Origin of the sequence: Salipiger sp. PrR002, assembly GCF_010500775.1 — a bacterium.
Lineage (GTDB): Bacteria > Pseudomonadota > Alphaproteobacteria > Rhodobacterales > Rhodobacteraceae > Salipiger.
In genome coordinates this window covers 278,823-335,153 of the sequence record NZ_JAAGOU010000001.1, presented here as the reverse complement: position 1 = coordinate 335,153, position 56,331 = coordinate 278,823, and the positions used below count along the sequence as shown (strand labels likewise).

The following is a 56,331-nucleotide window of genomic DNA, read 5'->3' as shown; positions in this document are numbered from 1 at the left end:
ATACCCGCTGTCGATCACCGAGTGGAACCACCGCCCGCTTGGCATTCAGGTTCTGGCGCTGGCCTATCGCTCTGGCGAGGCGTGGAACGAGACGGGCTATGCCTCGCCTGAGTTCGACGCGCTGGTTGCCGAGGCGCTGACCATCGCCGATGCCGAGGCGCGGCAAAAGATCATGGCGCGGATCGAGCGCAAGCTGCAGGAGGACGCGGTGATCGTGCAGCCATTCTGGCGCTCGCTCTACCGGCACGTCCGTCCCGGCGTCACCGGCGCCGAGATGCACCCCTCCTTCGAGATCCATCTCTACAAGCTGGGGCTAAAGGTCTAGCGGCTCGGGACTTGGGACTTCGGTCTTGGGACGTCTGCCTAGTCTTGCAGAAGGTCCTCATAGCGCGCATCTGTCAGCGTCTTGAGGAAGGCCACCAGCGCGTCGACGCGTTTGTCGTCGAGCGCGGGCCCTTCGGTCAGTTCGGGCGCCAGCGTCTCCGGCACTTCAGGAGCGCCAAAAGCCGCGCCGGTCTCGGGGTTGATCTTCCGCGCCTCATTGCGGGTGTTGTAGCTGTTGTAGAACAGGATCACCGTGCGCAGGTCCCCGAAGGCGCCGTTGTGCATATAGGGCGGCGTCACCGCCACATTGCGCAGCGTCGGCGTGCGGAAGGCCCCTTCGACCGCGTTCTCTGCGGCAAGCGGGTTCTGCGCGAGCCCATGGTCGATGAACCCCTCCACCGAGCCGTTCGCAAGCCGCAGGTCGCGGTTCTCGGGCACGCCGATATTGTGGAAGCGGTAGTCCGAGAAGGTCTCGGCGGGATCGACCGCGCTGCGCTGCAACTGGTGGCATTGGTTGCAATTGGTGAACTGCTGCGAGAAGAACAGCAGCCGCCCCAGCTCCTCTTGGTTGGTCAGCTCCGCCTCCCCGCGCAGGAAGCGGTCGTATTTCGAATCGAAGGGCGCGAACTCGGGCCGCCGTTCGAAGGCGGCGATGGCGCGGGTCATCGCGGCATAGCCGGTCTCGGGTTCCTCCAGCGTGCCCGGCCCGAAAAGCGCGGTGAAAGCGGCCACGTAATCGGGGTTTTCGCGCAGCCGCGCGACCACCTCGGATTTGCTGCCCATCGCCATCTCGACCGGGTTCAGCGGCGGGCCGCCCGCCTGCTCTTCCAGCGTCGCGGCGCGGCCATCATGGAACAGCCCGCCGCGCCAGCCGTCGGTCTCGTCGAACGCAAGCTCAGGCACATGCGCGGCATAGGTCACCGTCGGCGCGTTGCGATCCCCCAGCGAACTGCCGTCATCGCCGATCGACGCCGCGCCGCGCGGGTCGGCAAAGGCGAAAGCCGGATCATGGCAGGTGGCGCAGCTTTGGCTGCGGGCCTGCGACAGGTTCGGATCGAAGAACAGCGCCTCGCCCAGATCATCCATCGCCTCAAAGCTGGCGGGCGCGGCCCCAAGCGCGCGCAGCCCCAATCCGCCCACGGCAAGCGCGAGGACGGCGGCGGTGACGGCAAGATGTGCTCTGCGCATGAGGTTCTCCGGCGGCGATGTCGGGCTGGGGCTAGACCCGATCAGAGTGCCGCTCCGGCATGGGCCCGGCCTTGATCGGGATCAAATCCCAATTTTTTCGCTCAGGCATATCTCGCAAACACCCGCCCAGCGTCAAGAGAGGCGGGCAAGGGAGCCACGCAAGAGCGGCGGGCGCACTGCCCGTCTCGCTGGATCATGCTGGAAAGGTCGGCCGCTCGGGTTGGACCCAGAGTGAAGCGTCAGGGGCTCACTGCCCCCAGATCACCTTCACGTAGTTCATCGTCTCGCGGTACGGCGGAACGCCTTTGTGCTTTTCCACCGCGCCGGGACCGGCGTTATACGCCGCCAGCGCCAGACGCCACGAGCCGAACTTGCGGAACTGCTCCTGCAGATAGCGCGCGCCGCCCTCGAGGTTCTGCGCCGGATCATGCGGATCGACGCCCAGCTTGCGCGCGGTGAACGGCATCAGCTGCGCCAGACCGATCGCCCCCTTGTGCGATAGCGCCTTGGGGTTGAAGCCCGATTCCTGCTGCACGAGGCGCAGGAACAGATCCTCGGGGATGCCGTTGCGCCGCGCCGCCTGACGCGCCAGATCGGCGTAGGGCCCGCGGTAGCTGCCGCGATAGGAGGGCACCGCCCCCTCGCCGCCCATCGGCCCCCATTTGGTAGGCGTCACCACGCGCTTGGGCTGCAGCCGCACCGAATTGTTGTACTGCTGAGATGCCCGATTATCGAGCACGCTGGTCTGTTTGGAGAATAGCCGCACACGGCTTTTGGACGAAAGCACCTCGGCAGAGGCCCCCGTCGCCGCCATCACCAGAGCACACACAACTCCGGCCAGTGCGCGCGTTGCGTGGTTGCGCATCACGTCCCTGTTCCGATCTCACTGTTCCCTCGACCCCGGACTATACAGAAAAACTGACCCTACGCCAGCCGTGGCCGCAATGTGGCACAGGCGGAATTCCGCGCGGCATTCCTTCTTTAGAGTGCGGGTGCGGTGGTGTAGACCAATTCAAACCCCGCCGTTGCGGGGATTCGCGAAGACGCGGAACACACAGGAAAACGACCAGTACAAAGGGGATGACATGGCCGGCTCCGTCAACAAGGTGATCCTGGTAGGCAATCTCGGCGCGGACCCCGAGGTGCGCACCTTCCAGAACGGCGGCAAGGTCTGCAACCTGCGCATCGCCACCTCCGAGAACTGGAAAGACCGCAACACCGGCGAGCGCCGCGAGCGCACCGAGTGGCACTCGGTCGCGATCTTCTCGGAGCCGCTGGCGCGGATCGCCGAGCAGTATCTGCGCAAGGGCTCGAAAGTTTACATCGAAGGCCAGCTGGAAACCCGCAAATGGCAGGACCAGTCCGGTCAGGATCGCTACAGCACCGAAGTGGTGCTGCGCCCCTACCGCGGCGAGCTGACCCTGCTCGACAGCCGTCAGGGCGGCGGCGGCGGTGACTTCGGCGGCGGTTCGGGTGGCGGCTACGGCGGCGGCTCGGGCGGTGGCTACGGTGGCAATGACGACGGCGGCTACGGTGGTGGCTCGGGCGGCGGCTACGGCGGCGGTTCGGGCGGTGGCGGCGGCTCGCGCGGCCCGTCGCGCGACATCGACGACGAGATCCCGTTCTAAGATCAACGCCCGGCCCCAGCGCCGGGCGTTTTTCATATCGGGCATGGCAGCGCGCTCGTGCCCGCATCGCCGCGTTTTGGCGGCGCTGGCAGCGAGGCGTATTTGCGGAACGATGAAGATCGCAGCCCGCAAAAACGACCTACCGCAATCAGCGCGCCGCGGCTTCGTTATCGCCCCAGCCTTGAAGCCGGGGCCTGCGCGCCCCATAACTCTTGTAACACTCTCAAACACAAAAAGACGGACGTATGGACGCCCCTGCCACCGGAACACTCGACGCGGCCTTCTGGATGACCTCCGCCGCGATCCTGCTGCTCATCCTTTTCTCGGCCTTCTTCTCGGGCTCCGAGACCGCGCTCACCGCCGCATCCCGCGGCAAGCTGCGCGCCGCCATGGACCGCGGCTCACGCGGGGCCGCCATGGCGCTGAAGATCACCGAGGACAACGAGCGGCTGATCGGCTCGGTGCTGTTGGGCAACAACCTCGTCAACATCCTCGCAACCTCGCTGGCGACCGCGCTGTTCACCCGGCTCTTGGGCGACGGCGGCGTTGCCATGGCGACGCTGATCATGACGCTGCTGGTGCTGATCTTTGCCGAGGTGCTGCCCAAGACCTATGCCATTACCAACCCCGAGACCGCCGCCGCCACCGTGGCGCCGCCGATCCGGCTGGTGATCCTGATCTTCTCGCCCGTGGTGGCCGCGATCCGCGCGCTGGTACGGATGCTGCTCAAGCTCATCGGCGTGCAGACCGACCCCGACAGCCAGATCCTCGCCGTGCGCGAAGAGATCGCTGGCGCGCTGCAACTGGGCCATTCCGAGGGCGTGGTCGAAAAAGAAGACCGCGACCGTATCCTTGGCGCGCTCGATCTGGCGGAACGCACGGTCGAAGAGATCATGCTGCACCGCTCGGGTATCGAGAGCATCGACGCCGAGGCCGAGCCGCGGGACATCCTGCAGCAGTGCCTCGAAAGCAACCACACCCGCCTGCCGGTCTTCCGCGGCGAGCCCGAGAACATTATCGGCATGGTCCATGCCAAGGACCTGCTGCGCGCCATGTACGACGTGATGGCCAAGGCGGGCGAGCGCGGCTTTGGCGCGCTCGACGACTTCCGCATCACCGAGGTGATGATGAAGCCCTACTTCGTGCCCGACACCACGACGCTGGCCGACCAGATGCGCAACTTCCTGCGCCGCCGCACCCACTTTGCGCTGGTGGTCGATGAATATGGCTCGCTTGAAGGTCTGATCACGCTCGAGGACATCCTTGAGGAGATCGTGGGCGAGATCGCCGACGAGCACGACCCCGACGCCGAGCATCAGGTCAGCGCGGGCGAGGATGGCTGGTATTGGCTCGACGGCGCGATGACCATTCGCGACCTCAACCGGGCCGCCGATTGGTCACTGCCCGACGACGAGGCGAACACCATCGCCGGGCTGGTGATTCATGAGGCGCAGATGATCCCGACCGTGGGTCAGCGCTTCAGCTTCCACGGCTTCCGCTTCGAAGTCATGGAGCGCGAGAACAACCGGATCACTCGGCTGCGGGTGCGGCCGGTGACGCCATTGCCGGTGTAACAGGCGTGTCGGCGGCGGGATCGATGGGCAGCTCTGCCTCAAGCAGATAGCCCCCCTCTTCCCGCCGTTCGACCACGGTGCCGCCAACTTGGCTCACCGCCGCCTCAAGCAGCCGCGCGCCAAGCGCGGTGGAGGCCAGAACGTCCAGCTTCGATCCCGGCTCGGGCCCGGTGCCATTGTCGCGGCAAGTAAACAGCAGGCGGTTCTCGCCGGTCTGCTCCGCCTCGAAACGGATCTCGGGATTGTTGGTGCCATCGCGGAAGGCGTATTTCATCGCGTTCGCGGCGAACTCATTGGCCACCACGCCGATCGACGCTGCGACCCGCGATTCCACCTCGATGCGCGGCACATCCACATGCACCTGCACCTCGGCCACCGCGTGGCGCTGCAGCAGCGTTGCCACCCGCGACAGATAGGTATCAAGGCGCACGAAGTGCATCTTCGAGGTGAGATTGAGCTCCGCATGCAGCTGCGACACCGAATCCACCCGGCGCGCGATGGCATCCAGCGCATCGCGGGTCTCGGGCACGGTCGAGCGCGCGCGGTAGAGACGGATGGTCGAGGCCACCGTCTGCAGCGAGTTCTTCACCCGATGGTCGATCTCTTCGCGCAGGATTTCCTTGTTGTGCAGCGCCCGCTGCAGATCAAGCTGCCGCATCACCTGTCCGGCCATCACCTTCAGCAACTGCCGCTGCTGGCTGGTGAGTTTGCGCGGCTTGTCATCGAGCACGCAGAGCGTGCCGATGCTGTGGCCGCTGCGGGTGACCAGCGGTGCCCCGGCATAGAACCGCATCGCCGAGATCGACCCGCAGCACAGCGGATTGTCGGCGCTGCGCAGGTCGAGCATCGTGTCCTCGATCTCGAGAATATCATCGCTCAGGATGGCATGGGCGCAGATCGACTGCTCCAGCGGCGTCTGCCCCGGCTTCATGCCGTAGCGCGCCTTGAACCACTGGCGGTTCTCATCGACGAGGCTGATCAGCGCCACCGGCATCTCAAGCAGCGACGCCAGCAGTTCGACCACTTCGTCAAACGCCGGATCGGGCCCGCTGTCGAGCACACCGAAGCTGCGCAGCTCGGCCAGACGCTCGAGCTCATCATCCGATTTTCTTGCGAGAACCATTATCCGCCCTGACCTTCGAGCCTTCCCGGGACCATGCATCAATGCTTGTGTGCAGCCCGTGTCTAATTTCCGACATAGCAGCTTGCCTTGCCCCGCCAAGAGCAAAACTTTCAAGACACCGCAACTGAAGGCAAGAACGCAGCGGCAGGCGGTCAGTTTACTAAATTTTAGCAAACTTGTCGCACAACCTTTCTGTGTAGAGGCAGCGAATTGCGCTAAACTTTGTGCCACCGGCTGATCTCGCGGCACAGGGACCAGACGAAGGGGCATGGCACCGCCGCGCGTCGCGCCCCGAATGAGCCGACCGCCCAATGTTCTGAAACCACGCCGAATGCGCGCGTAAGCTTGGCTTACATGTAGATGTGTGGCGCGATCTGCCCTCGATCTGCGCTGATCAGGCCGCGCATTGAGCGGCGCATTGCTGCGCTGCGCCATGCCGCAGGCATGGGCCGCCTCTGCCGCGCCAGTAGTGCCACCCGGCCCGGCTGATGAAAGTGCGCCGGATTTCCGGCCTTTGCTGTATAAGGAGCCTCATGGGAGGAATTGCCGTATTGATTCCCGCCGCTGGCACAAGCAGCCGGATGCGCGGGGCCGACAAGCTGCTGAAGCATGTCGGGGGCCGGGCGCTGTTGCGTCGACAGGCCGAAGAAGCGCTGCGCGCGGTCAACCACGTGACTGTCACACTGCCAGATCACGACCATCCGCGCGCCGCCGCCCTCGCCGGGCTGCCGGTGCAGCTTATTGCCGTGCCCGATGCGGATCAGGGCATGTCGGCCTCGCTGCGCCGCGGGGTTGGCATGCTGCCGCGGGGGATCGACGCTGTCGTCATCCTGCCCGCCGATATGCCCGACCTGCGCGCCGAGGATATAGACAAACTGGTGCGGGGTTTCCGCGCAATGCCGCATCCGGCGCTGCAACAGGGCTGCACCGAGGATGGCACGCCGGGCCACCCGGTGCTGTTCCCCGCCGATTGCTTCTCGGCGATCCAGATGCTCTCGGGCGACGAAGGCGCGCGCAGCGTGCTGGCCACCAACCGCCACCGATTGCGCATGGTGCCCCTGCCCGGTCGCCGCGCGCTGACCGACCTCGACACGCCCGAGGCGTGGCAGGATTGGGAGCGTGAGCGCGCCGCCCTCGATCCCTGCTGAGGCGCGCGCCGCTTTACGGTATGTGCTAGCCGGTGCGTTCAAGCCGGTGCCGCGGCACCGCCATTCGCCCGTTCCTCAAGAAAAAACCCGAGGCGCAGACGCGCCCCGGGTTCTTGTCCGCTCCGGTGCCAAAAGGGTCACTGGCCCCAGAGCGAGCTGCATATTCCGTATGGCAAAGCGCTCAGTTGGTGAGCAGCTGCGCCTCGTGCTTCTTCAGCGAGCGGCGCGCCGCGCCATAGGCCTTCAGCCCCTCTTCATGCTCAAGCTCGGGGAAGAGATCGAAGATCTCCTGCCGCTGCTCGTCGCCGATGCCCTTGAGCGTGTAGTCGCCGGGCTGGAAGCTTTCGGTCCAAGCGCCGTTCGACAGCACCACCTCGTGCTGGTCGAACATGAAGTGGATATAGGCCACGCCCATGGTCTCCACCTCGTCCACGCCCTCGAGCCCGGTCAGATGCTTGGCGGCGGCGAGCACCTCACGCTCTTCGAAGTAGAGCGCGGTGCGGTCGTTGGCGACCAGCACACGGTGGTTCGGCGAGACCAGCAGGTCATGCTCGGGAAGGTTCTTGCCGAGCGCGCCCTTCTGGATCAGCACCGGGCGCAGATGCGGCTGGCGCGCCAGTTCGAAGCCGGTGAGTTCCTTGCGGCCAACCCAGCGGATTTCCTGAATGCCGTTGTCGCGGGTGATCACCCGGTCGCCGACCTGCAGGTCCTCGACCAGACGCTCGCCCTGCGGCGTGGCGATCAGCGTGCCGGGGGTGAAGCAGGGCATCACCTCGACGGTCACATAGGCGGTGTCGGTGCCGCCGTTGCCATCGTCCACCTCGTAGCTGAAGGCGTCATAGCCGGTGTAGCCCTCGTCGGCGGTGTAAGAGACGGTGCCATCTTCGTTCAGCGTCGCGGTGCCGTTGCTGGCCTCGCCCAGAGCCGAGATGGTCAGCGCGTCGCCATCGGCGTCCGTGTCGTTCTCGGTGGGATCGAAAGTGACCGTGGCGGCCGCCGTGGCGCTGTAGAGGTCGTTGTTGGCCACCGGCGGGGTGTTGCCGCCCGCTTCCGGATTGGTCTCGATGCCGGTGTTGACGGTGATCGTGCCGGTATCGCTGCCGCCATTGCCGTCATCGACGGTGTAGCTGAAGCTGTCGGTGCCGCTGTAGTCGTCGTTCGGCGTGTAGGTGACGGTGCCATCTTCGTTGAGCGTGACGGTGCCGTTCTCGGCCTCGCCCACCTCGGTGACGGTCAGATCGTCGCCATCCACATCGGTGTCATTCTCGGTGGGATCGAGGGTCACCGGCGTCTCATAGCCGGTGTTAACGGTATCATCTTCGGCCACCGGATCGTCGTTCACCGGGTAGACGGTGACGGCCACATTGCCCGTCGCGCTGTTTCCGGCGGGATCTTCGATGGTGTAGGTGATCTCGGCGTCGCCGTTGTAGTCAGCGTCCGGGGTGAAGGTCAGCGTGCCGTCGCCGTTGATCACCACCGAGCCATTGGTGGCGGTCGCCGAAGTCACGGTCAGCGTATCGCCATCGGGATCGCTGTCGTTGGACAGCACGTCGATGGTGACGGCCACATCTTCGTCGGTTTCGGCGGCGTCATCCTCGGCCACGGGCACACCGTCGCCGTCGACATCGCAGGTCGAGAAGGACATGTCAGAGATCAGCACGCCTTGGGTCGAGTCGCCGCCGTTCTCGTAGATCACTTCGATGCGCGACACCGGGCCCGCGATGTTCACCATCAGCGTGCCGTCCTGGTCGGCGAAATCGGTCACCTCTTCGCCGGTGGCGGTGCTGCCGTCGACGCTGGTGCCGCTGCCGAGCGTGGTCAGTTCGACCTCGACGGCATTGCCCTCGGCGTCATAGGCGAGGATCGTCACATTGTCCTGAAAGCTGGTGCCATCCGGGGTGGCGGTGTCGTCGCCGACAAGATCGCCAAGGTCCGACCCCGCACCGCCATCCACGTCGTTGAGGATGAACGAGAGGTTCTGCACTTCGTCGGTGTAAAGCTCATCGGAGGAGCTGAAATCGAACACGGTGGTCGAGGTCGAGGAGACCGTGCCGCCATCGCCGCCTTCGCCGAACAGCTTGAGGTGCGAGGTGGCGCTGGTGGTCGAGCCTTCGGGCACATAGCCGTCGTAGGTCGCCGTGAAGGCCTGCGCACCAAGGTCCTGCGCGGTAAAGGAAATCTCAACGTTTACACCGCCAGTATCGACGGTGGTGGAGCTGCCCCCGGATGCGGTGTCGCCCAGCGTGGTTCCATAATCCCCAAGCGCGGCCCAGTTCAAAAACAAATCAGCCATCGTTACGACCCTTTCAACTACAGAACGGGGCAGGCCCCGCGCCGCGAAGGCGGCAGCGACGCTCGCGCGCCGCAAACTCCGATCCGTCGTCTGGTCGTGATGCTGTGCCGGGCGGTGCAGTCCTGCGCGGCAGAAGCGCAGGGCAAAAGCTTTCCTAGAGGTGCCAAGGCGGTCCCGCGGCACCTTCCGTCACATCCTCACGGATGACTCTGAGATCGGTGGCCGCCCCCCGGCCTATCCTCGTCGCCCCCCAGTCGGGCTTGCGATTTATTTAGAGCTACTGGGGCGACGAACAAAGGCAAAAGTGGCGCTCGGGTGGCAAAATACGACCATAGCGGGACATGATCGCGCAATTGCGGGCGTCTTAGTCGAAAATGTGGCGTCTTATTGTTTCCAATTTCCAGCAGAGGGTGCGACATTTAAAGTATATATTTCTGATACTTACCATGACAGCGAGCCCACCACCCGCCATTTTGGCGACACTCCTGACCGCAGGGCGGAAACAATAGCGCCACGCCGCCGTTGCAGCCCTGCGCGCCATGGCGGCGCCCGATTTTCCAGGCCGCTGTTCCGCAAGTGGAACCAATGCCAGTTATTTCAATCAATTGACCAAAATTTTCCGCAGTTGCGCACCACATCCCCGAATCGCGAACGCCAAATAAGACGCAAACTTGGCGAAGATGCTCTGCCCGCACCGCGGCCACTTTCGCCACATTCCCGCCATCTGCGGCCGGCGGCACCGCCCTGCCCCTGCCTGTCGCGCATAAAAAAGCCCCCGGCGCGCACGCCGAGGGCCCTATCTTGCGTCCGCGAGAGCGCGGCTCAGATCATCTCGATCGTGTAGCTTTCGATCACGGTGTTGGCGAGCAGCTTCTCGCACATCTCTTTCACCGTGTCCTCGCCGGTGCCATCGGCCAGATCGAGCTCGATCACCTTGCCCTGACGCACGCCGTCCACACCGTCGAAGCCGAGCCCGCCAAGCGCGTGGCGCACCGCCTCGCCCTGCGGGTCGAGCACGCCCTCTTTCAGCATCACATGCACACGTGCCTTCATGGCAATATCTCCGTTCGTCGCGAAAGGCCCGCGCCTTTCATTGTTCTTCAAATACGCAAAGTGCAACGCCGCCACGGGCGGTACGCTTTCAGTTGATCAGCTTGGGCTTGGCCGCGTGGGTCGCCTGCTTGGGCATCACACCCAGACGCCGCGCCACTTCGGCATAAGCGTCGGTGAGCGAGCCGAGGTCACGGCGGAACACGTCCTTGTCGAGCTTCTGACCGCTTTCGATGTCCCACAGGCGCATCGAGTCGGGCGAGATCTCATCGGCGAGGATCAGGCGCTGATAGTCGCCCTCATAGACCCGGCCGATCTCGATCTTGAAGTCCACCAGACGGATGCCAACGCCATACATCAGACCCGACAGGTAATCGTTCACCCGCAGCGCGAGGCTCAGGATATCATCCATGTCCTGCTGGCTGGCCCAGCCGAAGGCGGCGATATGCTCTTCGGTGACCAGCGGATCGCCCAGCTTGTCGTCCTTGTAGCAATATTCGACGATCGGGCGCGGCAGCGCGGTGCCCTCTTCGATGCCAAGGCGCTTGGACATCGAACCGGCGGCGTAGTTGCGCACGATCACCTCGAGCGGCACGATCTCGCAGGCGCGGACCAGTTGCTCGCGCATGTTCAGCCGCTTCAGGAAGTGCGTCGGCACGCCGATGCCGTTGAGACCGGTCATGAAGAACTCGGACAGGCGGTTGTTGAGCACGCCCTTGCCTTCGATCACGTCTTTCTTCTGCGCGTTGAAGGCGGTGGCATCATCCTTGAAGTACTGCACGATGGTGCCCGGTTCGGGGCCTTCGTAGAGGATCTTCGCCTTGCCTTCGTAAATCTTCTTGCGCCGTGCCATGGGAATCCTTTCGCCCGGGGCCGCGTATCGGCCGCTGCGTATCTTGCCGCTCTCATAAATCAAGGCTGCCCCTGCCGCAAGCGCGCTGCTTTGACTTGAGCCAGCGCAAAGCACGTTACAAACTGAATGCATTAAATAGAGGTCATGTAACGGAGGGGAATCCCATGACCACGTTTGACGACCGCGAACAGGCCTATGAAAACAAGTTCGCCCATGATGCTCATCTGAACTTCCGCGCCGAGGTCCGCTGCAACAAGATGCTCGGCCTCTGGGCCGCAGAACAGCTGGGCAAGACCGGCAATGAGGCCGAGTCCTATGCCAGCGGCATCATCAAGGCCGACCTCGACGAGGCCAGCCATGACGAGGTGATCGCCAGCATCGCCAGCGACCTCGACGGCAAGGCCAGCGTCGCCGAAGTGGCCGCCAAACGTGCCGAGTTTCTGGTCATCGCCCGCAAGGAAGTGCTCGAGGAAAGCTGACCGCGTCCTTTGGCGCGCCGCATCCCCGCCCCGCAGGGGCTGGTCCGGCGCGCCGTCAGCGCGCGGTCACTCCAACGCGCCGTCAGCGCGCGATCACAATGTCAGCGCGCAGCCCGCCAAGTGCCTCGCTTTCGCCAAGCCGCAGCACCCCGCCGTGCGCGCGCGCAATGTCCGCCGCGATGGCGAGCCCCAGACCGACGCCCGTGCCCTTGTCCTGATTGCGCGCCGGATCGAGCCGCGAGAAGGGTTTCATCGCCTCTTCGCGCCGCTCCGGCGGAATACCCGGCCCGTCGTCCTCGACCCGCAGGCGCAGCGAGCGGTCGGTCAGCGTCACCGACACTTCGCAGTGCCTGCCATAGCGCACGGCATTGCCCACGAGGTTCTCGAGCGCCCGGCGCAGCGCCACCGGCCGCACGTTCACCTCGCCGCTGCCCTCGACCCGCCCCATGGAAACCGGCTTGCCGCCGCGCTGCGCGTCGGCGACCACCGAAGAGGCCAGCGCGACCGGGTCCACCGGCTCTGCCTCGCCCTCCTGCGAATTGCCGCGGGCGAACTCCAGAAAGGCGTCGATCAGCTTTTGCATGTCGTCGACGTCGCGCTCCAAGGGCTCGCGGTCCTCGTCGTCGAGCATCGACAGCCCCAGCCGCAGCCGGGTGATCGGCGTGCCCAGGTCGTGGCTGACCCCCGAGAGCATCATCGTGCGCTGCTCGATCTGCCGTTCGATCCGGTTGCGCATGTCCAGAAAGGCGCTGCCCGCCGCCCGCACCTCAACCGCCCCGCCCGGTTGATAGGGCACATGGCGCCCGCGCCCGAAGGCCTCGGCCGCTTCGGCAAGCCGGGTGATCGGCCGCAACTGGTTGCGCAGGTAGAAAAAGGCGATGACCGTCATCAGCACCCCAAAGAACAGCATGTTGACCAGCAGCTGATGCGGATTCGACGCCGAGGCGCGCTGGCGCGAGAAAGAAATAAGATAGAGCGTGCCATCGGCGTTGCGCAGATAGACCAGCACGTCACTGTCATTTGGCAGCATCACCCGCTCGACGCCCGGCAGTTGCTTTGCCAGAGTTTCGGCCACCACGATCCCGGAGAAATCGTACCAGCGCCGCAGGTCCGCCTCTGGCAGCGCCGCGTCCGGCACCGCCCGCATGCTAAGCCCCAGCGGTGCCGCGGCGGCGGGGGTTTTGATCGCATAGCTGATGTCCCGGGTGACCCCGCGCGTCATCTGCTGCGAGACCCCTTCGAAATGCCGCTGCACGAAGACAACCGACACCACCAGTTGAATGGTGAACACCGGCAGCACGAGGATCAGCGCCGCCCGTGCATAGATGCCGCGGGGCATATAGCGTTTGAGCCATTGGAAAAACATGGGATACCCCTAGCCTGAGGCGCAGCCGCGCCCCCCTGCACATGAGGCGCAAGATGATCGATCCGCAGCCAGACTTCCAGCCCCGCCCCGGGTACGCCGAACCGCTCGGCCCCGGGCTGCGCCGGATTCTGGCCCCCAACCCCTCACCGATGACCTATCGCGGCACCAACACCTATCTGCTGGGCACGCGCGCTCTGGCGGTGATCGACCCCGGCCCCGCCGATGAGGTGCACCTGCAGGCGATCCTCGCCGCCCTCGCGCCCGACCAGCGCATCAGCCATATCCTCGTCACCCATGCGCATCTCGATCACTCCCCCCTCGCCCGTCCGCTGGCCGAGGCCACCGGCGCGCCAGTGCTTGCCTTCGGTGACGCCACCGCCGGACGCAGCCCCGAGATGCAGGTGCTGGCCGAGACCGGGCTCGCTGGCGGCGGCGAAGGCGTGGACGCGGGATTCGCCCCCGATGCGCGGCTGGCGGACGGCGCGCGGATCGCGGGGGACGGCTGGCAGATCGAGGCGCTGCACACGCCGGGCCATTTCGGCAATCATCTGAGCTTTGCCTGGGGCGACATCCTGTTTTCCGGCGATCTGGTCATGGGCTGGGCCAGTTCGCTGGTCTCTCCCCCCGATGGCGACCTCGGCGACTTCATGCGCTCGCTCGAAAAGCTGCGCGCGCGCGACTGGCGCTGCTTCCATCCCGGCCATGGCGCCCCGGTCGAGGCCCCGGCAGAGCGGCTGGATGCCCTCTATGCGCACCGCCGCGCCCGTGAGGCCGCGATCCTCGAAGCGCTCGCCCGCGGCCCTGCCGATGCCGCCCAACTGGCCCGCCTGATCTACCACGACACAGACCCTGCTCTGCTGCCCGCCGCGACCCGCAATGTGCTGGCCCATCTGGTCGACCTGACCCAGCGTAAGGCGGTCATTCCGCAGGGGAAACTTTCGAAATCCTCTTCGTTTTCAGTGATTTGAAAGAAAAATGCAGTCTATCGCAGAAAAATGCAAAAAACCTCTGGACGCCCGGAGTCGGCATTGCTAGATACGCCCCACGTTCCGGCGTAGCTCAGCGGTAGAGCAGTTGACTGTTAATCAATTGGTCGTAGGTTCGATCCCTACCGCCGGAGCCAACTTCCCCCAAAAGGAAGCTGGCAAAATCAAAAAAGCGATCCTTCGGGATCGCTTTTTTTGTTTCCTACGAAGCCTGAACATTTGCGCCCGCAAGCACGGTGGCTCGCCGCGCATCGCCTGCGGTTTTCGCGATTTTTGATTGCTGCGTGATCACAGACCACAATCATAAGCTGTAAAATACATTAAGTTTTTAGAATTTACGCTTTTCTCCCACTGAGTTCTGTTAATTTAAAAGTGCTATCTTGGAGACGCGTTATGGGTGCCGTGAATATTCTCGTCGTTGATGACGAGACAGCCGTGCTTGAGATTCTCCGAAAGGGGTTCGAAGCTGAAGGCTGGACGGTGCATGTGGCGCAAAGCCCTTCGGCCATGTTCGAGGCGCTCAAAACCCATGACATCGATCTCGTCACGCTGGATCTGGTGCATGGTCAGGACGATGGCCTTGAACTGGCCCAAACATTGCGGGCGAGTTGGAACATCCCGATCCTGATGATCTCGGGCCGCACCGGCGCTTACGACCGTATTCGGGGGCTGGAATCGGGGGCTGATGATTACATCGCGAAACCCTTCCACATCCGCGAGGTCGTGCTTCGGGTGCGCCGCACGCTGGAGCTTTATGGCCGTGAGCTATCGGGCCACGACAACCTGCTTTTCGATCACACGGTCTTCGACCCAGAGCGCGGCATCGTGCAGCATTTCGATGGAACGCCGGTGGACCTCACCGGTATTGAGCTGAAATTGCTGGAGCTTTTCGTGCGCCATCCGGGCCGCATCCTGAGCCGGGACGAGATTTCCCAGAGCCTGCACGGGCGCGACTGGTCGCCCGAGGATCGCACCATCGATGGCCATGTGGCCCGCCTGCGGCGCAAGCTCGGCACCTCAGACGATGTGGTCAATCTGATCCGCTCGGTGCGCGGCGTCGGCTATGTCTTCACCGGCGATGTGCAGGTCGCACGCAGCGCGGCGGCCACAACCCTGCGCGCGCGCAACCGCCTTTAGTGAGCCGGTTTGGCGCGCCCCGCGCCCTCTTGCCGCGTTGACTGCCGTCAATGATCTGCCTTGCGGATGCGTGCATAGTTGAGGTGTTCGCGGCTCAGGCGTCCCCAAGCTCTTCCGGTTCGCATGCCGGATACCGCGAACGTCGCCGCCGACCCGGCTTTCTCCGTTCCGAGCCATGGTCGGCGGCGCCCCTGCCCGGGCAGCGCCCGGTCGGCACCGCTTCTGTCGGGTAGATTACACAAATCTGCAAAAATCTTCTCATGACATCATATTCGATTCTCGGAAACCATAGAGAGGCAAGTGGTACGCAAAGGGGGGGAACCTGTGCAGACACGCGTTTTGGAACGGGAGTTTACCGCGTCTCGCTGTCGAAATTGCGCGGCGCGGGAGGGAGGGTTCTGCAGTTTGCTGGACCCGGATTCAGTTAATGCATTTTCAGCACATAGCGCGCGGACGCTTTATCCGCAGGACACCGAGCTTGTGGCGCAGGGCGATAGCTGCGACCGGGTCGGCGTCATCGCCAGCGGGCTGATCAAGCTGCAAACCCTCACCGAAAGTGGCGAAGAACATCTTCTGCAAGTGCTGCGAAGTGGTCAACTCCTCAGCGTCGCAAGGAATGCGCCTAGCCGGTTTTCATGGCAGACGGCGACGGCGTCAGAGATCTGCTGGATGCCGCAGAAGGCGTGGGAGAGCTTCTTGACGGAGCGCCCGCAACACTTCCAGTCGTACATGAAGACGACGCTCTACCAGCTTGAACAGATGCAGTTATTTCTGATCAATATGCGCGGCAGAAGCACCCTGCAACGGGTGGCGCTCTGGCTGGTGGAGGAATTGCTGAACGGTCCCGAGATCGGGGCCGCGCTGCACGTCCAGCTTTCGCGGCGCGATCTTGCTTCGCTGCTCGACATGACGGTCGAGACGCTCTGCCGCTCGCTACGACAGCTGCAGGACGGCGGTGCCATTCGCCTGCCAAAGCCGGACCGGGTGGAGATCGCCGATTTCACCAAGCTGCAGCAGATGGCGGGCTGCAGCGAGAGCGGCGCGGGCGACATTCACGCCCTGCCGCCCAGAGGGCGCGGTCAAAGCCGCGGCGCGGATGGCTGGCGCAATGCCGAGGCGGACAATGACGCACGGCGGCCCGCCTCGCGTGGCAAGCCGCCTCGGCGAAGCAACTGACACGGCAGGCAAGTCCGGCGTGAGGGATCACCCATCAGCGCCGGGCTTGCCGGACAGTCTCTTGCCGAGCACCCGGCGCGCGCCCGCAAGGGTCTCGGTAGGCGTGCCCGAGGCGTCGAGACGGTGCCAGTAATTCGGCCAGCCACCATCTCCGGCCATCTCTTCGTCCAGATCTCCGGCGCCGCGCGCAATCTGCGCCCGCAGCACGGAAACATCCGCGTCAGAGGCATCGCCATGGCGGGCGGCGACTCGCGCCTCCAGCACCGGCACCGGCGCCTCCAGCCAGAGCCCGTGGAACCCGGCCCCTGCCTCTTGGGCAACTGCCCCGGCGGCTCTGCGCAGGGCCGGGTCGGTGAAGGTCGCATCAAGCACCACCGATTGACCCGCCGCCAGCAACACCGCGGCCCGCTCCAACATGCGCTCATAGACCGCCTCGCGCCGGCCCAAGGCGTAGTTTTCGGCATCCAGCCGCCCTGTGCTCCGCCCCTGTTTGCGCTCGAGGTCCGAGGACAGCAGCACCGCGCCGGGCATGGCCCCCAGACCAGGCGCAAGCGCGCGCGCCAGAACGCTTTTGCCGCTGCCAGAGAAGCCGCCCACCGCGAGCAAAACGGCGGCTGGCGGGTGCAGCGCCCGCACCGCAAGCGAGAGATAAGAAGACACTTCGGCCGCACTCGCGCCAGTGCGCCGCCGCGCCGCGTCGGTCTGCAACAGCACCATGGCGCGGATCGCCGCCCGGACCGAAATAAACAGCGGCAAGGCCGCGAGGCCCGCATCCTCGGCGCCTCGTGCCTCGCGCAGCCATGCGTCGAGCACCCGGCAGGCCTGCCGCGGCAGCCCGCGATGGCACAGGTCCATGACCAGAAACGCCACGTCGTAGAGCACGTCGCAGGTGCCCAAGGTCTCGTCGAATTCCAAAGCGTCGAACAGCACCGGCTGGCCATCGATGCGCACGAGGTTGCGCAGGTGCAGATCGCCATGGGCGCGGCGCACGTGGCCCGCCGCGCCGCGCGCCTCCAGCACGTCGCCCTGCTCTGCCAGCGCCGCGCCCGCCGCCGCCTGCCATTCGTGAAGAGCCTCGGTTCCCAGTGTATCGGCTCCGGGGGCCTGCGCGAACTCGGCAAACACCCGGTCAAGCTCGGCCAGTATCTCGGCGATGAGCCTGCGGCCAGACACACGGCGCACAGGCGCTGCCGCATGGTAGCGCGCGATCGCCGCGCCGGTCTGCAGCGCCAGCGCATCGTCGAACGCGCAGCGCGCGGCAATGGCCTCAAACTCTTCCTCCGCCGGAAAGCGCCACATGCGCAGCACCCAATCCACCACCGGCCCGCTGCCGCCAAGCTGCAGCCCGCGCGCGCCGCGCGTCACCGGCAGGACGTCGCGGTAAATCTGCGGCGCGGCGGGCGCGTTGAGGTCCAGCTCGCGCAGCAGCATCTCATGCCGCAACTCGATGGTGCTGAGGTCCATGTAGTCATAGGTGACCGCGCGCTTAAGCTTCAGCGCGGTATCGCCGCAGAGGAAGACATAGGCACCGTGGGTCTCGACCACCTCCACCGGCTCGGTTGCTCCCGCCTCAAAGGCCCCGCCGGACGACAGGAAGGCCACTGTCTGGGTTTGCGTCATGGCTCTGCTCCGGGTTTCGCCGCCATCCTAGACGGGTTTGTGTGACGCCACATTGACCTGCCGCAAGCTTTCGCCCCCGCCCGCAGGCTGACCTCGCGCCGCGATGCGCGATGCCCGTTTCCCTCGCCCGTCAAAGCGGTTACGCCGATACGAAAGGGCGGCCCGCCAGCCGCGCCACGCCCCGGGCCAAATGCAAGGAGACCGAGATGACCGAGCGCCAGCTCAACCAGCCGCTCAGCGGCAACGCCATGCCCCGCACCGGCGGTCCAGCCACGATGATGCGCCTGCCCGCCGCCGAGAGCGCCGAAGGGCTCGACGCCTGTTTCCTCGGCATCCCGATGGACATCGGCACCTCCAACCGCCCCGGCACAAGGCTCGGCCCGCGCCAGATCCGCGACGAAAGCCGGATGATCCGCCCCTACAATATGGCCACCGGCGCCGCGCCTTTCGAGCATCTGCAGGTGGCCGACATCGGCGATGTGCCGATCAACCTCTATGATCTGAAGAAGTCGGTGGAAATCATCGCCGCGCACTATCGCGGCGTGCTGGCGCATGGCGTGGTGCCGCTGACGCTGGGCGGCGATCACACGCTGACTTGGCCGATCCTGCGCGCCATCAAGGAGCGTCACGGCCCGGTGGCACTGATCCATGTGGACGCCCATTCCGACACCAACGAAGAGATGTTCGGCGAGACCGCCGCGCATGGCTGCCCGTTCCGCCGCGCGTGGGAAGAAGGCTGCCTGCAGAACGACAAAGTGTTCCAGATCGGCCTGCGCGGCACCGGCTATGCCGCCGATGATTTCGACTGGGGCCGCAGGCAGGGCTGGACCTGCATTCAGGCCGAAGAGTGCTGGCACAAATCGCTGAGCCCGCTGATGGCCGAGATTCGCGCCAAGATCGGCGATGCGCCGGTTTATCTCTCCTACGATATCGACAGTCTCGATCCGGCCTTCGCGCCCGGCACCGGCACCGTCGAGGTGGGCGGGCTGACCACCATGCAGGGGCTCGAGATCATCCGCGGCTGCGCCGGGCTGAACCTCGTGGGCTGCGATCTGGTCGAGGTCTCGCCGCCCTATGACCCGTCCGGCAACACCGCGGTGATCGCGGCGAATTTCCTCTACGAGATGCTCTGCGCCCTGCCCGGCGTGCCGCAAGGCCGCTGACGGGCGCTTGGCGCGCCGTTCTCAGGCGCGCCCGGGGTTGAGCGGCGGCAGCGCAGAGCTACGTCCCGGCACCGCGGCAGCGGCGCGCGCGTCCGACAGCGCGCGCTGCAAGCTGGCCCAGTCCTTGGCCCACCCCTGCTCGGCGGGTCCCGAAGCGGTGCCGTAGCGCGCCCCGCCAAGCTGCAGCAGCGCGGCCTCGACCTCGGGGGCGCGGCGCGGATCGGAACCGGCGACGCGGCCCGCCCAGAGATCGAGCGCCGGGCGCAGCGCCTGATGGTCGCGGCGCGCGAGCACCCGCTCCAGCCCGCGCCACGCGTAGACCTCCGAGGCTAGCCGCCGCGCCTGCCGGTCCTGACGCCGCGCACGCAGCACCGGCAGGAGCCACCGCAGCGCCGCACCAAGCGCCAGCGCGCCCAGCAGCACCGCGCCCGCAAGCAGCGCCAACATCCGCCAGTCGCGCGGCGCATCGCGTTCGGGCGGCGGGCCGTCCACCTCCAGCGTCAGCGCCTCGGCGCTGGCGGTCTTTACCGCGCCATCGTCGATATCATACCATTCCAGCCGCACCTCGGGCAGCGCGCCGCCGCCGCCTGCCTCGGCCACATAGGTGATGCTCTCGGTGCGGCGGCCACTGACAACGCCGCGCTCTTCGGTCTCGGCAAGCTGCGGCGCGTCGGGATAGGCCGCCAGCCCCGGCAGCCCCGCTGGCTCCAGCATCTGCGGCAGAAACATCGGAGAAACGCCCTGCACCTCCACCGTCAGCCGCCGGGTCAGGCTGTTGCCCGGAACCATCGCCGCCTCGCCTTCGATCTCCTGCGTCAGCGTCAGGTCGGACGCGGCGATGAAAGGATCGAGCCCCTCGGCCCCCACAGGCACCTCGCCAGAAAAGGCGATGGGCGGGGTGGGCAGGCGGCTCTCGCGCGGGGCGCCGGTTTCGGGGTCCTGCCATGTGATCAGAATGTCCTGCGGCGGCAGGGTGAAACTGCCCGGCACCATCGGAGAGATCGTGTAGCGCCGGGTCACGCCCGCCCATGTCACGCCGTTCACCCGCTCCGAGGTCGGATTGGTCGCCCGTCCGGGCAAGCGCACCAGCAGGTTGGGCGCTTCGAAACTGGGCCAAACCGGCGGCTTGGGCATGAAGGTCGGCACCAGCACCGTCAGGCGCAGGCTGAGCGGCTGGCCGGGGATCGCGGCATCCTCGGGAAACTCCACCCGCAGTTGCGGCGCGTCTGCCTCCTGCGCGGCAGCGGGCACCACCAGCGCCATGGCCAGCCACACAGTCAGAACGCGCAGCAGCCAGCGGATCATTGTTCTGCCTCCGCGCCCTCAGCCTGCACCGGCGTCGGCGGCACAGACGCCGCCTCCAGCGCAAAGCGCATCCGCAGGAAATCCCCCGTGCGCGTGTCGACCGTGTTCATCCACTCGTCGGCGGTCAGCAAGGTGGCGCCGCCCTCTTCCGAGCGGGCGCGCAGCGTCTCTTCGCCCTGCCCGCTTTCATTGTCGTACACCTCTTCGTCGGCCCCCTCGCCGCGCTCCTCGCCGGTGTCCGACTGCGCCTGCGCATTCTCGACATAGGTCACGATGCGCTGCGCCGTCTCAAGATTTTGCGCCGCGCCCGGATAGTCCGGGTCGCGCTCCAGCGCCGTCTCGAAGGCCCGCACCCCATCGCGATAGCTGCGCGACTTGATCTGCGCCAGACCCTGAAGCGAGGCCGCCTGCGCCGTCTCCACCCGGTTCAGCACCTCGATCGCCTCGGCATATTGCCCGTCCTTATAGAGCGCGATCCCGCGCCAGAGCGGATCGACAAAAAGCTCGGCGGCGCGCTCGAAGTGCTTGTTCTCGAAGGCCAGCCGCCCCTGCTGATCGAGGGTAAGGAACCAATCGGCGATGCCCTCGGCCCGCGCGCCCTGCGGCGGCACCAGCAGCGCCAGCGCCGCGACGATGCCCCAGCGCATAGTCCAACCGCGACGGAACCACAGCAGCAGAAGCGCCGCCGCGGGCCATGCCAGCCAATGCGCGCGATCCTCCCAAGGCTGCTCGACGTTGTCGAGCTGCGCGCGGCGGTAGGCGGCGTTGAGCAGCCCGTCGAGCCGCCGCACATCGCTCGCATCGGGGCTCACGTCCACCACCGGCACCGAAAGCGCATCCAGCCCCCGGTCGCGATTGCCCTCGGGCCGCAGCGACAGCACCGCCAGCGGCCGCACGCTGGCGTTGAGCGCCGCCACATCCGCCGGGTCGAGGCTGTCGGTGACAAAAAGAATGCCGCCCGGCGCGTCCTCCTCGGCCAGCAGCGCCTCGGCCAGCGCCAAAGCCTCGCCCGCCACCGCGCCCTCCTTGGGCATGATCTCGGGCGAGAGCCCTTCGAGATAGGGCAGCACCACCTGCGCATCTTCGGTCATCGGCAGCACCACATGCGCGGTGCCCGCATAGGCCAGAAGCGCCGTGCGCGCCCCGGCCCGCAGCTGCAGGAAGTCGCGGATCTTCTGCTTGCCCCGCTCCAGCCGCGACGGGGCGATGTCGGTGCTCTCCATCCCCGGCGTCACGGCGAGCACCACGGCGGCGGGCGCAGATTGCGCGGCGAAAGGATCGGGCTGGCGCGACCACGTGGGCCCCGCGGCCCCCAGCAGCGCAAAGACGAGGATCGCCGCCACGCTGTCGACCGGCGTGACGCGCCGCCGATGGCTGCGCCCCACGGTCAGCGCCGCGCGCAGATGCGGCGCGATGCCCTCGGCCTGTATCTCGCGCCCGCGCCCGGCCCGGCGCACCCGCCACCACAGCGCCAGCACCAGCGGGATCGGCAACAGCCAGAGCGGGCGCAGAAAGTGGAAAGCCTCAAAGAAGAAGGCAAACTCCCCCATCACACCGCCTCCGCCCTGCCGCGCGCGCGCAAGCGCTGGCGCAGGCTCAGATAGGCCAGCGACGCGAGGCCCAAAAGCGCGGCGAGCCCCATCGGCACCCACGCCAGAGAGCGGCGCGGGCGGAACGAGAGCGTCTCGGTCTCGCGCGGGGCCAGCTCGTCGATCCGCGCATAGACCGCATCCAGCGCCGCCTCGTCCTCGGCAAAGAAATACGCCCCGCCGGTGCGCGCCGCGATCGCCTGCAGCGTCGCCAGATCGACGCGGTTCTCGCCGGTGGTGTCCGGATCGCCGACGCCGATGGTGTAGATCTCGACGCCCCGGTCCGCCGCGATCTCGGCGGCATTGATCGGGCTCATGCGGCTGGCGGTGTCCGAGCCGTCCGAGAGCAGGATCAGCAGCCGCTGGTCGATCTCGCTGCTCTCAAAGGTGCGGATGGCAAGGCCAATGGCGTCGCCGAGCGCGGTATGCGGCCCCGCCATGCCGACCTCGGTGCGGTCCAAAAGCTCGGTGACGGTCTGCAGATCATCGGTGAGCGGGGTCTGCAGATAGGCCGCCGAGCCAAAGACGATCAGCGCCATGCGGTCGCCCTCGCGCCCGGCGACAAAGCCGCCCACAACGTCGCGAACCGCCGCGAGCCGCTGCTTGCGGCTGCCATCGGGCGCGGCGAAATCGCGCGCGTCCATCGAGCCCGAAATGTCGATCGCCAGCACCACGTCGCGGGCGGCGGTCTCGATGGTGATCGGCGCGCCGACGCGCTCGGGCCGCGCCAGAGCCAGCACCAGCAGCGCCCAGCAGAGCGCCGCCGTGATCACCGAGAGCACCGGGCGTGACAGGATCACCGCCCCGGCGCGCGGCTCGGCGCCCGCCGCCTCGGTCATGCGGCGGAAGAACGGAAAGCGCAGCGCGCTCTCCTGCTCGCGGGGCGGCGGCAGCAGCCAGCGCACCAGAAGCGGCAGCGGCAGCAGCAGCAAGATCCAGGGCTGTCCGAGCGAGATCATGCGCGCGCCTCCCGAGCCGGAGTGACGCGATGGGCCCGCAGCCAATGCGCGGCGGCGGCGCGCAGCTCGGGCGACGGCGGTGCCGCCTCATCGCGGTACGGCGCGCGGCGCAACTCGGCCCCGGCGGCCTGCGGGAAGGCGCGCCTGCCGGTGCGGTCAAGAAAGGCGATCCACGCGGTGCCGGTCAGCGCGGCCACATCCTCGCGCGGGAAAGCTGCCAGCGCGGCGCGGCGCAGGATCACCGCCAGCTCTGCGGTCGTGCCCGCCTGCGCCAGCGCGCCCAGCGCCTCGCGGCGGTAGGCATTGGCGCGATGCACGCGCGCCCAGCGCCAGAGGCCCCATGCGGCCAGCGCAAGGACCAGCACCAGCAATACCACCCAGCCCCATGTCTGCGGCGTCAGCCGCACCGGCGCGGGCAACGGCGGCTCGACCAACTGGCCGATCAGCGACACGAGGCTTTCGGGAGCGCCCTCTTCGTTCATCGCGGCCCAAGCCCCAGCAGGCGCCGCATCTGTGGCAGGGTCTCCTCGCCCGCCGAGAGCGGCAACACCGCAACGCCGAAACGCCGCTGCCAGTCCAGCACATCCGCGAGCCGCCCCTTGGACATCTCGATCAGCCCATGCCGCGCACCGGGCGCGTCGGTGTCGATCTCGGCCTGCAGTTCGCCGTCGGTCACGATGAGGCGCATGCCCTTGGGAAGCTCCCCGGCGCTGGGGTCGGTCACCGGCACGAGGATCAGATCATTGTGCCGCGCCAGCCCCGAGACGATGCGGTCGGTCTCGGCGTCGATCCCGTCGAAATCGCTCAGCACGACGATCAGGTGATTGCGGCTGGCAATCCGCGCCACCGCGCGCAGCACCTGCGTCAGCCCCAGCGGCGGCACATTGGGCGCTTCGGCATGGAGCAGCGCATTGGCATCCGCCAGCGCGGTGAGAAATCGGTTGAGCGCGGCGCGGCTGCGCTGCGGGCGGATCTCGGCCAAAAGCTCGTCGCCAAAGACGATGCCGCCCACCCGGTCGCCCTGATCGAGGATGCGAAAGGCGGTCATCGCGGCGGCCTCGGCGGCGGTGACGGATTTCATCGACCGTTTGGTGCCAAAGAACATCGACATGCGCTGATCGACCACCAGCAGCGCTGGGCGGTCGCGCTCTTCGGTCATCACCCGCACATGCGGCGTGCCGGTGCGCGCGGTGACCTTCCAGTCGATGGCGCGGATGTCATCGCCCGGCAGATAGTCGCGCAGTTCCTCGAAGTTGAGCCCGCGCCCGCGCAGCCGCGAGGCATGGCGTCCGTTGAGCACCGATTGCGCGGGCTGGCGCGGCAAAAAGCTGAGCCCGCGCGCCGGGCCTTCGAGGCTGCGCAGATAGGCCAGATCGGTGTGAATGCGCGGATCGCCCGAGACCTGCGGCGCTTTTGGCAGGGTGCCGGTGCGAGTACGGGCGGCGCGGTCTTTCATGATCCCTCCCTTCGGCCCGGCTCAGGGCAGCGCCACCTGCCGGACAATCTCGGCGACCACCGCATCGGGGCTGATGCCTTCGCCCTGCGCCTCATAGGACAGCCCAAGCCGGTGCCGCAGCACATCGGGCACGACGGCGCGGATATCCTCGGGGTCGACGTAATCGCGCCCGGCAAGCCACGCATGGGTGCGCCCGCATTTGTCGAGCGCCAGCGAGGCGCGCGGGCTGGCCCCGACCTCGATCCAGCGCTTGAGATCGTCGCCAAAGGCAGACGGCACGCGGGTGGCGTTGACCAGATCGGCGATATAGCGCTCCATCTCCGGCGCCACATGCAGCGCGGCGATCTCGCGGCGGGCGGCAAAGACCGCCTCCTGCGGGATCGGGGCCTGGGCCTCGGTGGCGGCCTTGCCTGCGCCCTGCTGCGCGGCGATCTCTTCGCCCCGCACCAGCCGGATCACCTCGACCTCATCCTCGACCGGCGGATAGGTGATGTTCACATGCATGAGGAACCGGTCCATCTGCGCTTCGGGCAGCGGATAGGTGCCCTCTTGCTCGATGGGGTTCTGCGTGGCCATGACCATGAACAGCGGCTCCATCTTATGGGTGGTGCCCGCCACGGTGACCTGCCGCTCTTCCATCGCCTCGAGCAGCGCCGCCTGCACTTTCGCGGGCGCCCGGTTGATCTCATCGGCCAGCACGAGGTTGGCAAAGATCGGCCCGGCCTCGAAACGGAACTCGCCGCCGCCCTCGCCCTGATAATAGACCTCGGTGCCGGTGACATCCGAGGGCAGCAGATCGGGGGTGAACTGGATGCGCGAAAAATCGCATTCGAGGTTGCGCGCCAGCGCCTTGATCGCGCGGGTCTTGGCAAGGCCCGGCAGCCCCTCGACCAGCAGGTTGCCATTGGCCAGAAGCCCGATCAGCAACCGCTCGATCACCTCGCGCTGGCCGATGATCGCCTCGCCCATGCGGGCGCGCAGGCTGTCGATCTGCGCCCGCGTGCCGCTTTCAGTCATGCCTTCCATACCTTACGCACCTTTCCGCGAAACTCAGTCGCCGGGGAACACCTTGGCCCAGTCCTGCGCCATGTCGACGATGGTCCAGCCAAGGTTCGGCCCTTCGTCCAGCCCGCGGTTCAGCGTGCCGATATGGCCCTCGCGGTCATAGGCGAACTCGCGCTCGGCATCGGTGTGGTGCACCAGCAGGCCAAACGACGGTCCCTCGCCCGAGGTGGTGTATTCGAGCATGGCGAAATCGCCGTCGGAATTGCCCCCGGCAAAGATCGGCTTTTGCCCGATGTGCCGCGCGATGCCGACCGGCTTGCCCTCTTTGTCGTCGATGAAGGTGACGCCGCCGTTCTTGGTCAGCATCGGCAGGCCGTCCACCACCTCATAGGCGGTGTTGCCCTCGGTGCCGACCACCTGCCACGGCGGGATGCCATAGGCCTGATCGGAAAAGGCGCGGATGAAGTCGATGCCGCCGCCCGAGACGATGTAGGTGGTGAACCCCTCGTCGCGCAGATAGCTGAGCAGTTCCAGCATCGGCTGGTAAACCATGTCGACATAGGGCTTTTTCGTGGTGGGATGGGTGTAATTGGTCAGCCAGTCCAGCGCATCGGCCTGAAACTCATCCACCGTGAGCCCCGCATGCGAGACGTTGATCACCTCCAGCAGGCCCTCCATCCCGGTGGCAAGAATGCCGCCCACATCGCCCTCGGCCCCGGCCTTCAGCGCATCGGTGGTGAGGATGTCGGGATCGGCCTTGGCCTTCTCCTGCAGCACGTCGAGCGCATAGAGCGCCTGAAAATAAACCGGCTGCTCGGTCCAGAGCGTGCCGTCATTGTCGAAGGTGGCGATGCGGTCGCGCTCGGGGACGAAATCCTCGGAGGCCGGATCGGTCACGGCCTCGACAAAACCGATGATCGCCTCCTTCGCGCCGGTGTCGTTCCACGAGGGGAGCGGGTCGGCAAGGGCGGCCAGCGGAAGCGCGGCAAGCGTGGCGGGAAGAAGATACCGCAGCATATGTACAATCCTTTCTAAAATCGGGCTGGCGAACCGCGCCGCCAGCCCCGCTCTCGTTAGGCGTCCGGCGTCATCCGCCGGCCCGGGATCGCTGCAGCGGGATCAGTTGCTGCCCATGTTGGCGAGGCTGTTGTTCAGGTCTTCCTGAATCTGATCGATCGAGAAGCTGTCCGGGCGCTGCGACGGCGGATATTCCTCGAACGTGGCGAAGAACTTGGCGATCTCCTGCGCCGCCGGGGCAACCAGATAGGCGTGATCGCTCAGCCAGTCCCAATAGGTGTTCGAGGTGATGTCGGCCCGCTCATAGGGGTCGGCGCGCAGATCGAACATCTTGGGCACACGCAGGTTGGTGAAAGGCTCGGCCCAGACCGCCATGGTGCCTTTCATGCGCTGCTCTTTGAACACCACCTTCCAGTTCTCGTAGCGCAGGCCGACGATCTCGCCATCGTCGTTGAGATAGAAGAACTCGTTGCGCGCGCCCTCGTCCGTGGCGCCGGTCAGGTAGTCGAGCTGGTTATAGCCATCAAGGTAGTTGTTGTATTCCTTGCCGTTGATGGTCGTGCCTGCAAGCAGGCGCTCCTTGATGTCGGTATCACCCACCGCGGCCATGAGGGTCGGGAACCAGTCGAGCCCCGAGAACATCTCGGTATAGACCGTGCCGGGCTCGATGACGCCGGGCCAGCGGATCAACGCAGGCACGCGGTACGCGCCTTCCCAGTTGGTGTTTTTCTCGGACCGGAACGGCGTGGTGCCAGCATCCGGCCAAGTGTTCTGGTGCGGGCCGTTGTCGGTGGTGTAGACGACGATGGTGTTGTCGGCGACGCCGAGCTCGTCCAGCGCGTCGAGCACTGTGCCCACCACCCCGTCATTCTCGACCATGCCGTCGGCATATTCGGTCGGCGCGGTCAGCCCCGGTTCGCTGCGGTTCTCTTCGCGCACGTGGGTTTTGTAGTGCATCCGCGTGGTGTTGTACCAAGTGAAGAAGGGCGTTCCCGCTTCGACCGCGCGGGTCATGAAGTCGATGGCCCCGGCGGCGGTTTCCTCATCCACCGTCTCCATGCGCTTGCGGGTGAGCGGGCCGGTGTCCTCGATCTCGCCGTCAGCATAAGAGTGCAGCACGCCGCGCGGGCCGAACCGCTCGCGGAATTCCGGGTCCTGCGGATAGTTGAACTGTTCCGGCTCTTCCTCGGCATTGAGGTGGTAGAGGTTGCCAAAGAACTCGTCGAAGCCATGCGCAGTGGGCAGGAACTCATCCCGGTCGCCCATGTGGTTCTTGCCGAACTGGCCGGTGGCATAGCCCAGATCCTTGAGCGCCGATGCGAGCGTCACGTCCTTGGCCTGAAGCCCGGCATTTGCGCCCGGCAGGCCCACTTTCGAAAGACCGGTGCGCAGCGTCGACTGGCCGGTGAGGAAGGTCGAGCGGCCGGCGGTGCAGCTCTGCTCGGCGTAATAATCGGTGAACTTGGCGCCCTCGGTGGCGATCCGGTCGATGTTGGGCGTGGTATAGCCCATCAGGCCGAAGCTGTAGGTCGACAGGTTGGTCTGGCCGATGTCGTCGCCGAAGATAACCAGGATGTTCGGCTTGGCGGCGGCGTCATCCTGCGCCCAAGCGGCAGAGCCGAAGGCCAGAAGACTGCCGGCAAGGGCGGCCGTGAGTAGGTCGGGTCTCATGTAATTCTCCCAAGCAAGTCGTTCAAAATCGAAACCTCATTCAAATGCGCGGGCGTCCCCGACATGCCGGTGCCCCGGCCCGGAACCCGCTTGAATGCCCGCAATTCACGAGAAAACCCGATGGGAAATTTGTTGACCTACAAACAGCGCAAGCATTCAACCATGAGAGGTAATGCCTTCACATGCGCTCCCCCTCACGTGGCAAGTATCTCGATTACCTAACGTAAATGCAACAACCACGTGATCTTGTGCGGGTTTTTCCGCGCCCCCACGGCAGGGCGCCGCCGATGCCCCCGCTGAAAGCCTTGCGCTACTGGATCGACACGTCGATCGCATAGCTCACGCTGGCCCCGGCATCGCGGTCGTTGCCCATGAGATAGACCCGGATCGTATAGGTCCCGTCCTCCGGCAGCGGCACGGTTTCGGTGCTGTCTTCGTCCATAGAGCCCACGTAGATCGCCACGTCGTCGCTGCCCGGCGGCAGGATATTGAGGTAGGCGATGCCAAAACCATCTGTCTGCGTAACTTTCAAATCGACAAAGAGCTCTTGCCCCGCCTGCGCGCCAAGGCGGTAATCGCGATATTCTTGCCCGACGATCGTGCCGGTGATCATCGTGCCGTAGTTGCCCGGCGCAAAGCTGACGTCTTCGCTCTGCTGCGCGGCAGCCCCCTGCGCCACCAGCGCCAGCCCTGCCCCCAGCAAGGGTCCGATCCATTTGGTCATCGCTGTCTCCCTCCTCTCAACCCATTGACCGCACGCGCCTAAAGGGCCTGCGCAGCCATCCACAGCGTAGCGTAGAATCAGAATTTCGCGCAGCGCCGGAACATGCATTGGCCGAGTTTGCGGACCAAACAGACGCCTGACTTCACATTTCGGAAACACTCTGTTTGCACCAAGCGGTGTTTTGCCATGAGATAGGCGAAATTTAGCCCACAATTTCCAGGGATTACCCTGCGGCAGCGCAGAAAGGTCCTCTGTTACCGCTCTGAAACATCACAAAATGAAAGCTGGGCTACGCATCGAAAGCCTGTATTCTGCCTCAGTTACCAGTCTGACGTCATTTCGAATCATTAGTAAGTACGAGTCCCGCTCGGTCGACCAAGCGCTTTAGTAACTCGGCATTTGTTTATTGTTTTTATTGCCGGGTATCCCCACGGATGGGGGCCCAATGTCCCAAGGCCTCAATCCCATATACGTCCCATATCGGCTCTGGCCGTGCCAAGGCACCTCGTTTCCCCAGCGATTATTGCCAGCACGGAGGTTTCGTGAGGGATCAGGAAGCCGCGCAGATTACCTGCGCGGCTTCATACCCGTTTCTGCATCCCACTTTTCCTGCGATCTTACCGCGTGTCGGCGATCTCGTCGCTCTGGCGCACCCGCGCCACAAGATCGTCGCCCACCGTCTGCAGGATGTCGGCAAGCTCGGTGAACCACCCTTCCTGATGGCTGGATGCACGCCGCGCCAGTGCCACCAGCCGCGACGGTTCGGGCTGCGCAAAGCGGCGCAAACCCATGCCGGGCGAGGCGCGCAACTCGGTCAGCGCCGCCAATTCGGGCATCAGGGTCAGGCCAAAGCCCGCCGCCACCAGCCGCGATAGCGTCGACAGCGAGGTCGCGCCCATGTTGATCCGCGCGTTGCCCCTGCCCCGACCGCAGACCGCCAGCGCCTGATCGGTCAGGCAATGGCCATCCTCGAGCAACAGAAGCTGGCTTTCCGCCAGACCCTCGGGACTGGAGACGCGGGCGATCTGATCAAGCCGCGCAGCACTGCCCGCCAGCAGGAAACGGTCTTCGAAGAGCGGCAGCACCTCGATCCCCTCATCCTCGATCGGCAGGGCCACCAGTGCGGCATCCAGCGCGCCGTTTGCCAGTTGCGCCAGCAGCCGCTCGGTTTTCGCCTCGGTGACCTCGACGTCGAGCGAGATATCCTCGGCGCGCAGCGCGGCCAGCGCTTCGGGCAGGAAATACGGGGCAATCGTCGGGATCACCCCCAGCGACAGACGCCCGGCCAGCCCGGCGCGGCGGCGCGCCGCCTGCTCCAGCCCAGCAATCTCGGAAAGCACCCGCTCGGCGCTGTCGAGCACCTCGCGCCCAAAGGGCGTCAGCACCACATCGCGCGCATGGCGCTCCACCAGCGGGCCGTTCAGCGCCGCCTCAAGCTCGCGGATTTGCACCGAAAGTGCAGGCTGCGAGACATGGCAGGTTTCAGCGGCACGGCGGAAGTTCCGCTGTTCGGCAAGAGCTTTGAAATAGCTCAACTGGCGCAGAGTGACAGGCATAACATTTTCTTATCACAGAGCAAGGAAACAGCAATTGGGAACTTATCGGCAGGCCTCTAGTTGAACGCTCAGCAAGTCATTCACGGAGGACGTCATGAGCAAGCGACTGACAACATCGGCCGGCGCACCGGTACCCAGCAACGAGACCTCGGCCACCGCCGGCCCGCGCGGCCCGGTCCTGCTCGAGGACTACCAGCTGGTCGAGAAACTGGCCCACCAGAACCGCGAGCGCATCCCCGAGCGCGTCGTGCACGCCAAGGGCTGGGGCGCGCAGGGCACCTTCACCGTCACCCACGACATCAGCAAATACACCAGCGCCAAGCTGTTCTCCAAGGTCGGCAATACCTGCGACATCCTCTCGCGCTGGTCGACCGTGGCCGGCGAGCAAGGCGCAGCCGACGCCGAGCGCGACGTGCGCGGCTTTTCGATCAAGTTCTACACAGAAGAAGGCAACTGGGACGTTGTGGGCAACAACACCCCGATCTTCTTCATCCGTGACGCCTTCAAGTTCCCTGACTTCATCCGCACGCAGAAACGTCACCCCAAGACGAACCTGCGCTCGCCCGAAGCCATGTTCGACTTCTGGGCCGGTCAGCCCGAGTCGGTGCATCAGGTGACCATCCTGATGTCGGACCGCGGCATTCCCAAGAACCCGATGCATATGCACGGCTACGGCTCGCACACCTTCTCGATGTTCAACGACAAGGGTGAGCGCTACTGGGTGAAGTTCCACTTCCGCTGCCAGCAGCCGATCGCGAATTACACCAACGAGCAGGCCGAAAAGATCGTTGGCGAAACCCGCGAGAGCTATCAGGAAGACCTCTATAACGCGATCGAGGAAGGCAAATTCCCCAAGTGGGAGCTGAACATTCAGGTGATGGAAGAGGAGCAGGCGGCACAGCTGGACTTCAACCCGTTCGACCTGACGAAAGTTTGGTCGCACAAGGACTTCCCGCTGATCCCCGTCGGCATGCTGGAGTTCAACAAGAACCCCGACAACTACTTCCAGATGATCGAGAACGCGGCCTTCTCGCCGTCGAACAAGATCCCCGGCATCGGCTTCTCGCCGGACAAGATGCTGCAGGGCCGCCTGTTCTCTTACGCTGACGCGCACCGCTATCGCCTTGGCACCCACTACGAGGCGCTGCCGGCCAACGCCCCGAAATCGCCGGTGCATCACTATCACAAGGACGGCGCGATGCGGTTCTTCCCGCCGCAGACCGGCCATATCGACGCCTATTACGAGCCGAACCAATATGAGGACTCGGCCAAGGCAGACCCCTCGGTGATGGAACCGCCGCTGAAGATCTCGGGCGACGCCGACCGCTATGTGCAGGAAGACAAAGACGCCGATTACGTGCAGCCCCGCGCGCTTTATGCCGAGGTGCTGGGCGATGACGAGCGCAAGCGTCTGCACCTGAACATGGCCCGCGCCATGGCGCCGGTCTCGGACAGCGTGCGCGAGCGGTGGTATGCCGTTCTGGGCCGTGTGCACCCCGACTATCTTGCCGGTGTGAAACAGGCCGCCGCAGACCTCGAAAGCGGCAATATCGACGATTACCCCGGCATTCCGGTCACCGACGACACGCCGGTGCGCGCCGCGGAATAATCGCCTGTCCCCGCGGGGACAGCTCAAAATGACGAAGGGGCGGCGCCGATCGGCACCGCCCCTTTTGCATGGCATCCTTTCGCGAGCCGGCTCAGCCGATGAGACCGCCCCCCGCCGCATCCACTTTCTCGTAATGGCTGCGCAGGCGTTGCAACGCGATGCGCAGCACCACCTTGCCCGAGCGCGCCGCCCAGCCCATGCGCCGCTCGGTCTCTTCCAGCCCTTCGAGGTAGCAGCAGCAGCGCAGCGCCGCATCGCCCAGCCCCGGCCCAAGCTCGCGCAGCGCGGCGGCAAAGCGCGCGCGCGCCGCATCGCCGCCCTGCGCGGGCAGATCACCGGCATCGACGCGCACCCCCGCGGTCAGGAACTGGTCCCAGTTCTGCGTCACCCTCGGCCCCATCTGCGCCAGTTCGAAATCCTCGCGCAGACGCTCGCCCGCGCGCACCAGACCGTCTTCGAGAAAGCGCTGCCCGTCCCTGTCGCGCCGCCGTGCCAGCACCGCCAGCGGGCTCTCGCTCAGGGCAAAGCGGCGCTTGCCGCGCGGGTCGGCGTCTTCTTCTTCCAGCGCGGCCTCGGCCTCGCGCCCGCTCTCGAACCCCGCCTGCGCCTCGGCAAAGCCGCGCAGGCGGCTCTCCTGCTCGGCCAGCAGATGCCCCAGCGCGCTGCGCCCCGCCGCGGTGATCCGGTAACGCGAGATGCGGCCCGGCGAGTCGCAGCGGATCCAGCCCTTGAGCGCCATGGCCTGCGCCACCGGCGCCGAGACCACCGCGGTGCGCGCCGAGCCGCCCTCGGCGCCGTCGCGCACCACCACCGCCTTGTCCATTTCCGCCGCGACCGCGAGCATCGCACCGCTTTCGCACAGCCGTCTCAGCACCCGGCGCGCCTCGCGCGACAGGGTCGCGGCATCGGGTGTCGTCCCGTCGATTTCGGGGGTCTTCATCGCTCTGCCCTCCTTGGCATGGGGCACGCCTGCGCCGCGCGTTGCGCCAAGTCGGCGCAGCGCCTCATCCACCAGCGGATCATCCCGCAGCAGTTCCATCCGTCGCACCTGCCGCAACACCGTCGAGGCATGGCAGCCCTCTTTCCGGGCCAAAGCGCGAATGCCTGCCCCCCCTTCGGTATGCGCAAGATAAAGCCGTGCGATCTCTGGCACCCAGGCCGGAAGGCCCGTGTCTTTGGCGTGGTGTTGGCTCGAAATCATTGAACAAGTCCCCCTAAGCTACGCCCTGATTTTGCAGGGTTTTCCACAGTGAACCTGAAACCTGCGCGCTGCGATCTTAGGTAAAAGTTAATGATTTTAGGAATTTACGAGACTTATCCACAAAATATAAACATGCGTGAATGCCGCGTACGCAAACATTGACCAGGCGGCAACATAGGGGAAAACCGTGCAAGGCTCATGTCCTGTTCCACATCCGGGAGATGAGCGATGCAAGACCTTCACAGCCGCCTTGGCGCGATGCGCCGCCCCCGCCTTTTGGTGCGGGCCGCGCGCATCGGCGCGAGCGAGTATCGCCGCCGCCCGCATCTGGCGCGGCTGCTGGGCGGACCCTGCCCGCCGCAGCACGGGGCGGCGCTGCTGCAACTGATGGAATTGGAAGAGATGCTCGATGATGGGCGCCAGCGCCGCGCGGCGGATTACTCTGCCGCGCAGCATGTGGAGCTTTTGGCCGCGATCATCGGCGAGGCGCGGGCCCTGCAGTCCGGTTTAGGGGCCAGCGTGCAGATCAGCGCTGGGGCCAGCGCCTGAGCGCCGCCCTCAGAGGAAGGCGTCGGGGACGGCGGCCTTCTTGCGGGCCACGTACTCAGAGAGCGCAGCCTCGACATCGGCGTCGATGGCGGGCTGCTCATAGCTCGCCAGCAGCGCCTTCACCCGCGCGCTCGCCAGTTGCATCGTGTCGCGCGCGCCCTCTTCGGACCATGTCTCGAAGGGTTTGTAATCAAAGAGTTCCGAACGCCAGAAGGCGGTCTTGAAGTTGTCCTGCGTGTGCGCGCAGCCAAGGTAGTGCCCGCCCGGCCCCACCTCGCGGATCGCATCCAGCGCCTGCGTGCTCTCGTCCACGGTGATGCCCTGCGCGAACTTGTGCAGCGCGCCCAGCTGATCGGCGTCCATGACGAATTTCTCGTAGGACGCCACCAGCCCGCCCTCGAGCCAGCCGCAGGCATGCAGCATGAAGTTGACCCCCGCCTGCAGCCCCATGTTGAGCGAATTGGCGCTCTCATAACCCGCCTGCGCGTCGGGCAGTTTCGAGCCGCAGAAGCCCCCCGCCGAACGGTAGGGCAGCCCCAGCCGCCGCGCCAACTGGCCGACGCCATAGGTGATCTGCGAGGCCTCGGGCGTGCCGAAGGTGGGCGCCCCGGAATTCATGTCGATCGAGGTGACGAAGGCGCCGAAGATCACCGGCGCGCCCTTGCGCACCAATTGGGCGTAGGCGATGCCCGCCATTCCCTCGGCCAGCACCTGCGTCAGCGTGCCCGCCACCGAGACCGGCGCCATCGCCCCGCCAACGATGAAGGGCGAGACGATGCAGGCCTGATTGGCGGCGGCATAGACCTCCAGCGCGCCCATCATCGTATCGTCGAAGGTCAACGGCGAGTTGATGTTGATCAGCGAGGTCATCACCGTGTTGTCGCGCACGAACTCCTTGCCGAAGAGGATCTCGCACATCTCGACGCTGTCGCGCGCCCGTCCCGGCTCTGTCACCGAGCCCATGAAGGGCTTGTCCGACAGCGTCATATGGGCGTGCAGCATGTCAAGGTGACGCTTGTTCACCGCCACATCGGTGGGCTCGCAGAGCGTGCCGCCCGAATGGTGCAGCCAGCGCGACATCTGCCCCAGCTTCACGAAGTTGCGGAAATCCTCGATGGTGCCATAGCGGCGCCCCTTCTCGGCGTCCTGCACGAAGGGCGGGCCATAGACCGGCGCCAGCACCAGCGAGCGCCCGCCGATCTCGACGCTGCGCGCGGGGTTGCGGGCGTGCTGGGTGATCGCCGAGGGGGCATGAGCGCACAGTTGCCGCGCCAGCCCGCGCGGGATGCGCACGCGCTCGCCCTCGATCTCTGCCCCGGCCTCGCGCCAGCGCTCCAGCGCGGCGGGGTTGTTGACGAAATTCACGCCGATCTCTTCCAGCACCGTCTCGGCGCCAGCCTCGATCATCTGAAGCGCTTCTTCGTTCAGCAGCTCGAAGTTGGGGATGTTGCGTTCGATGAAGCGCGCCGTCTCGACCTGTGCCGAGCCGCGCGCCGCGCGCCGTGCCGCACCACCGCCGCTGCGGGTCCGTTTCCGCGTTTCCGTCTCAGACATGGCGCCTCTCCCGTTCCGTCGCATGCCCCTCAGTAGTAGCCCGGACCGGCACTGGCCAGAGCCGAGTTTTGCGCCGCCCTGCAGACAAATGCGACATCTCCGCGCCGCTTGGCGGCACGAAACGGCTTCTTAAGCTGTATCCGGTTAGCATGTTTTCGGGGTGCGGGGCTTTGCATCAAGGCCAAAGGGGGCTCACCATGAGGGATGAGCAACTGACAACGCAGGCGCGTGCGACAGAGGGGCGTGCCACTGACGCAAGCCCAACGGAGGCGTGTCCAACAGAGCCGCGACCGCTTGGCAGCGCCGAAATCGGCGCATTGGCGCATCTCTACCGCAGCGAGGTCTACCGCTGCTCGATCTGGCGCACCCGGCTCGACACCACGACCAACTGGGCGGTGGTGACGCTGGGGGTCGCGCTGTCGATCGCCTATGCCGCCCCCGACGCCTCGCCGCTGCCGCTGGTGCTGGTGGGCATTCTGAACCTCTTTTTCCTGACGCTGGAGGCGCGGCGCTATCGCTACTGCGATCTCTGGCGCCGCCGTTTCCGCAATATGGAGATGAATTTCTACGGCCCGATGCTGGGCGCCGCCGCGGGCTCCGATCTCTGGGCGCAGGACTTGCGCAGCGATTACCGCCGCCCGGTGTTCCGCATCAGCTATCTGCACGCCATGGGGCGACGAATCCGCCGCTGCTATTTCTGGATCATGCTGATCCAGATCCTCGCCTTTGTGGGCAAGATCACCGTGCATCCTTTCAGCGTGACATCGCTGCAGGAGGCGCTGGATCGTGCAGCCGTCGGGTCGGTGTCCGGCGCGGTCATGGCCTTCGGCGGGCTGATCTACGCGGCCAGCTTTGCGGCGCTGGCGCTCTGGAGCTGGCAGCTCGATCGGAAAGATCAAATTCAAAACGATATTCCCCAGCCAGACGCGATCTACTGAGCGGCGATTAAGCCCCGGTTCAGACCTCCCGGGGCACAACCAACGCGCATAATGGCCCGCAGACACCGAGGAGGCGCGCAATGGAACACGCAGCAAAAGCTCAGGAGGGACGCCTTGCACCTCGGTTTTGCCAGATGCACCGCGGATTGCATGGCCTGCTGCTCGCCCTCGCTGCGGCGCTGCACCCGCTCGAAGCATCGGCTGAGGCAAAGGTCACCTATCCGCCTGCGGCGCATGGCACCGGTCATAGCGACGGGCACGGAAGCGCGGCGCCCTCCCATGCCGCTGCGCAGGGGGGCAGCCAGACGGCAGCGCAGGGGTCTGAACACAGCGCTGCAGGCGGCCATGCGCTCGGCCCGGGCGTGGACCAGAGCGGCGGACAGAGCGGCGGACATGCTGCACCGATCCCCGAGGAAAGCGGCGCGCTCTGTCAGGGCTTCGGCCCGCAGACACCGCGCGACATCGGCAACCGGCACGGGCTCAACCCCGCCGGTTTCACCCTCGCCCCGCCGCCCGAAGAGATGAACCTGTGCAACATCCACACCCACACCAATGCCGAACACCTCGGCCCCGGCTTCTCGATCTACGCCGGTCCGGGAGAGAATGGCGGCTTCAAATGCGCGGGCTCGCAGGGGCTTTCCGACGCCGAACTGACGCGCCCGCATGGCAGCCCCGCGCGCTTTGAAGGGGTGGAGCCCGGCGACACGATCGAAGTGCATTGGGTCTATTCCTCCTGCGCGGTCGCGCCCGGCCCCGGGCTGGGATCCTGCCTCTCGGATGCCTGCTCGAACCCAGAGCTGCGGGTGGAATCGCAGGTCTTTTTGGTGGTGAACGACCCCAACGCGCTGGATTTTCGCGACTTCATCTATTTCGGCACCCTGCGCGAGGGGCGCTATCAGGCGCGCGGTCTGCCCACCGGCACCGGCGCGCCGGTGGTGTTCCGCGGCTCCACCACCGGCCCCAGCTACAGCCAACAGGTCTGCTCGCCGCTGCAGGTCACTTGGTCGGTCCGGCCCCGCTGTGCCCGGCTCGACATTTCGACCCTCGACGCATGGGCGGGCATGGGCAATGTCTTTGAAGAAACCCACAGCCATGGCGTGCGCAGACTGGTGACCGCCCCGGCGCTGCTCAGCCAGATCGAGTGAACCGCGACGGATGCCCGCGCGCAGAGGCTGGCGAACAAGACCCGGCAAAGCCTGCCAATCCCCCGCCGATGCGGGTATCAGCGGGCGCGATCCGCCTTGGAAATGCGGCAAATCCCTTCAGGCCGCACCCAGCCTCTTGCGCGTTGCGCGCCGCCCGCCTAAAGCAGCCGCATGACCCAGCATGATCGCCTCCTCATCATCGACTTCGGTAGCCAGGTGACGCAGCTTATCGCGCGGCGCCTGCGTGAGCTGAACGTCTACTGCGAGATCCACCCCTATCAGAACGTCACCGACGACTTTCTGAAGGAGTTCGCCCCCAAGGCCATCGTCTTCTCCGGTGGCCCCGACAGCGTGACGCGCGAGGGCTCGCCTCGCCCGCCCAAATCCGCCTATGACCTCGGCGTGCCGATCCTCGGCATCTGCTATGGCCAGCAGGTCATGATGCATGACCTCGGCGGCAAGGTCGAAGCCGGCCAGAGCCACACCGCAGAGTTCGGCCGCGCCTATGTGACCCCGAACGACGACCGCCTCGACCTGATGTCGGGCTGGTTCCTCGACGGCACCGGCCGCGAGCAGGTGTGGATGAGCCACGGCGACCACGTCTCGGAAATTGCCCCGGGCTTCAAGGTGTTCGCCACCTCGCCCGGCGCGCCCTTCGCGGTGACCGCCGACCCCGAGCGCAAGTTCTACGCCGTGCAGTTCCACCCCGAGGTGCACCACACGCCCAACGGCAAGACGCTTTACGAAAACTTCATCAAGGAAGCCGGCTTCACCGGCGACTGGACGATGGATGCCTACCGCGAAGAGGCCGTGCGCCAGATCCGCGAGCAGGTGGGCGACGCCAAGGTGATCTGCGCGCTTTCGGGCGGCGTCGACAGCTCGGTCACCGCCGCGCTGCTGCATGAGGCGATCGGCGAGCAGCTGACCTGCGTCTTCGTCGACCACGGGCTCTTGCGCCTCAACGAGGCCGACGAGGTCGTCGCGATGTTCCGCGATCACATGAACCTCTCGGTGATCCACGCGCAGGAGCAGGATCTGTTCCTTGGCGAGCTTGAGGGCGTCTCCGACCCCGAGACCAAGCGCAAGATCATCGGCAAGCTGTTCATCGACGTGTTCCAGAAATACGCCGACGGCATCGAGGGCGCGCAGTTCCTCGCGCAGGGCACGCTTTATCCCGACGTGATCGAGAGCGTCAGCTTCTCGGGCGGCCCGTCGGTCACCATCAAGTCGCACCACAACGTGGGCGGCCTGCCGGAGAAGATGGGCCTCAAGCTGGTCGAGCCGCTGCGCGAGCTCTTCAAGGACGAGGTCCGCGTGCTGGGTCACGAGCTTGGCCTGCCCGCCAGCTTCATTGGCCGCCACCCCTTCCCCGGTCCGGGTCTGGCGATCCGCTGCCCCGGCGAGATCACCCGCGAAAAGCTCGACATCCTGCGCAAGGCGGATGCGGTCTATATCGACCAGATCCGCAAGCATGGCCTCTATGACGAGATCTGGCAGGCCTTCGTGGCGATTCTGCCGGTGCGCACCGTGGGCGTGATGGGCGATGGCCGCACCTACGACTATGCCTGCGCGCTGCGTGCGGTGACCTCGGTCGACGGGATGACGGCGGATTACTACCCGTTCAGCCATGAGTTCCTTGGCGAGACCGCGACGCGGATCATCAACGAGGTGAAGGGCATCAACCGCTGCACCTATGACATCACCTCGAAGCCTCCGGGCACGATCGAGTGGGAATGATCTGACATAAAGAAAGGCCGGGGTTCGCCCCGGCCTTTTGCTTTGCGGCTGCTTGGCGGCTGCTTGGCGGGAGTGCCGCCTGCGAAAATCCGGCGCTTCCGGCCAGGCTTCCGGTCAGCCCGCGACCAGCGAGCCCACGCGCGCCACCTGCCCGCCGCCCACCGGCGCGGCGACACCCGTGGTCGAAGGCCCGGAGGTCGGCCAGCCCTGCGCCACGCGCACCGCCAGAAAGCCGAAGGCCTGCGCTTCGAGCATGTCGCCGTCGAGCCCGGCCTCTTCCACCGGCACCACCGGGCAGTCGAGCCCGGCCGACAGCATCGCCATCATCACCGGGTTGTGGCGCCCGCCGCCAGTGACCAGCAGCCGCTCGGGCGGGATCGGGCAATGCTCCATGCCTTGCATCACCGCGGCGGCGGCCATCGCTGTCATCGTCGCGGCGGCATCGGCGTCGGACAGCTCGCGCACCAGATCGAGCATCAGCGAGAAATCATCCCGATCGAGGGATTTGGGCGGCATGCGGCGAAAGAACCCCTCTTCGAGGAACAGCTCCAGCGCGCCATCGACCACCTCGCCCTTCGCGGCCAGCTGCCCGTCGCGGTCGCAGTCGAGCCCAAGCCGCTCGCCCACCAGATCGTTGATCGGCGCATTCGCGGGCCCGGTGTCAAAGGCCAAGAGCGCGCCGGGCGCTTCGGGCGAGGCTTTGCGCGGATCGACCCACGTGAGGTTGCCGACGCCGCCGAGGTTGAGGAAGGCGACGGGCCGGGTTGCCCCGATCTTCTTGGCACAGGCGAAATGATAGAAGGGCGCAAGCGGCGCGCCCTCGCCCCCCAGCGCCACATCGGCAGAGCGGAAATCCCACACCACGTCGCGATCCAGCGCCTCGGCCAGTGCTCCGCCGTCGCCCAATTGATGCGTGCCACGGCCCTGCGGCTCATGCGCCAGCGTCTGGCCATGAAAGCCCACCAGCTCGGCCTCGGGGAACTGCGACAAAAGCTCGATATGCGCGCGCTGCGTCACATCGAGCGCCGCGGCCAGAACCTCGGCGTTCTCCTCGACCGGCCAGCACCCGAGCGCCGCGCGCAGCACGGACCGCTCGGCCTCGGAATAGGGCCGATAGCCCGTGCGCCCAAACTCATGGATTTCAGCGCCATCGGTGCGGATCAGCGCCGCGTCGACCCCATCGAGAGAGGTCCCCGACATACACCCAAGTGCCCAAACGGAGCGTGCACCCAACTTGCCCTTCACCTTCGCCTTCCCCGCGCTTATAGGAACGGTCGAACTATAGAAGGGATCCGCGATGACCTACCATCCCAAATCGGACTTCATGCGCGTCATGATCGAGCGCGGCTATCTGGCCGACTGCACCGATTATCAGGGCCTCGACGAGGCGCTGAGCAAAGGCGTGGTCACTGCGTATATCGGCTATGACGCGACGGCCAAATCGCTGCATGTGGGCCATTTGCTCAACATTATGATGCTGCGCTGGCTGCAGAAAACCGGGCACAAGCCGATCACCCTGATGGGCGGCGGCACCACCAAGGTGGGCGACCCCTCGTTCCGCTCGGACGAGCGCCCGCTGCTCGGGCCGGAGCAGATCGACGCCAATATCGAGGGCATGAAGCAGGTCTTCGCGAAATACCTGCAATACGGCGGCGGCGAGACCGACGCGCTGATGCTCAACAACGCCGAATGGCTCGACGGGCTCAACTACCTGGAGTTCCTGCGCGACATCGGGCGGCACTTCTCGGTGAACCGCATGCTGAGCTTCGAGAGCGTGAAATCGCGCCTCGACCGCGAGCAGTCGCTGTCGTTCCTCGAGTTTAACTACATGATCCTGCAGGCCTATGACTTCCTTGAGCTGAACCGTCGCTATGGCTGCGTTCTGCAGATGGGCGGCTCGGACCAATGGGGCAATATCGTCAACGGCATCGACCTGACCCGGCGGGTGCTCGACAATGAGATTTATGGTCTCACCTCGCCGCTGCTGACCACCTCGGACGGCCGCAAGATGGGCAAGAGCCAGGGCGGCGCCATGTGGCTCAACGCCGACATGCTCTCGCCCTACGAGTTCTGGCAGTTCTGGCGCAACACCACCGACGCCGACACCGGCCGCTTCCTCAAGCTCTACACCGAGCTGCCGGTCGAGGAATGCGAGCGGCTGGGATCGCTGCAGGGCTCGGAGATCAACGAGGCCAAGATCATCCTCGCCAATGAGGTGACCACGCTGTGCCACGGGGCCGAGGCCGCCGCCGCCGCCGAGGCGACCGCGCGCGAGGTCTTCGAAAAGGGCGGCGTCGGGGATGACCTGCCGACGCTGGAGCTTACCGCTGAAGAGATCGGCGACGGCATTTCCATCGTGCAGGTGATCGTGCGCGCGGGCCTTGCCAAATCGGGCAAGGAGGCCAAGCGCCTGATCGCCGAGAATGGCGCGCGCATGGATGACGCGCCGCTGACCGACGCCGGGCTGATGCTGGACGCGGGCAAGCTGGCCGCGCCGGTGAAGCTCTCGGCGGGCAAGAAGCGCCACGCGCTGGTGAAGCTGGGCTGAGCCCTGGCTTTTCCGCGCAATGATCGAGGGGCGGCGCCGCGGGCGCTGCCCCTTTTCGGTTAAGGGGCGATGCCGTCCGTTGCCCGAAACCGTGGCCGCGCTGCATCGCCCTGCAGATCGGGTCTTGCCCCCGACGCGGCGCCGGGCCAGTCTCGCGCCGCGAGAGGACCCCATGACCAAGACTATCACACAGCCCGGTAAACAGTCCGGTAAAAGTTCCGGTTTTATCGGTGGCGCGATGCGCTGCCACGCGCAGGGTGGACCGACCCGATGAGCGCGGTGCAACTGACCGGCACGATGACCGCCCCCGAAGACCGCGCCGATGCCGTGCGCGCCGCCATGCCCGAGCACATTCGCCTCAGCCGCGAAGAGCCGGGCTGCGTCTTTTTCGAGCTTCGAGAAACCGATCCCGGTGTGTTCGAGGTCTCCGAGCTTTTCCTGAACCGCGCCGCCTTTGACGCGCATCAGGCGCGCACCCGCGCCAGCGACTGGTTCCGCGTCACCGGCGATCTGCCCCGCGACTACGACGTGGCCGACCTGTGAGCGCGCCGCTCGCCGCCAGCGCCGCGCCGAGCGCGGTGCCGAGGGCCGCGCTGTGGATGATCGGCTCGATCATCTCGTTCAGCGCCATGGCGGTGGCCGGACGCTATGTGAGCTCCGGCCTCGATACCTTCGAGATCATGCTCTACCGCTCGCTGATCGGCGTCACCATCGTCAGCGCCGTGGTAATCGGCACTGGTCGGCGCAAGACCATCACCACGCGCCATATCGGCACGCAGATCACCCGCAACCTGTGCCATTTCACCGGGCAGAACCTATGGCTCTATGCGATCACCGTGATCCCGCTGGCGCAGGTCTTTGCGCTGGAATTCACCGGACCGATCTGGGCGCTGCTGCTGGCGCCGCTGGTGCTGGGCGAGCGGCTCACATGGCCGCGCGCCGGAGCCGCGCTGATCGGTTTTCTCGGCATTCTGATCGTCACCCGGCCTTCGCCCGAAACGCTTTCGCCGGGGATTTTCGCCGCGGCCGGGGCGGCCATCGGTTTTGCCGGATCGGCGATCTACACCCGCAAACTGACCCGCAGCGAAAGCACGCTGTGCATCCTCTTCTGGCTGACGGTGACGCAGGCGGTGATGGGCCTCATCTGCGCGGGCTATGACGGGCAGATCGCCCTGCCCTCCGCCGCCGCATGGCCCGGCGTGGTGGTCATCGGCCTTGCCGGGCTTTGCGCGCATTACTGCCTGACCACCGCGCTTGGCCTCGCGCCCGCCTCGGTGGTCATGCCGATCGATTTCACCCGGCTGCCGGTGATCGCCATCGTCGGCATGCTGCTCTATGCCGAGCCGCTCGACCCTTGGGTGCTGCTGGGGGCGGCGATCATTTTCGCCGCCAATTACGCCAATATCCTGCGCGAGACCCGCGCCGCCCGCCGCATATCGGCGCCGCACGGCTGATCGTGGGATTTGACGCCGCCCGCGCGCGCAAGTACCTGTCGGGGCGGACGAATGGAGAGCCGAAGAATGCTGTATAACACCGCCGCCGAGTGGCGCGACGCGCCCCGCAAGCACGTGGTGCTCTTTGCCATGTCGGGGCTTGGGAAGACCCATGTCTCGTCGATGCTGCGGCAGTCGGGGGATTGGTTCCACTATTCGATCGATTACCGCATCGGCACGCGTTACATGGGCGAATATATCGCCGACAACGCCAAGGCCGAGGCGATGAAGAACCCGTTCCTGCGCGAGCTTCTTCTGTCGGACTCGATCTACATCGGCTCGAACATCACCTTCGAGAACCTCACGCCCGTCTCCACCTATCTGGGCAAACCCGGTGATCCCGCGCGCGGCGGCCTTGCCATGGACAGCTACCGCCTGCGGCAGGAACAGTTCCGCCGCGCGGAAGAGCAAGCCTTGCTTGATACTGGCTATTTTATCGAACGCGCGCAGCAGCTTTACGGCTACCCGCATTTCATCTGCGACACCGGCGGGTCGATCTGCGAATGGGTGGATGCCGAGAACCCGGCGGACCCGATCCTGACCGAATTGTCGCGGCAGGCGTTGATGATCTGGATTCGCGGCAGCGAGGCGCATACCGAGGAGTTGGTGCGCCGCTTCGATCGCGCCCCGAAGCCGATGGCCTATCAGCCCGAATTCCTCGCAAGTGCGTGGACGGCCTACCTTGACGAGAAAGGGCTCGCCGAAAGCGCCGTGGACCCTGACGACTTCATTCGCTGGACCTACGCGCGGGCCTTGGCGCACCGGCAGCCGCGCTATGAGGCGATGGCGCGGAACTGGGGCGTCACGGTCGAGGCCGCCGATATGGCGACGGTCCGGGACGAAGCGGATTTCACCGAGGTGGTTGCACAGGCGCTCGCGGCGCGGGGCTGAACCACCGGCGCAGGGCTTCTTCGTGGCGCGGGGTGCATGAGGCGGCGCATTAGACCGAGATCCTCGGGACCCCGATGTCCCAATGCCCCCAACCCTGAGGTCACGCAGCGGCATTGTCCTGCCGCCCCACCTGCTGCCCGGTCGGAACGCCAAGCCGGAACCCCTGAATGAGATGCGAGAGTTTGCCCGCGTCGCCGCGCAGCATATGCGCGGCCGCCGTGCTCTGCTCGACCATGGCAGCATTCTGCTGGGTGACCCGATCAAGGTTGCTGACGCCGGTGTTGATCTCGGTCAGCCCTTGGGCCTGTTCCGAAGCGACCCCGGCGATATTGCTGACGAGCGCCGAGATCTGACCGACCTGCGCCACCACTTCGCTCAGCGCCTCGCCAGAGCGTTCCACCAGTTCCACCCCGTCGCGCACCCGATCGGCAGAGCCGCTGATCAGCGTCTTGATCTGCTGCGCCGCGTCGGAGCTGCGCTGCGCCAGCGCGCGCACCTCGGAGGCGACAACCGCAAAGCCCTTGCCGGAAGATCCCGCACGCGCGGCCTCGACCCCGGCGTTGAGGGCCAGAAGATTGGTCTGGAAGGCGATGTCGTCGATCACCCCGATGATCTCGTTGATCTGCTGCGAGCTGCGCTCGATCCCGCCCATGGCTTCGACCGCCGAGCGCATCACCTCGCCGTTTTGATCGGCCAGTTTCGAAGCGGTCTGAACGCTGTTTTCCGCATCACGGGCCGATTGCGCCGCGTCGCGCACGCTGGAGAGCATCTGGTCAAGCGCGGCGGCGGTCTGCTCGAGTGTCGCGGCCTGCGTCTCGGTGCGGCGGGACAGATCGTCAGAGGCTTTGGCGATCTCTTCGGCGCTGCCATGGATATTAAGCGCGCCTGCATTCACCTCGGTCATCGCGGCGCGCAGGCTGTCGACCGCGCGATTGTAATTGCCGCGCAATTCTTCGTATTCGTCGGGGAATTCTTCCCGAATGCTGTGTTCGAGCGAGCCTTCAGCCAGTTCGTTCAGCGCCTCGCTGAGATGGCGCACCACGCGGTTCTGCGCCTCATGCGCGCGCCCCCGCGCCTCCTGAGCATCGCGGCCCCGACCCAGCGTTTCGGTCAGATCCGCAAGATGCCGCGCCAGATCGCCAAACTCATCGCGCCGCCCGTGCATCGACAGTTCGACGTCATAGGCCCCTGCCGCCACCCGTGACATGGCCTGTTGCAGCGTTGCCAGAGGGCGCAGCACCACGCGGCGCAACCAAAGGAGCGACACCAGCAGCATCACCGCAAGGCTGCCTGCCCCGGTGAGCAGCATGAGCTGTCGGTCCCAGACCGTGGCGGCGCGAAGACCCGCATCACTCCAGACCTCGGCAACGGCGGCCACGGGTGCGCCCTCGGGCGACAGACGTTCCGGGACGGCGACCATATGGCCCTGCGTATTCCCCTGCCTCGTGCCGCTTTCGAGCGCCTCGCGCGCCAGCGCCTCAAGCTCGGGCAGGAGGGGCCCCAAATCGCCAACTTGAGCGAGAATCTCCCCACTGGCGGAGATGACCAACCCGCCCAAAAGATCAGGGCCGCTGGCCTCGAGATGTTCGGCTAGAAGCGCCTCGACCCGCTCTGCGTCACCAAAACGGATCGCAGGCAGCAATGTGCCCGCCGCCGAGTCGATTGACTGGCGCGCCGTGGCCGCGATCCCCAGCGCGGTCACGCGATCTCCCAGGCGCCACGCCTGCCATGCCAGAAGGCTGGCGACCACAAGCGTTGCAAGCACCACCAGCCCTGCAACTTTGAAGAAGACCGAGCCTGGAAACAGGCGCAGCGTTCCGATCTTCCCGGCAATGCCGGCGGCCCGCACCTTCACTGCAGCATCTCCGCGTTGAGCCCCGCCGTCAGTGCGCCCAGAGGCGCGCCGCTGTCAGGATCGGAAATCGTCATGGAGACCTGAACGAGGTAGTGCTGGCTCGATTCGTCGAATTCCACATCGCCCACATGCAGCGCGCCCGCGCCCTGCGGGACGGTTTCAAGGAATTTTGCCTCGTCGCCCTGCCAACAGTCCGAAGTGACATGGGACATCGCCACATTGAGGCCCCGCCCATCCATGACGAAGACTTCGGTGATCAAACCGTGAGACGAATAGGCGCGGGCCATAAGCATCTGCGACACCGGATTTTCCAGCACCGCGGCGATTGTCGGTGTCTCCGCCGCGCCGATCTCGGCCCGCCAGCGCGCGTCGAGCGCATCGATCTGCGCCGCATCATAGCCCGATGTCACGGCGTTCTGCTCGGTCAGCGCATGAAGGATCTGAGGATCGGTCAGCAATGGCGTGACCTGCGCCTCGATCGCGGCCTGCAAAGCACCGGCGTCCACCTGCTGCGCCCGCGCCGCGCCGCTGCAGAGGCCGGAGCAAAGGCAGGCGAGCGACAGCGCACCGACAGCCAATGCGCCATGCGGCGCCCGAGGCCGCCCCCCGAGGGGACGCGACGTCGTGGCGTGATCACTTGAAATCTTTGGGAAACCGTCGGCTGTGCCGATCATGTCAGACCTCCGCAGGCAAGGGGCATATCCCCTGCTCTAAGCCCGATTTCCTCACGTCGGGTTAAGACGCACCGCATATTTGCCCCGATATTCCATCGGCTTTCCCCCGCCTGCACCAGCTTGCAGCGGCGTCCGCGCCGGGCCAGAAGGGGGGCGAGAGCCCTTCGGAGACCGTCATGACCTATGTGATCCTTGCCTTCGCCGTGCTGGCCGAGACCATCGGCACCGCCGCCCTGCAGGCGAGCCAGCAATTCACCCGCCCGCTGCCCTCGGTGATCGTCGTGGTCGCCTATGCCGCGGCCTTCTACCTGCTGGCGATGGTGCTGCGCGCCATGCCCGTGGGGCTGGCCTATGCCATGTGGTCGGGGCTTGGGATCGTCTTCATCTCGATCATCGGGCTGGTCGCCTTCGGGCAGAAGCTGGACCTCGCGGCGATCCTCGGAATGGGGCTGATTGTTGCCGGGATCCTCGTGATTCACCTGTTTTCCGGCGCCTCGCCGCATTAGGGCTGGCTTTTTGTCGCCTGCGCGGATAACCCGCGCGCAAACCTCCCTTCAAAGGCATTCCTATGGACCTGCGCAATATCGCGATCATCGCACACGTTGACCATGGCAAGACCACGCTTGTGGACGAGCTGCTCAAACAGTCCGGCGCGTTCCGCGAGAACCAAGCCGTGGCCGAGCGCGCCATGGACAGCAACGATCTCGAACGCGAGCGCGGCATCACCATCTTCGCCAAGCCGACCTCGGTGGAGTGGAAAGACACCCGCATCAACATCGTCGACACCCCCGGTCACGCCGATTTCGGCGGCGAGGTGGAGCGTATTCTGAGCATGGTCGACGGCGTTGTGCTGCTGGTGGACGCGGCCGAAGGCCCGATGCCGCAGACCAAATTCGTGACCTCCAAGGCGCTCGCCCTCGGCCTGCGCCCGATCGTCGTTCTGAACAAGGTCGACAAGCCCGACGCCGAGCCCGACCGCGCGCTCGACGAGTGCTTTGACCTCTTCGCCTCGCTGGGCGCGGACGAAGACCAGCTGGACTTCCCGCATATGTACGCCTCGGGCCGCAACGGCTGGGCCGATGCCGAGCTCGACGGGCCGCGCAAGGACCTCTCGGCGCTGTTCAACCTGATCGTGAACCACGTCCCCGCCCCCAAGCAGATCAAGCATCAGGACGAAGATTTCCGCATGCTGGCGACCACGCTGGGCAGCGACCCCTTCGTGGGCCGTCTGCTGACCGGCCGCATCGAGAGCGGCCGCGTCAAGGTGGGCCAGACCGTGCAGGCGATCAGCCGCATCGGCCAGAAGATCGAGCAGTTCCGCGTCACCCGCGTGCAGGCCTTCCGTGGCCTCGCGCAGGCCGACATCGACGAGGGTCTGGCCGGCGACATCGTCTCGCTCGCAGGGATGACCAAGGCGACCGTGGCCGACACGATCTGTGCCCTCGCCGTGGACGAGCCGCTTGACGCACAGCCGATCGACCCGCCCACCATCACCGTGACCTTCGGCATCAACGACAGCCCGCTGGCTGGCCGTGACGGCAAGAAAGTGCAGTCGCGCGTGATCCGCGAGCGCCTAATGAAAGAAGCCGAAGGCAACGTGGCGATCAAGATCGCCGACACCCCCGGCGGCGAGGCCTTCGAAGTGTCGGGCCGCGGCGAACTGCAGATGGGCGTTCTCATCGAGAACATGCGCCGCGAGGGCTTTGAGCTCAGCATCTCGCGTCCGCAGGTGATCATGAAGGAAGAAGACGGCCAGCGCATGGAGCCGGTCGAGGAAGTCACCATCGACGTGGATGACGAATACACCGGCGCGGTGATCGAAAAGCTCACCGGTCCGCGCAAGGGCGAGCTGGTCGAGATGAAACCCGCCGGCGCCGGCAAGACCCGCATCGTCGGCCATGTGCCGTCGCGCGGTCTCATCGGCTACCACGGCGAGTTCCTCACCGACACCCGCGGCACCGGCGTGCTGAACCGCGTGTTCCACGGCTGGACCCCGCATAAGGGCCCGATCGAAGGCCGCCGCGCGGGCGTGCTGATCTCGATGGAGAACGGCGAGGCTGTGGCCTATGCGCTGTGGAACCTCGAGGACCGTGGCAAGATGTTCCTCGGCGCGCAGGCACCGGTCTATCAGGGCATGATCATCGGCGAGCACAGCCGTGACAACGATCTCGAAGTGAACCCGCTGAAAGGCAAGAAGCTGACCAACGTGCGGGCCTCGGGCACCGACGAAGCGGTCCGCCTGACCACGCCGATCACCCTGTCGCTGGAAGAGGCCATCGCCTACATCAACGACGACGAGCTGGTGGAAGTGACGCCGAACGCGATCCGTCTGCGCAAGCGCTACCTCGACCCGCACGAGCGCAAGCGCCAGTCGCGCAGCCAGTAAGCCGAAGCGCCGCGGGGGCCAGCCCCCGCGCACGGGATCAAGCGGGGGCCAGCCCCCGCACCCTGGACTAGGCGGGGGCCAGCCCCCGCACCCCCGGCGTATTTTCAAAGAGAAGAAGATGCAGAGCGGTCCTTTCGGGGGCCGCTCTTTTCTTTTTGGGATGTTTCGGGAGGTGCGGCGGCGGCGCTCAGACGGGCGACAGGCGGTCCCCGATGCGGATCGCGCCGGGGTGGATCACCTCGGCGCACCATCCGCCATGGCCGCGCATGGCGTTGTAACCGCCCTGCCCCAGCGCCTTTTCCATCCGCGAGCAGGGCGCGCACACCGTGGTGAAGCGCAGGCGCGCCTCGCCGAGCGTCACCTCCCGCCCGCGCAGGGCCGAGAGGTTGATGCCAGAGATGGCGAGGTTCCGGCGCAGCACCTCGGGGGCCAGCGTCTCATGGCCGCAGAGCGCGGCGATGACCGGCAGATGCTCGGCCTGAATGAGCGTGACCGCGCGTTTGCCGGGGCGGCCATGGTCGCCCCCCAGCCCGGCTTCGGAGATCAGCGCCTCGGGCACAGAGCGCAGCGGCGCAAGGCGCTCGGCGCGCAGGCCGATCCAATCGAGCCGGCCCGGCGCGTGATGGGTTTCCAGAAGAGCCTTGAGGCTCACCGGGTCATTCGGAGGTTTCGACGATCAGCAGCTCGCGCTCGGAGGCGCCGCGCGCGTGGCTCAGGGCCTCTTGGTACTCGGGCGAGTGATAGCAGGTCTCTGCCGCCTCGACCGAGGGGAATTTCGCCACGACATTGCGCGGGCGTTCCTTGCCCTCGAGCTGCACGAAGCGCCCGCCGCGGGCGATGAACTGCCCGCCATGCGCGGCAATCGCCGGACCCGCCAGCTTGGCATATTTGCCATAGGCCTCTTCGTCCGTGACGGTGACATGGGCGATCCAGAGTGCGGGCATCAGTTCATTCCTTCGACGATGACGAGATCCCGTTTCGAGGCCCTCAGGGCAATGGGCAGGATCCGCTGGTATTCGGGCGAGTTGTACCAGCGCTCGGCGGCGATGCGGCTGGGAAACTCGATGATCACGTGACGGCCCGGCCCATCGCCTTCGACAAAGCTTTGCGGGCCGCCCTTCACAATAAAGCGCCCGCCGAATTTCTCGGCGAGCGCAATGGTTTGGCCGGCATAGACGGCGTAATCCTCGTAATCGGTCACATCGATGCGCGCGATAACGTAGGCAGTCATGTGGGTCCTCCTCCCTCGGGGTTCGCTCAGCCCGCCAGCACGGCCTCGGCTGCGGCGATCGCCGCGTCGGCCTGCGCCGCGTCCTTGGCACCGCCTTGGGCGAGATCGGGACGGCCACCGCCGCCCTTGCCGCCAAGCGCCGCAACCGCCGCCTTGACCACATCGACCGCCGAGACAGAGCCCGTCAGATCCTCGGTCACGCCTGCCGCGACGGCCACTTTGCCGCCGGTGTCGGCGATCAGCAGCACCACGCCCGAGCCGAGCCGCGATTTATGCTCGTCGATGAGCGGCGGCAGGTCCTTGCCCGAGACGCCCGAGAGCACTTGGCCGACGAACTTCTTGCCGTTCACCTCGCGCGCCTCGGCACCGCCGCCCTGCCCAGCCCCACCGGCCATGGCGAGATCACGGCGCAGCTGGGCCACTTCGTTTTCCAGCTTGCGGCGCTCGTCGAGCAGCGCGGCGACGCGGGTCACCGCATCCGCGCCCGAGACCTTGAGCAGCGCTTCGATACCCGAGAGCGCTTTATCGCGGCCACGAAGCTCGGCCATGGCGGCCTCGCCGGTCAGCGCCTCGATGCGGCGCACGCCTGCCGAAGATGCGGTCTCCGAGGTCAGGGCGAACATGCCGATGTCGCCGGTCTGGGCGACATGGGTGCCGCCGCAAAGCTCCAGCGAGTAGGTCTGCCCGTCCGAGCCCTTGCCCGAGCCAGCCAGCGTGCCCATGGAGACCACGCGCACCTCGTCACCGTATTTCTCGCCAAAGAGCGCCTGTGCGCCGATGGCGCGGGCGTCGTCGGGGGTCATGATGCGGGTGCTCACCGCCGAGTTCTGGCGGATGAAGGCGTTCACCTCGGTCTCGACCTTCGCCACTTCCTCGGGCGTCAGCGCCTTGGTATGCGAGAAATCGAAGCGCAGACGCTCGGGCGCGTTGAGCGAGCCGCGCTGTGCGACGTGATCGCCAAGCGCGCGGCGCAGCGCCTCGTGCAGCAGGTGGGTCGCCGAGTGGTTGGCGCGGATCTTGCCGCGGCGCTTGTGATCCACCTCAAGACCCAGCGCGTCCCCTTTCGAGAAGGTGCCGGATTTGACCGTGACCATATGGCCGGTGATCTTGCCGCCCGCCAGTTTCTGCGTCTCGGTGACCTCGGCCTGATCGTCCTCATTCTCGAGGCGGCGCAGCCAGCCGGTGTCGCCCACCTGACCGCCGCTTTCGCCATAGAACGGGGTCTGGTTCAGCACCACCCAGCCGCTCTCGCCCGCCGCCAGCGCACCCACGGCCTTGCCGTCCTTGACCAGCGCGAGGATCTGACCCTCGGCGGTTTCGGTGTCATAGCCGAGGAAATCGGTGGCGCCCTTCTCTTCGGCGATGTCGAACCAGATCGCCAGATCGGCGGCCTCGCCCGAGCCGGACCATGCGGCGCGCGCCTTGGCCTTTTGCTCGGCCATGGACTTGTCGAAGCCCTCGGTGTCGACCTCGCGGCCACGCTCGCGCAGGGCGTCCTGCGTCAGATCGAGCGGGAAGCCATAGGTGTCATAGAGCTTGAACGCCGCCTCGCCGGGCAGCTTGGCACCGTCGCCAAGACCGACAAGTTCGTCGTCGAGCAGCTTGAGGCCGCGGTCGAGCGTCTGCTTGAAGCGGGTTTCCTCGAGCTTCAGCGTCTCTTCGATCAACGCCTGCGCGCGCACCAGTTCGGGATAGGCGGCGCCCATCTGGCGCACCAGCGCCGGCACCAGCCGGTGCATGACCGGATCCTTCGAGCCCAGCATATGCGCGTGGCGCATGGCGCGGCGCATGATCCGGCGCAGCACGTAGCCGCGGCCATCGTTGGAAGGCATCACGCCATCGGCGATCAGGAAGGAGGTCGAGCGCAGGTGGTCGGCGATCACCCGGTGGTGGGTCTTGCCCGGACCGTCGGGATCGGTCGACGTGGCATCGGCCGACGCCTCGATCAGCGAGCGGATGAGGTCGGTGGCGTAGTTGTCATTGGTGCCCTGAAGCAGCGCCGCAACCCGCTCGATGCCCATGCCGGTGTCGATCGACTGCATGTCGAGCGCGCGCATGGAGCCGTCTTCGAACTGCTCGTTCTGCATGAAGACGAGGTTCCAGATCTCGACGAAACGGTCGCCGTCTTCCTCGGGCGATCCCGGAGGGCCACCCCAGTATTTCTCGCCGTGGTCAAAGAAGATCTCGGTGCAGGGGCCGCAGGGACCGGTCGGGCCCATCATCCAGAAGTTGTCGTTCGTCGGGATGCGGATGATCCGGTCGTCGGACAGGCCCGCCACTTTCTTCCAGATGTCGGCGGCCTCGTCATCGGTGTGATAGACGGTGACCAGAAGCCGTTCCTTGGGAATGTCGAGCTCTTTGGTGATCAGCTCCCAAGCGAAGGGGATCGCCTCGGACTTGAAGTAATCCCCAAAGGAGAAGTTCCCCATCATCTCGAAGAACGTGTGGTGGCGCGCAGTGTAGCCCACGTTGTCGAGGTCATTGTGCTTGCCACCGGCACGCACGCATTTCTGCGCGGTGGTGGCCCGCTTGTAGTCGCGATGTTCGACGCCGGTGAACAGGTTCTTGAACTGAACCATCCCGGAGTTGGTGAACATGAGCGTGGGGTCGTTGCGGGGAACAAGCGGGCTCGAGGGGACGATCTCGTGGCCCTGCTTGGCGAAGTAGTTTAGAAACGTCGAGCGAATGTCGTTCAGCGTGGGCATGGGTGTTCTCTTGCGCCTCGTCTGCGGGTTCCGGACGGGTGTATATCTCCAACCCCGCCCTGTCCATAAGCCGCCCGCGAAAAGCGTGGACGGCGATCAGGCACCTGCCCGACCACCGTCATCCTACATGCGCGCTGGCACTCTGAGCCTACGCCCGCCGCACCGCCCGAGCGGGCATCGCCTCATCCGCCACCAGCCACAGGCCCGAGCCCACCACCAGCGCCGTGCCGAGCAGAGCGCCCAGCGTCGGCAACTCGCCGAAGCCAAAGAAGCCGATGACCACCATCCATACGAACTGCAGGTTCATCAGCGGCGTCGCGACGAAGGCGGGCAGCAGCCGCAGCGCCTCGACCGAGACGAAGCGCGCGCCAAAAAGGAACACCGCATAGCCCGCCACCCACAGCACATCGGCCAGCGGCATGGGGTGCCAGACGAAGGGCAGCACCGCGCCCATGCTCAGCGCCAGGGCGAGGTTCGGCCAGAACACCTGCGCCAGCGGCTTGCGCTCTTCCTTGGCGATGCGGCGCGCGGCCACCATCGACGCCGTGCCGGTCAGCGAGGCCAGCAGCGCCCAGCCATGGCCCGCATCCAGCGCCACGCTGCCCTCGGGCAGCAAAAAGAGGATGCCCCCGGCCCCGGCGCCAAGCGCCAGCCACGCCGCCGGACGCACCGGCTCGCCAAGCGCCGGACCCGACAGTGCGGCGGCAAAGAGCGGCATCAGCCCGATAAAGAGGAACACGTCGGCAAAGGGCAGCAGGCGGAAGGCCTGAAAGAAGCCGATCGCCGCGACCACGGTCAGCGCCGCGCGAAGCGCCATCACCCTGCGGCAGCGGATCGACAGCGCCGCGCGCAGACCGCCCTGCCGCCGTGCGCTCAGTCCGGTGATGATCAGCACCAGCCCAGAGGAAAGCGCGAAAAGCTGCGGTGCCTCATAGCCGCCCGCGATCAGCTTGGTGATCCCATCCGCAGCGGCGATGAGCGCGGTATATAGCGCGACGAGCGCCGCTCCGAGCAGAGCCGGACGCAGCCCGCTCATCGCTGGCCTGCCCGGGCAAAGCCCTCGAAGAACGCATCGAAATGCTCCGAGCCCTCGGCCATCGTGTCGAGCAGACCCAGCACCTGCGGCGACAGCGCCCCATTCATCCGGCGGCGCATCACCTGCCAGTCGGCGCAGCGCTGCGCACCCAGCCCGTAAAGCGCCTGCGACAACTCGCGCAGCGGGGCGCCCTGCGGCGTGCCGCGCAGGAATTGTCTGCGGCCTGCACCGGCGGGGATCTCAAACGCCGCGCCTCCTGCCACAGCGGCCTGCCAGTTGCAGACCAGAAAATCATGGTAATCGTCCTGCAGCGAAAGCTGCGGCCCTTCCTCGAGAGCAAAGCCGCGCAATTGCCGGTCCAGCCAGAGCGTCCAGAGCACGGGCGGCACCTGCCCGGCATAGCGCAGCGCGATGCAAATCTCGGACAGCAGGTCGGAGTTCTGCTCCAGATAAGCCAGATTGCCGGCAAATTGCAGGCTGGTTAGCGCCTCGGCCGGAAGCTGCGGATCGCGGCGGCCATACTCACTGAGATAAAAGACCACATGGGTCAGCTCATAGGCGGCTTTCTTGTTGGGAAGCGCGAAGCCGCGCGAGCGGGCGCAAAAGTCGCGCAGCCGGTCTTCCAGCCCCGCATCAGCGCCAGCGCAGGCAATGTCGCGCCGCGCCAGCAGACGCCGGGCCTCCATCCGCTGCAGGTCCGACAGTTCGGCATCGGGAAGATCATGGTCAGCAATGCTCTGGGCCATGCGTGCGCCGCTCTCTCCCGGCATCCCGAGGTCTTCGAGATCGAGCACGATGGACAGAAGGAAGCGGTAATATTGCGGAAAGAAGGCCAAGCGCGCCTCGGCACCCGTGTAGAACGTCTCAAGCACCTCAAGCGCCTGCGGCGCCACCTCGGCCCCTGTGCATTCGAGGATGTTCAGCAACTCGGCATTCTCTTTGAGCCAGAACACATCCTCCTCGCGGCGCCGGTGCCGGGCGAAACACTGCAGCAGGGACGCGGCGCCCTCAGTCGCAGAGAGGGCGGCTTGGCGCGCGGGAAAGGCGATGACATTGCCGGAGGTGGAGAGAGGCGCGTGCACGGTCATAACGGCGACCCTTCTTGAAACGGGAAACGTCATGCGGGCGCCTTTTCCGGGCGCCCGCGCGAGCAGATCAGGACCTTAGGCGCCCGAGGTGAAGAGCCCCGTCGCCTCGCCTGCTGCGGTTTCCGAACGCAGCGGCGCAGCGCCCGAGGTGAAAAGCGCGGTGGCTTCGCCGCGCAGCGCCTCGGCGCGCACCGGACCCGCACCCGAGGTGAACAGCTCCACCGCGTCGCCGGTGGCGGTCTCGGACATCTGCGGCGCTGCGCCGGAGGTGAAGAGCGCAACGCCCTCGCCCGCCGCAAGCTCGGCCCGAACCGGGCTGGCACCGGAGGTGAACATCTCGAGCCCTTCGCCGCTCAGGGCGTCGGCCTGCGCCATCGGCGCCGCGCCGGAGGTGAAGAGCGCGCAGCCCTCACCCGAGAAGAGATCGGCCTCGTTGGAAACATGGGTTTCGGGGGCAACAAAAGTCTTTTGCAGAGCGGTCATGGAAAACTCCCTGGTTGGATACGCACTGAAATCGTGCTTCAGGGTTTCCCGGGAAACTTGCTTCGGGCAATATAGTTTCTTGTCAGGGTTGAATTATACCGGAGTTGCTCACAGAAACAATCGACGCTAGTGACACTGCTTTTCGTAACAATACGACTTGCCCACAGAAATAATTTTTCTGGGGATGCTTTCCCTTGCGTCATGAAAACCCGGAAATTCGATTCGCTGCGAGGGCGAATCTGATGGAATCACCCCCCCTCGCCCTTGTCCCCGAGTCGGCTTTGAGCGATAGGTTGCGCAACTTCCGGAGGGCCCCAGATGAAGATCGCCACCTTCAACATCAACGGCATCAAGGCACGCATCGGCGCGCTGACCGACTGGCTCGACGAGGCACAGCCCGATGTCGCGCTGCTGCAGGAGATCAAGTCGGTCGACGAGGCCTTCCCGCGCGAGTTGATCGAGGAGCGCGGCTATAACGTCGAGACCCACGGTCAGAAGGGCTTCAACGGCGTCGCGATCCTCTCGAAGCACCCGCTCGAGGATGTGCGCCGCGGCCTGCCGGGCGATGACAGCGACGAACAGGCGCGCTGGATCGAGGCCACCGTGGTGGGCGAGAAAGAGGCCGTGCGGCTTTGCGGGCTCTACCTGCCCAACGGCAACCCGGTGGAGTTCGACGCCGAGGGCCAGCCGATCCGGGATGGCAAATACGGCTACAAGCTGGACTGGATGGACCGGCTGCACGCCCGCGCAGAGCAGCTTCTGGCCGATGAGACCCCGGCCCTGATGGCAGGCGATTACAACATCATCCCGCAGGCCGA

General features: G+C 66.0%; 51 protein-coding genes and 1 tRNA gene (2 of these 52 running past the window's edge). 22 read left to right on the top strand and 30 right to left on the bottom strand.

Features of this window, described 5'->3' with window-relative positions:
- Positions 1–325: the end of an ABC transporter substrate-binding protein gene (locus tag G0A00_RS01630; protein WP_164181552.1), read on the top strand. Its footprint begins 1,346 nt before the window's first position; only the last 325 of its 1,671 coding nucleotides appear in the window; its start codon lies off the left edge, out of view; its stop codon occupies positions 323–325.
- A gap of 38 nt (positions 326–363) precedes the next feature.
- Here the strand turns inward: G0A00_RS01630 and G0A00_RS01625 are convergent, their stop codons facing one another.
- Both G0A00_RS01625 and G0A00_RS01620 read right to left on the bottom strand, forming a co-directional pair.
- The gene (locus G0A00_RS01625) at positions 364–1,512 is read right to left on the bottom strand and encodes a cytochrome-c peroxidase (RefSeq protein ID WP_164181551.1); all 1,149 of its coding nucleotides are present in this window, start codon (positions 1,510–1,512) and stop codon (positions 364–366) included.
- A gap of 247 nt (positions 1,513–1,759) precedes the next feature.
- Positions 1,760–2,326: a lytic transglycosylase domain-containing protein gene (locus tag G0A00_RS01620; protein ID WP_235953042.1), complete on the bottom strand. Its 567-nt coding sequence runs from the start codon at positions 2,324–2,326 to the stop codon at positions 1,760–1,762.
- 271 nt (positions 2,327–2,597) lie between these two features.
- On the opposite strand from G0A00_RS01620, the gene ssb reads away from it, so the two are divergent.
- Both ssb and G0A00_RS01610 read left to right on the top strand, forming a co-directional pair.
- Entirely contained in the window at positions 2,598–3,140 is a 543-nt protein-coding gene (gene ssb, locus G0A00_RS01615; RefSeq protein ID WP_066100550.1) for a single-stranded DNA-binding protein, read from the top strand.
- A 245-nt stretch (positions 3,141–3,385) separates the two neighbouring features.
- Positions 3,386–4,714: an HlyC/CorC family transporter gene (locus G0A00_RS01610; RefSeq protein ID WP_164181549.1), complete on the top strand. Its 1,329-nt coding sequence runs from the start codon at positions 3,386–3,388 to the stop codon at positions 4,712–4,714.
- Here the strand turns inward: G0A00_RS01610 and G0A00_RS01605 are convergent.
- On the bottom strand, positions 4,671–5,837 hold the full coding sequence (locus tag G0A00_RS01605; RefSeq protein ID WP_164181548.1) for a histidine kinase dimerization/phosphoacceptor domain -containing protein: 1,167 nt from the start codon (positions 5,835–5,837) through the stop codon (positions 4,671–4,673). The genes G0A00_RS01610 and G0A00_RS01605 overlap by 44 nt on opposite strands.
- A gap of 533 nt (positions 5,838–6,370) precedes the next feature.
- Between G0A00_RS01605 and G0A00_RS01600 the strand changes: the two genes are divergently transcribed.
- Positions 6,371–6,985, top strand: coding sequence for an NTP transferase domain-containing protein (locus G0A00_RS01600; RefSeq protein ID WP_164181546.1), 615 nt, complete (start codon positions 6,371–6,373; stop codon positions 6,983–6,985).
- A 181-nt stretch (positions 6,986–7,166) separates the two neighbouring features.
- On the opposite strand, the gene G0A00_RS01595 is transcribed toward G0A00_RS01600, so the two are convergent.
- The 3 genes from G0A00_RS01595 to purC all read right to left on the bottom strand — a co-directional run bounded on the left by G0A00_RS01595 (position 7,167) and on the right by purC (position 11,181).
- Positions 7,167–9,278: a Hint domain-containing protein gene (locus G0A00_RS01595; protein ID WP_164181544.1), complete on the bottom strand. Its 2,112-nt coding sequence runs from the start codon at positions 9,276–9,278 to the stop codon at positions 7,167–7,169.
- An 822-nt stretch (positions 9,279–10,100) separates the two neighbouring features.
- Positions 10,101–10,331 carry a phosphoribosylformylglycinamidine synthase subunit PurS gene (gene purS, locus G0A00_RS01590; RefSeq protein ID WP_066100563.1) on the bottom strand — a complete coding sequence of 77 codons (231 nt, stop codon included), beginning with the start codon at positions 10,329–10,331 and terminating at the stop codon, positions 10,101–10,103.
- 88 nt (positions 10,332–10,419) lie between these two features.
- Positions 10,420–11,181: a phosphoribosylaminoimidazolesuccinocarboxamide synthase gene (purC, locus tag G0A00_RS01585; protein WP_066100566.1), complete on the bottom strand. Its 762-nt coding sequence runs from the start codon at positions 11,179–11,181 to the stop codon at positions 10,420–10,422.
- A 164-nt stretch (positions 11,182–11,345) separates the two neighbouring features.
- Between purC and G0A00_RS01580 the strand changes: the two genes are divergently transcribed.
- A complete protein-coding gene (locus tag G0A00_RS01580; RefSeq protein WP_164181542.1) occupies positions 11,346–11,660 on the top strand; it encodes a DUF1476 domain-containing protein in 315 nt (104 codons plus the stop codon).
- Between the two features lie 82 nt (positions 11,661–11,742).
- Here the strand turns inward: G0A00_RS01580 and G0A00_RS01575 are convergent, their stop codons facing one another.
- Complete coding sequence (locus tag G0A00_RS01575) at positions 11,743–13,026, bottom strand: ATP-binding protein (protein WP_164181540.1); 1,284 nt, start codon at positions 13,024–13,026, stop codon at positions 11,743–11,745.
- Positions 13,027–13,079: 53 nt separating this feature from the next.
- Between G0A00_RS01575 and G0A00_RS01570 the strand changes: the two genes are divergently transcribed.
- The 4 genes from G0A00_RS01570 (at position 13,080) to G0A00_RS01555 (ending at position 16,325) form a co-directional block, all read left to right on the top strand.
- Positions 13,080–13,994, top strand: a complete 915-nt coding sequence (locus G0A00_RS01570) for an MBL fold metallo-hydrolase (RefSeq protein WP_164181538.1) — start codon at positions 13,080–13,082, stop codon at positions 13,992–13,994.
- Positions 13,995–14,074: 80 nt separating this feature from the next.
- Positions 14,075–14,149: transfer RNA gene (locus G0A00_RS01565), tRNA-Asn, on the top strand.
- 256 nt (positions 14,150–14,405) lie between these two features.
- Positions 14,406–15,149 (top strand): response regulator transcription factor, encoded by a 744-nt coding sequence (locus G0A00_RS01560; RefSeq protein ID WP_164181536.1) that lies wholly within the window; start codon positions 14,406–14,408, stop codon positions 15,147–15,149.
- A gap of 405 nt (positions 15,150–15,554) precedes the next feature.
- Entirely contained in the window at positions 15,555–16,325 is a 771-nt protein-coding gene (locus G0A00_RS01555) for a Crp/Fnr family transcriptional regulator (RefSeq protein ID WP_164181534.1), read from the top strand.
- A 27-nt stretch (positions 16,326–16,352) separates the two neighbouring features.
- Here G0A00_RS01555 and G0A00_RS01550 read toward each other — a convergent pair whose 3' ends face one another.
- A complete protein-coding gene (locus tag G0A00_RS01550; protein WP_164181532.1) occupies positions 16,353–17,945 on the bottom strand; it encodes an AAA family ATPase in 1,593 nt (530 codons plus the stop codon).
- A gap of 206 nt (positions 17,946–18,151) precedes the next feature.
- On the opposite strand from G0A00_RS01550, the gene speB reads away from it, so the two are divergent.
- A complete protein-coding gene (gene speB / locus G0A00_RS01545; RefSeq protein ID WP_164181530.1) occupies positions 18,152–19,108 on the top strand; it encodes an agmatinase in 957 nt (318 codons plus the stop codon).
- Positions 19,109–19,129: 21 nt separating this feature from the next.
- Here speB and G0A00_RS01540 read toward each other — a convergent pair whose 3' ends face one another.
- The 10 genes from G0A00_RS01540 to G0A00_RS01495 form a co-directional block, all read right to left on the bottom strand.
- Complete coding sequence (locus G0A00_RS01540) at positions 19,130–20,413, bottom strand: BatD family protein (RefSeq protein WP_164214194.1); 1,284 nt, start codon at positions 20,411–20,413, stop codon at positions 19,130–19,132.
- On the bottom strand, positions 20,410–21,963 hold the full coding sequence (locus tag G0A00_RS01535) for a VWA domain-containing protein (RefSeq protein ID WP_164179122.1): 1,554 nt from the start codon (positions 21,961–21,963) through the stop codon (positions 20,410–20,412). Before G0A00_RS01535 ends, G0A00_RS01540 begins: the two co-directional genes overlap by 4 nt.
- Positions 21,963–22,961, bottom strand: a complete 999-nt coding sequence (locus G0A00_RS01530) for a VWA domain-containing protein (RefSeq protein WP_164179121.1) — start codon at positions 22,959–22,961, stop codon at positions 21,963–21,965. Before G0A00_RS01530 ends, G0A00_RS01535 begins: the two co-directional genes overlap by 1 nt.
- A complete protein-coding gene (locus G0A00_RS01525; RefSeq protein ID WP_164179120.1) occupies positions 22,958–23,443 on the bottom strand; it encodes a DUF4381 domain-containing protein in 486 nt (161 codons plus the stop codon). The genes G0A00_RS01530 and G0A00_RS01525 overlap by 4 nt, the downstream gene beginning before the upstream one ends.
- Positions 23,440–24,417 (bottom strand): DUF58 domain-containing protein, encoded by a 978-nt coding sequence (locus G0A00_RS01520; RefSeq protein ID WP_164179119.1) that lies wholly within the window; start codon positions 24,415–24,417, stop codon positions 23,440–23,442. The genes G0A00_RS01525 and G0A00_RS01520 overlap by 4 nt, the downstream gene beginning before the upstream one ends.
- 21 nt (positions 24,418–24,438) lie before the next feature.
- On the bottom strand, positions 24,439–25,434 hold the full coding sequence (locus tag G0A00_RS01515; RefSeq protein ID WP_368667651.1) for an AAA family ATPase: 996 nt from the start codon (positions 25,432–25,434) through the stop codon (positions 24,439–24,441).
- Between the two features lie 33 nt (positions 25,435–25,467).
- The gene (locus G0A00_RS01510; RefSeq protein WP_164179117.1) at positions 25,468–26,439 is read right to left on the bottom strand and encodes an HAD family phosphatase; all 972 of its coding nucleotides are present in this window, start codon (positions 26,437–26,439) and stop codon (positions 25,468–25,470) included.
- Positions 26,440–26,541: 102 nt separating this feature from the next.
- A complete protein-coding gene (locus G0A00_RS01505) occupies positions 26,542–28,110 on the bottom strand; it encodes an arylsulfatase (protein ID WP_164179116.1) in 1,569 nt (522 codons plus the stop codon).
- A gap of 310 nt (positions 28,111–28,420) precedes the next feature.
- The gene (locus tag G0A00_RS01500) at positions 28,421–28,834 is read right to left on the bottom strand and encodes a hypothetical protein (protein ID WP_164179115.1); all 414 of its coding nucleotides are present in this window, start codon (positions 28,832–28,834) and stop codon (positions 28,421–28,423) included.
- Positions 28,835–29,451: 617 nt separating this feature from the next.
- Positions 29,452–30,390, bottom strand: coding sequence for a LysR substrate-binding domain-containing protein (locus G0A00_RS01495; protein ID WP_164179114.1), 939 nt, complete (start codon positions 30,388–30,390; stop codon positions 29,452–29,454).
- Between the two features lie 94 nt (positions 30,391–30,484).
- On the opposite strand from G0A00_RS01495, the gene G0A00_RS01490 reads away from it, so the two are divergent.
- Entirely contained in the window at positions 30,485–31,999 is a 1,515-nt protein-coding gene (locus tag G0A00_RS01490) for a catalase (protein WP_066100625.1), read from the top strand.
- Positions 32,000–32,090: 91 nt separating this feature from the next.
- On the opposite strand, the gene G0A00_RS01485 is transcribed toward G0A00_RS01490, so the two are convergent.
- Positions 32,091–33,200, bottom strand: a complete 1,110-nt coding sequence (locus G0A00_RS01485; RefSeq protein WP_164179113.1) for a DUF6456 domain-containing protein — start codon at positions 33,198–33,200, stop codon at positions 32,091–32,093.
- Positions 33,201–33,428: 228 nt separating this feature from the next.
- On the opposite strand from G0A00_RS01485, the gene G0A00_RS01480 reads away from it, so the two are divergent.
- On the top strand, positions 33,429–33,749 hold the full coding sequence (locus tag G0A00_RS01480) for a DUF6477 family protein (protein WP_164179112.1): 321 nt from the start codon (positions 33,429–33,431) through the stop codon (positions 33,747–33,749).
- A gap of 9 nt (positions 33,750–33,758) precedes the next feature.
- On the opposite strand, the gene G0A00_RS01475 is transcribed toward G0A00_RS01480, so the two are convergent.
- Positions 33,759–35,303: a trimethylamine methyltransferase family protein gene (locus tag G0A00_RS01475; protein WP_164179111.1), complete on the bottom strand. Its 1,545-nt coding sequence runs from the start codon at positions 35,301–35,303 to the stop codon at positions 33,759–33,761.
- A gap of 317 nt (positions 35,304–35,620) precedes the next feature.
- Here G0A00_RS01475 and G0A00_RS01470 point away from each other — a divergent pair, with 317 nt between their 5' ends.
- The 3 genes from G0A00_RS01470 to guaA all read left to right on the top strand — a co-directional run bounded on the left by G0A00_RS01470 (position 35,621) and on the right by guaA (position 39,123).
- The gene (locus G0A00_RS01470) at positions 35,621–36,241 is read left to right on the top strand and encodes a DUF2270 domain-containing protein (RefSeq protein ID WP_235956741.1); all 621 of its coding nucleotides are present in this window, start codon (positions 35,621–35,623) and stop codon (positions 36,239–36,241) included.
- A 134-nt stretch (positions 36,242–36,375) separates the two neighbouring features.
- Complete coding sequence (locus tag G0A00_RS26480; protein WP_235956740.1) at positions 36,376–37,386, top strand: delta-class carbonic anhydrase; 1,011 nt, start codon at positions 36,376–36,378, stop codon at positions 37,384–37,386.
- A gap of 171 nt (positions 37,387–37,557) precedes the next feature.
- Complete coding sequence (guaA, locus tag G0A00_RS01460) at positions 37,558–39,123, top strand: glutamine-hydrolyzing GMP synthase (RefSeq protein WP_164179109.1); 1,566 nt, start codon at positions 37,558–37,560, stop codon at positions 39,121–39,123.
- Between the two features lie 114 nt (positions 39,124–39,237).
- Here guaA and G0A00_RS01455 read toward each other — a convergent pair whose 3' ends face one another.
- Positions 39,238–40,323 (bottom strand): anhydro-N-acetylmuramic acid kinase, encoded by a 1,086-nt coding sequence (locus G0A00_RS01455; protein WP_235952895.1) that lies wholly within the window; start codon positions 40,321–40,323, stop codon positions 39,238–39,240.
- A 97-nt stretch (positions 40,324–40,420) separates the two neighbouring features.
- Here G0A00_RS01455 and tyrS point away from each other — a divergent pair, with 97 nt between their 5' ends.
- From tyrS to G0A00_RS01435, 4 genes are all read left to right on the top strand, one after another.
- Positions 40,421–41,671 carry a tyrosine--tRNA ligase gene (tyrS, locus tag G0A00_RS01450; protein WP_164179107.1) on the top strand — a complete coding sequence of 417 codons (1,251 nt, stop codon included), beginning with the start codon at positions 40,421–40,423 and terminating at the stop codon, positions 41,669–41,671.
- A gap of 270 nt (positions 41,672–41,941) precedes the next feature.
- A complete protein-coding gene (locus G0A00_RS01445; RefSeq protein WP_164179106.1) occupies positions 41,942–42,214 on the top strand; it encodes a putative quinol monooxygenase in 273 nt (90 codons plus the stop codon).
- Positions 42,215–42,270: 56 nt separating this feature from the next.
- On the top strand, positions 42,271–43,125 hold the full coding sequence (locus tag G0A00_RS01440; RefSeq protein ID WP_164179152.1) for a DMT family transporter: 855 nt from the start codon (positions 42,271–42,273) through the stop codon (positions 43,123–43,125).
- Positions 43,126–43,191: 66 nt separating this feature from the next.
- Entirely contained in the window at positions 43,192–44,055 is an 864-nt protein-coding gene (locus G0A00_RS01435) for an ATPase (protein ID WP_164179105.1), read from the top strand.
- 100 nt (positions 44,056–44,155) lie between these two features.
- Here G0A00_RS01435 and G0A00_RS01430 read toward each other — a convergent pair whose 3' ends face one another.
- On the bottom strand, positions 44,156–45,910 hold the full coding sequence (locus G0A00_RS01430) for a methyl-accepting chemotaxis protein (protein WP_368667649.1): 1,755 nt from the start codon (positions 45,908–45,910) through the stop codon (positions 44,156–44,158).
- Positions 45,907–46,584, bottom strand: a complete 678-nt coding sequence (locus tag G0A00_RS01425; RefSeq protein WP_235952894.1) for a cache domain-containing protein — start codon at positions 46,582–46,584, stop codon at positions 45,907–45,909. Before G0A00_RS01425 ends, G0A00_RS01430 begins: the two co-directional genes overlap by 4 nt.
- Before the next feature lie 176 nt (positions 46,585–46,760).
- Here G0A00_RS01425 and G0A00_RS01420 point away from each other — a divergent pair, with 176 nt between their 5' ends.
- Complete coding sequence (locus G0A00_RS01420) at positions 46,761–47,090, top strand: SMR family transporter (RefSeq protein ID WP_164179104.1); 330 nt, start codon at positions 46,761–46,763, stop codon at positions 47,088–47,090.
- Positions 47,091–47,152: 62 nt separating this feature from the next.
- Positions 47,153–48,970 (top strand): translational GTPase TypA, encoded by a 1,818-nt coding sequence (gene typA, locus G0A00_RS01415; RefSeq protein WP_164179103.1) that lies wholly within the window; start codon positions 47,153–47,155, stop codon positions 48,968–48,970.
- 187 nt (positions 48,971–49,157) lie between these two features.
- On the opposite strand, the gene G0A00_RS01410 is transcribed toward typA, so the two are convergent.
- The 7 genes from G0A00_RS01410 to G0A00_RS01380 form a co-directional block, all read right to left on the bottom strand.
- A complete protein-coding gene (locus G0A00_RS01410; protein ID WP_164179102.1) occupies positions 49,158–49,622 on the bottom strand; it encodes an MOSC domain-containing protein in 465 nt (154 codons plus the stop codon).
- Positions 49,623–49,626: 4 nt separating this feature from the next.
- On the bottom strand, positions 49,627–49,914 hold the full coding sequence (locus G0A00_RS01405; RefSeq protein ID WP_066100665.1) for a DUF1330 domain-containing protein: 288 nt from the start codon (positions 49,912–49,914) through the stop codon (positions 49,627–49,629).
- Positions 49,914–50,201 (bottom strand): DUF1330 domain-containing protein, encoded by a 288-nt coding sequence (locus G0A00_RS01400; RefSeq protein ID WP_164179101.1) that lies wholly within the window; start codon positions 50,199–50,201, stop codon positions 49,914–49,916. The genes G0A00_RS01405 and G0A00_RS01400 overlap by 1 nt, the downstream gene beginning before the upstream one ends.
- A gap of 26 nt (positions 50,202–50,227) precedes the next feature.
- Positions 50,228–52,906, bottom strand: a complete 2,679-nt coding sequence (alaS, locus tag G0A00_RS01395; RefSeq protein ID WP_164179100.1) for an alanine--tRNA ligase — start codon at positions 52,904–52,906, stop codon at positions 50,228–50,230.
- Between the two features lie 148 nt (positions 52,907–53,054).
- Positions 53,055–53,942 carry a DMT family transporter gene (locus tag G0A00_RS01390; protein WP_164179099.1) on the bottom strand — a complete coding sequence of 296 codons (888 nt, stop codon included), beginning with the start codon at positions 53,940–53,942 and terminating at the stop codon, positions 53,055–53,057.
- Entirely contained in the window at positions 53,939–55,030 is a 1,092-nt protein-coding gene (locus tag G0A00_RS01385; RefSeq protein WP_203595226.1) for a hypothetical protein, read from the bottom strand. The genes G0A00_RS01390 and G0A00_RS01385 overlap by 4 nt, the downstream gene beginning before the upstream one ends.
- Before the next feature lie 75 nt (positions 55,031–55,105).
- Complete coding sequence (locus tag G0A00_RS01380; RefSeq protein WP_066100682.1) at positions 55,106–55,513, bottom strand: DUF6749 family protein; 408 nt, start codon at positions 55,511–55,513, stop codon at positions 55,106–55,108.
- 318 nt (positions 55,514–55,831) lie between these two features.
- Between G0A00_RS01380 and xth the strand changes: the two genes are divergently transcribed.
- Positions 55,832–56,331 carry the 5' portion of an exodeoxyribonuclease III gene (xth, locus tag G0A00_RS01375; RefSeq protein ID WP_066100685.1) on the top strand. The gene runs 310 nt beyond the window's last position, so the window shows 500 of its 810 coding nt (coding positions 1–500); the start codon lies at positions 55,832–55,834; its stop codon lies beyond the right edge, outside the window.

What these genes read in the sequence shown, in the direction of transcription:
- G0A00_RS01625 (WP_164181551.1), bottom strand. Translation starts at nt 1,512, where the DNA reads ATGCGCAGAGCACATCTTGCCGTCACCGCCGCCGTCCTCGCGCTTGCC.
- G0A00_RS01500 (WP_164179115.1), bottom strand. Translation starts at nt 28,834, where the DNA reads ATGACCAAATGGATCGGACCCTTGCTGGGGGCAGGGCTGGCGCTGGTG.
- purS (WP_066100563.1), bottom strand. Translation starts at nt 10,331, where the DNA reads ATGAAGGCACGTGTGCATGTGATGCTGAAAGAGGGCGTGCTCGACCCG.
- G0A00_RS01560 (WP_164181536.1), top strand. Translation starts at nt 14,406, where the DNA reads ATGGGTGCCGTGAATATTCTCGTCGTTGATGACGAGACAGCCGTGCTT.
- G0A00_RS01570 (WP_164181538.1), top strand. Translation starts at nt 13,080, where the DNA reads ATGATCGATCCGCAGCCAGACTTCCAGCCCCGCCCCGGGTACGCCGAA.
- guaA (WP_164179109.1), top strand. Translation starts at nt 37,558, where the DNA reads ATGACCCAGCATGATCGCCTCCTCATCATCGACTTCGGTAGCCAGGTG.
- G0A00_RS01405 (WP_066100665.1), bottom strand. Translation starts at nt 49,914, where the DNA reads ATGCCCGCACTCTGGATCGCCCATGTCACCGTCACGGACGAAGAGGCC.
- tyrS (WP_164179107.1), top strand. Translation starts at nt 40,421, where the DNA reads ATGACCTACCATCCCAAATCGGACTTCATGCGCGTCATGATCGAGCGC.
- G0A00_RS01550 (WP_164181532.1), bottom strand. Translation starts at nt 17,945, where the DNA reads ATGACGCAAACCCAGACAGTGGCCTTCCTGTCGTCCGGCGGGGCCTTT.
- G0A00_RS01605 (WP_164181548.1), bottom strand. Translation starts at nt 5,837, where the DNA reads ATGGTTCTCGCAAGAAAATCGGATGATGAGCTCGAGCGTCTGGCCGAG.
- G0A00_RS01540 (WP_164214194.1), bottom strand. Translation starts at nt 20,413, where the DNA reads ATGATCCGCTGGCTGCTGCGCGTTCTGACTGTGTGGCTGGCCATGGCG.
- G0A00_RS01425 (WP_235952894.1), bottom strand. Translation starts at nt 46,584, where the DNA reads ATGATCGGCACAGCCGACGGTTTCCCAAAGATTTCAAGTGATCACGCC.
- G0A00_RS01445 (WP_164179106.1), top strand. Translation starts at nt 41,942, where the DNA reads ATGAGCGCGGTGCAACTGACCGGCACGATGACCGCCCCCGAAGACCGC.
- G0A00_RS01580 (WP_164181542.1), top strand. Translation starts at nt 11,346, where the DNA reads ATGACCACGTTTGACGACCGCGAACAGGCCTATGAAAACAAGTTCGCC.
- G0A00_RS01525 (WP_164179120.1), bottom strand. Translation starts at nt 23,443, where the DNA reads ATGAACGAAGAGGGCGCTCCCGAAAGCCTCGTGTCGCTGATCGGCCAG.
- typA (WP_164179103.1), top strand. Translation starts at nt 47,153, where the DNA reads ATGGACCTGCGCAATATCGCGATCATCGCACACGTTGACCATGGCAAG.
- alaS (WP_164179100.1), bottom strand. Translation starts at nt 52,906, where the DNA reads ATGCCCACGCTGAACGACATTCGCTCGACGTTTCTAAACTACTTCGCC.
- G0A00_RS01530 (WP_164179121.1), bottom strand. Translation starts at nt 22,961, where the DNA reads ATGATCTCGCTCGGACAGCCCTGGATCTTGCTGCTGCTGCCGCTGCCG.
- G0A00_RS01505 (WP_164179116.1), bottom strand. Translation starts at nt 28,110, where the DNA reads ATGAGACCCGACCTACTCACGGCCGCCCTTGCCGGCAGTCTTCTGGCC.
- ssb (WP_066100550.1), top strand. Translation starts at nt 2,598, where the DNA reads ATGGCCGGCTCCGTCAACAAGGTGATCCTGGTAGGCAATCTCGGCGCG.
- G0A00_RS01485 (WP_164179113.1), bottom strand. Translation starts at nt 33,200, where the DNA reads ATGATTTCGAGCCAACACCACGCCAAAGACACGGGCCTTCCGGCCTGG.
- G0A00_RS01575 (WP_164181540.1), bottom strand. Translation starts at nt 13,026, where the DNA reads ATGTTTTTCCAATGGCTCAAACGCTATATGCCCCGCGGCATCTATGCA.
- G0A00_RS01600 (WP_164181546.1), top strand. Translation starts at nt 6,371, where the DNA reads ATGGGAGGAATTGCCGTATTGATTCCCGCCGCTGGCACAAGCAGCCGG.
- G0A00_RS01515 (WP_368667651.1), bottom strand. Translation starts at nt 25,434, where the DNA reads ATGACTGAAAGCGGCACGCGGGCGCAGATCGACAGCCTGCGCGCCCGC.
- G0A00_RS01495 (WP_164179114.1), bottom strand. Translation starts at nt 30,390, where the DNA reads ATGCCTGTCACTCTGCGCCAGTTGAGCTATTTCAAAGCTCTTGCCGAA.
- G0A00_RS01420 (WP_164179104.1), top strand. Translation starts at nt 46,761, where the DNA reads ATGACCTATGTGATCCTTGCCTTCGCCGTGCTGGCCGAGACCATCGGC.
- G0A00_RS01490 (WP_066100625.1), top strand. Translation starts at nt 30,485, where the DNA reads ATGAGCAAGCGACTGACAACATCGGCCGGCGCACCGGTACCCAGCAAC.
- G0A00_RS01475 (WP_164179111.1), bottom strand. Translation starts at nt 35,303, where the DNA reads ATGTCTGAGACGGAAACGCGGAAACGGACCCGCAGCGGCGGTGGTGCG.
- G0A00_RS01400 (WP_164179101.1), bottom strand. Translation starts at nt 50,201, where the DNA reads ATGACTGCCTACGTTATCGCGCGCATCGATGTGACCGATTACGAGGAT.
- G0A00_RS01510 (WP_164179117.1), bottom strand. Translation starts at nt 26,439, where the DNA reads ATGCTGCGGTATCTTCTTCCCGCCACGCTTGCCGCGCTTCCGCTGGCC.
- G0A00_RS01435 (WP_164179105.1), top strand. Translation starts at nt 43,192, where the DNA reads ATGCTGTATAACACCGCCGCCGAGTGGCGCGACGCGCCCCGCAAGCAC.
- G0A00_RS01385 (WP_203595226.1), bottom strand. Translation starts at nt 55,030, where the DNA reads ATGACCGTGCACGCGCCTCTCTCCACCTCCGGCAATGTCATCGCCTTT.
- G0A00_RS01610 (WP_164181549.1), top strand. Translation starts at nt 3,386, where the DNA reads ATGGACGCCCCTGCCACCGGAACACTCGACGCGGCCTTCTGGATGACC.
- G0A00_RS26480 (WP_235956740.1), top strand. Translation starts at nt 36,376, where the DNA reads ATGCACCGCGGATTGCATGGCCTGCTGCTCGCCCTCGCTGCGGCGCTG.
- G0A00_RS01595 (WP_164181544.1), bottom strand. Translation starts at nt 9,278, where the DNA reads ATGGCTGATTTGTTTTTGAACTGGGCCGCGCTTGGGGATTATGGAACC.
- G0A00_RS01520 (WP_164179119.1), bottom strand. Translation starts at nt 24,417, where the DNA reads ATGAAAGACCGCGCCGCCCGTACTCGCACCGGCACCCTGCCAAAAGCG.
- purC (WP_066100566.1), bottom strand. Translation starts at nt 11,181, where the DNA reads ATGGCACGGCGCAAGAAGATTTACGAAGGCAAGGCGAAGATCCTCTAC.
- G0A00_RS01380 (WP_066100682.1), bottom strand. Translation starts at nt 55,513, where the DNA reads ATGACCGCTCTGCAAAAGACTTTTGTTGCCCCCGAAACCCATGTTTCC.
- speB (WP_164181530.1), top strand. Translation starts at nt 18,152, where the DNA reads ATGACCGAGCGCCAGCTCAACCAGCCGCTCAGCGGCAACGCCATGCCC.
- G0A00_RS01440 (WP_164179152.1), top strand. Translation starts at nt 42,271, where the DNA reads ATGATCGGCTCGATCATCTCGTTCAGCGCCATGGCGGTGGCCGGACGC.
- G0A00_RS01535 (WP_164179122.1), bottom strand. Translation starts at nt 21,963, where the DNA reads ATGGGGGAGTTTGCCTTCTTCTTTGAGGCTTTCCACTTTCTGCGCCCG.
- G0A00_RS01620 (WP_235953042.1), bottom strand. Translation starts at nt 2,326, where the DNA reads ATGGCGGCGACGGGGGCCTCTGCCGAGGTGCTTTCGTCCAAAAGCCGT.
- G0A00_RS01390 (WP_164179099.1), bottom strand. Translation starts at nt 53,942, where the DNA reads ATGAGCGGGCTGCGTCCGGCTCTGCTCGGAGCGGCGCTCGTCGCGCTA.
- G0A00_RS01480 (WP_164179112.1), top strand. Translation starts at nt 33,429, where the DNA reads ATGCAAGACCTTCACAGCCGCCTTGGCGCGATGCGCCGCCCCCGCCTT.
- G0A00_RS01455 (WP_235952895.1), bottom strand. Translation starts at nt 40,323, where the DNA reads ATGTCGGGGACCTCTCTCGATGGGGTCGACGCGGCGCTGATCCGCACC.